Origin of the sequence: Microbacterium sp. Marseille-Q6965 (assembly GCF_946151065.1) — a bacterium.
Classification (GTDB): Bacteria; Actinomycetota; Actinomycetes; order Actinomycetales; family Microbacteriaceae; genus Microbacterium.
In genome coordinates this window covers 57,672-114,741 of the sequence record NZ_CAMGZA010000002.1, presented here as the reverse complement: position 1 = coordinate 114,741, position 57,070 = coordinate 57,672, and the positions used below count along the sequence as shown (strand labels likewise).

At 69.9% G+C, this 57,070-nt stretch carries 51 protein-coding genes and 3 tRNA genes (2 of these 54 only partly in view); 29 read left to right on the top strand and 25 right to left on the bottom strand.

Annotation, left to right across the window (positions count from 1 at the left end; translation table 11 throughout):
* Positions 1–1,225 carry the 5' portion of a GGDEF domain-containing protein gene (locus tag N8N77_RS07005; RefSeq protein ID WP_261165790.1) on the bottom strand. It extends 734 nt beyond the left edge of the window, so the window shows 1,225 of its 1,959 coding nt (coding positions 1–1,225); the start codon lies at positions 1,223–1,225; the stop codon falls past the left edge of the window.
* Positions 1,226–1,468: 243 nt separating this feature from the next.
* Here N8N77_RS07005 and N8N77_RS07000 point away from each other — a divergent pair, with 243 nt between their 5' ends.
* Positions 1,469–2,173: an EAL domain-containing protein gene (locus N8N77_RS07000; protein WP_261165789.1), complete on the top strand. Its 705-nt coding sequence runs from the start codon at positions 1,469–1,471 to the stop codon at positions 2,171–2,173.
* Here N8N77_RS07000 and N8N77_RS06995 read toward each other — a convergent pair.
* Positions 2,170–4,389 carry a glycosyltransferase family 2 protein gene (locus tag N8N77_RS06995; RefSeq protein WP_261166387.1) on the bottom strand — a complete coding sequence of 740 codons (2,220 nt, stop codon included), beginning with the start codon at positions 4,387–4,389 and terminating at the stop codon, positions 2,170–2,172. The genes N8N77_RS07000 and N8N77_RS06995 overlap by 4 nt on opposite strands.
* 230 nt (positions 4,390–4,619) lie before the next feature.
* Here N8N77_RS06995 and N8N77_RS06990 point away from each other — a divergent pair, with 230 nt between their 5' ends.
* Positions 4,620–6,179, top strand: coding sequence for a chitinase (locus N8N77_RS06990; RefSeq protein WP_261165788.1), 1,560 nt, complete (start codon positions 4,620–4,622; stop codon positions 6,177–6,179).
* 139 nt (positions 6,180–6,318) lie between these two features.
* A complete protein-coding gene (locus tag N8N77_RS06985; protein ID WP_261165786.1) occupies positions 6,319–8,871 on the top strand; it encodes a LuxR C-terminal-related transcriptional regulator in 2,553 nt (850 codons plus the stop codon).
* Here N8N77_RS06985 and N8N77_RS06980 read toward each other — a convergent pair.
* Positions 8,861–10,066 (bottom strand): MFS transporter, encoded by a 1,206-nt coding sequence (locus N8N77_RS06980; protein WP_261165785.1) that lies wholly within the window; start codon positions 10,064–10,066, stop codon positions 8,861–8,863. The two genes, N8N77_RS06985 and N8N77_RS06980, sit on opposite strands and share 11 nt — an antisense overlap.
* A 284-nt stretch (positions 10,067–10,350) precedes the next feature.
* Between N8N77_RS06980 and N8N77_RS06975 the strand changes: the two genes are divergently transcribed.
* Positions 10,351–11,913, top strand: a complete 1,563-nt coding sequence (locus N8N77_RS06975) for a LuxR C-terminal-related transcriptional regulator (protein WP_261165784.1) — start codon at positions 10,351–10,353, stop codon at positions 11,911–11,913.
* Between the two features lie 262 nt (positions 11,914–12,175).
* On the opposite strand, the gene N8N77_RS06970 is transcribed toward N8N77_RS06975, so the two are convergent.
* Positions 12,176–16,879: an SdrD B-like domain-containing protein gene (locus tag N8N77_RS06970; protein ID WP_261165783.1), complete on the bottom strand. Its 4,704-nt coding sequence runs from the start codon at positions 16,877–16,879 to the stop codon at positions 12,176–12,178.
* 332 nt (positions 16,880–17,211) lie between these two features.
* Between N8N77_RS06970 and N8N77_RS06965 the strand changes: the two genes are divergently transcribed.
* Both N8N77_RS06965 and N8N77_RS06960 read left to right on the top strand, forming a co-directional pair.
* Positions 17,212–17,490, top strand: a complete 279-nt coding sequence (locus tag N8N77_RS06965) for an RNA polymerase subunit sigma (protein ID WP_261165782.1) — start codon at positions 17,212–17,214, stop codon at positions 17,488–17,490.
* Positions 17,491–17,627: 137 nt separating this feature from the next.
* Entirely contained in the window at positions 17,628–17,918 is a 291-nt protein-coding gene (locus tag N8N77_RS06960) for a hypothetical protein (RefSeq protein WP_261165780.1), read from the top strand.
* Positions 17,919–18,036: 118 nt separating this feature from the next.
* On the opposite strand, the gene N8N77_RS06955 is transcribed toward N8N77_RS06960, so the two are convergent.
* From N8N77_RS06955 to N8N77_RS06930, 6 genes are all read right to left on the bottom strand, one after another.
* A tRNA-Met gene (locus N8N77_RS06955) sits at positions 18,037–18,113 on the bottom strand.
* A 24-nt stretch (positions 18,114–18,137) separates the two neighbouring features.
* Positions 18,138–18,209: transfer RNA gene (locus tag N8N77_RS06950), tRNA-Thr, on the bottom strand.
* A 66-nt stretch (positions 18,210–18,275) separates the two neighbouring features.
* Complete coding sequence (locus tag N8N77_RS06945) at positions 18,276–19,712, bottom strand: M23 family metallopeptidase (RefSeq protein WP_261165778.1); 1,437 nt, start codon at positions 19,710–19,712, stop codon at positions 18,276–18,278.
* A 189-nt stretch (positions 19,713–19,901) separates the two neighbouring features.
* Positions 19,902–20,699 (bottom strand): inositol monophosphatase family protein, encoded by a 798-nt coding sequence (locus N8N77_RS06940; protein WP_261165777.1) that lies wholly within the window; start codon positions 20,697–20,699, stop codon positions 19,902–19,904.
* Between the two features lie 475 nt (positions 20,700–21,174).
* A tRNA-Tyr gene (locus N8N77_RS06935) sits at positions 21,175–21,256 on the bottom strand.
* A gap of 88 nt (positions 21,257–21,344) precedes the next feature.
* The gene (locus N8N77_RS06930) at positions 21,345–21,833 is read right to left on the bottom strand and encodes an FBP domain-containing protein (RefSeq protein ID WP_261165775.1); all 489 of its coding nucleotides are present in this window, start codon (positions 21,831–21,833) and stop codon (positions 21,345–21,347) included.
* Positions 21,834–21,909: 76 nt separating this feature from the next.
* On the opposite strand from N8N77_RS06930, the gene N8N77_RS06925 reads away from it, so the two are divergent.
* A complete protein-coding gene (locus N8N77_RS06925; RefSeq protein WP_261165773.1) occupies positions 21,910–22,380 on the top strand; it encodes a hypothetical protein in 471 nt (156 codons plus the stop codon).
* Positions 22,381–22,455: 75 nt separating this feature from the next.
* Here the strand turns inward: N8N77_RS06925 and N8N77_RS06920 are convergent, their stop codons facing one another.
* A complete protein-coding gene (locus N8N77_RS06920; RefSeq protein WP_261165771.1) occupies positions 22,456–22,983 on the bottom strand; it encodes a DUF1697 domain-containing protein in 528 nt (175 codons plus the stop codon).
* 116 nt (positions 22,984–23,099) lie between these two features.
* Between N8N77_RS06920 and N8N77_RS06915 the strand changes: the two genes are divergently transcribed.
* The gene (locus N8N77_RS06915) at positions 23,100–23,588 is read left to right on the top strand and encodes a YajQ family cyclic di-GMP-binding protein (RefSeq protein ID WP_261165770.1); all 489 of its coding nucleotides are present in this window, start codon (positions 23,100–23,102) and stop codon (positions 23,586–23,588) included.
* Here the strand turns inward: N8N77_RS06915 and N8N77_RS06910 are convergent.
* Both N8N77_RS06910 and N8N77_RS06905 read right to left on the bottom strand, forming a co-directional pair.
* A complete protein-coding gene (locus tag N8N77_RS06910) occupies positions 23,579–24,676 on the bottom strand; it encodes a site-specific integrase (protein WP_261165769.1) in 1,098 nt (365 codons plus the stop codon). The two genes, N8N77_RS06915 and N8N77_RS06910, sit on opposite strands and share 10 nt — an antisense overlap.
* A 22-nt stretch (positions 24,677–24,698) precedes the next feature.
* A complete protein-coding gene (locus N8N77_RS06905) occupies positions 24,699–25,262 on the bottom strand; it encodes a helix-turn-helix domain-containing protein (protein ID WP_261165768.1) in 564 nt (187 codons plus the stop codon).
* 93 nt (positions 25,263–25,355) lie between these two features.
* On the opposite strand from N8N77_RS06905, the gene N8N77_RS06900 reads away from it, so the two are divergent.
* The 10 genes from N8N77_RS06900 (at position 25,356) to N8N77_RS06855 (ending at position 33,011) form a co-directional block, all read left to right on the top strand.
* A complete protein-coding gene (locus N8N77_RS06900; RefSeq protein ID WP_261165767.1) occupies positions 25,356–25,544 on the top strand; it encodes a helix-turn-helix domain-containing protein in 189 nt (62 codons plus the stop codon).
* 416 nt (positions 25,545–25,960) lie between these two features.
* The gene (locus N8N77_RS06895) at positions 25,961–26,380 is read left to right on the top strand and encodes a hypothetical protein (protein WP_261165765.1); all 420 of its coding nucleotides are present in this window, start codon (positions 25,961–25,963) and stop codon (positions 26,378–26,380) included.
* Entirely contained in the window at positions 26,377–26,625 is a 249-nt protein-coding gene (locus N8N77_RS06890; protein WP_261165763.1) for a DUF3039 domain-containing protein, read from the top strand. The genes N8N77_RS06895 and N8N77_RS06890 overlap by 4 nt, the downstream gene beginning before the upstream one ends.
* Positions 26,622–26,867, top strand: a complete 246-nt coding sequence (locus tag N8N77_RS06885) for a hypothetical protein (protein ID WP_261165762.1) — start codon at positions 26,622–26,624, stop codon at positions 26,865–26,867. Before N8N77_RS06890 ends, N8N77_RS06885 begins: the two co-directional genes overlap by 4 nt.
* A 53-nt stretch (positions 26,868–26,920) precedes the next feature.
* Complete coding sequence (locus N8N77_RS06880) at positions 26,921–27,766, top strand: helix-turn-helix domain-containing protein (RefSeq protein ID WP_261165761.1); 846 nt, start codon at positions 26,921–26,923, stop codon at positions 27,764–27,766.
* Between the two features lie 812 nt (positions 27,767–28,578).
* Positions 28,579–29,277: a hypothetical protein gene (locus N8N77_RS06875; protein WP_261165760.1), complete on the top strand. Its 699-nt coding sequence runs from the start codon at positions 28,579–28,581 to the stop codon at positions 29,275–29,277.
* A gap of 96 nt (positions 29,278–29,373) precedes the next feature.
* The gene (locus N8N77_RS06870; protein ID WP_261165759.1) at positions 29,374–29,919 is read left to right on the top strand and encodes a hypothetical protein; all 546 of its coding nucleotides are present in this window, start codon (positions 29,374–29,376) and stop codon (positions 29,917–29,919) included.
* On the top strand, positions 29,919–30,164 hold the full coding sequence (locus tag N8N77_RS06865) for a hypothetical protein (protein ID WP_261165757.1): 246 nt from the start codon (positions 29,919–29,921) through the stop codon (positions 30,162–30,164). Before N8N77_RS06870 ends, N8N77_RS06865 begins: the two co-directional genes overlap by 1 nt.
* A 275-nt stretch (positions 30,165–30,439) precedes the next feature.
* Positions 30,440–30,778 (top strand): hypothetical protein, encoded by a 339-nt coding sequence (locus tag N8N77_RS06860; RefSeq protein ID WP_261165755.1) that lies wholly within the window; start codon positions 30,440–30,442, stop codon positions 30,776–30,778.
* Positions 30,765–33,011 carry a tape measure protein gene (locus N8N77_RS06855; RefSeq protein ID WP_261165754.1) on the top strand — a complete coding sequence of 749 codons (2,247 nt, stop codon included), beginning with the start codon at positions 30,765–30,767 and terminating at the stop codon, positions 33,009–33,011. Before N8N77_RS06860 ends, N8N77_RS06855 begins: the two co-directional genes overlap by 14 nt.
* Positions 33,012–33,089: 78 nt before the next feature.
* Here the strand turns inward: N8N77_RS06855 and N8N77_RS06850 are convergent, their stop codons facing one another.
* The gene (locus N8N77_RS06850; protein WP_261165752.1) at positions 33,090–33,644 is read right to left on the bottom strand and encodes a DUF5067 domain-containing protein; all 555 of its coding nucleotides are present in this window, start codon (positions 33,642–33,644) and stop codon (positions 33,090–33,092) included.
* Positions 33,645–34,101: 457 nt separating this feature from the next.
* On the opposite strand from N8N77_RS06850, the gene N8N77_RS06845 reads away from it, so the two are divergent.
* A complete protein-coding gene (locus N8N77_RS06845) occupies positions 34,102–34,338 on the top strand; it encodes a hypothetical protein (RefSeq protein ID WP_261165750.1) in 237 nt (78 codons plus the stop codon).
* A 517-nt stretch (positions 34,339–34,855) separates the two neighbouring features.
* Here N8N77_RS06845 and N8N77_RS06840 read toward each other — a convergent pair.
* The 3 genes from N8N77_RS06840 to N8N77_RS06830 all read right to left on the bottom strand — a co-directional run bounded on the left by N8N77_RS06840 (position 34,856) and on the right by N8N77_RS06830 (position 37,698).
* Positions 34,856–35,431 carry a hypothetical protein gene (locus tag N8N77_RS06840; protein WP_396652809.1) on the bottom strand — a complete coding sequence of 192 codons (576 nt, stop codon included), beginning with the start codon at positions 35,429–35,431 and terminating at the stop codon, positions 34,856–34,858.
* Between the two features lie 549 nt (positions 35,432–35,980).
* Positions 35,981–36,493, bottom strand: a complete 513-nt coding sequence (locus N8N77_RS06835) for a hypothetical protein (RefSeq protein WP_261165748.1) — start codon at positions 36,491–36,493, stop codon at positions 35,981–35,983.
* A gap of 281 nt (positions 36,494–36,774) precedes the next feature.
* On the bottom strand, positions 36,775–37,698 hold the full coding sequence (locus tag N8N77_RS06830) for a hypothetical protein (protein ID WP_261165747.1): 924 nt from the start codon (positions 37,696–37,698) through the stop codon (positions 36,775–36,777).
* A gap of 188 nt (positions 37,699–37,886) precedes the next feature.
* Here N8N77_RS06830 and N8N77_RS06825 point away from each other — a divergent pair, with 188 nt between their 5' ends.
* The 7 genes from N8N77_RS06825 to N8N77_RS06795 all read left to right on the top strand — a co-directional run bounded on the left by N8N77_RS06825 (position 37,887) and on the right by N8N77_RS06795 (position 43,716).
* On the top strand, positions 37,887–38,495 hold the full coding sequence (locus N8N77_RS06825; RefSeq protein WP_261165745.1) for an amino acid deaminase: 609 nt from the start codon (positions 37,887–37,889) through the stop codon (positions 38,493–38,495).
* 175 nt (positions 38,496–38,670) lie between these two features.
* On the top strand, positions 38,671–39,375 hold the full coding sequence (locus tag N8N77_RS06820; protein WP_261165743.1) for an HAD family hydrolase: 705 nt from the start codon (positions 38,671–38,673) through the stop codon (positions 39,373–39,375).
* Between the two features lie 8 nt (positions 39,376–39,383).
* Positions 39,384–40,388: a PhnD/SsuA/transferrin family substrate-binding protein gene (locus tag N8N77_RS06815; RefSeq protein WP_261165741.1), complete on the top strand. Its 1,005-nt coding sequence runs from the start codon at positions 39,384–39,386 to the stop codon at positions 40,386–40,388.
* 23 nt (positions 40,389–40,411) lie between these two features.
* Positions 40,412–41,239 (top strand): phosphonate ABC transporter ATP-binding protein, encoded by an 828-nt coding sequence (gene phnC / locus N8N77_RS06810; protein WP_261165740.1) that lies wholly within the window; start codon positions 40,412–40,414, stop codon positions 41,237–41,239.
* Entirely contained in the window at positions 41,236–42,033 is a 798-nt protein-coding gene (phnE, locus tag N8N77_RS06805) for a phosphonate ABC transporter, permease protein PhnE (protein WP_261165739.1), read from the top strand. The genes phnC and phnE (N8N77_RS06805) overlap by 4 nt, the downstream gene beginning before the upstream one ends.
* Positions 42,030–42,872: a phosphonate ABC transporter, permease protein PhnE gene (phnE, locus tag N8N77_RS06800; protein WP_261165737.1), complete on the top strand. Its 843-nt coding sequence runs from the start codon at positions 42,030–42,032 to the stop codon at positions 42,870–42,872. Before phnE (N8N77_RS06805) ends, phnE (N8N77_RS06800) begins: the two co-directional genes overlap by 4 nt.
* Entirely contained in the window at positions 42,850–43,716 is an 867-nt protein-coding gene (locus N8N77_RS06795) for a MurR/RpiR family transcriptional regulator (RefSeq protein WP_261165735.1), read from the top strand. Before phnE (N8N77_RS06800) ends, N8N77_RS06795 begins: the two co-directional genes overlap by 23 nt.
* Here the strand turns inward: N8N77_RS06795 and N8N77_RS06790 are convergent.
* From N8N77_RS06790 to N8N77_RS06755, 8 genes are all read right to left on the bottom strand, one after another.
* Entirely contained in the window at positions 43,713–43,934 is a 222-nt protein-coding gene (locus N8N77_RS06790) for a hypothetical protein (RefSeq protein WP_261165733.1), read from the bottom strand. The genes N8N77_RS06795 and N8N77_RS06790 overlap by 4 nt on opposite strands.
* Before the next feature lie 10 nt (positions 43,935–43,944).
* Positions 43,945–44,946 (bottom strand): alpha/beta hydrolase, encoded by a 1,002-nt coding sequence (locus N8N77_RS06785; RefSeq protein WP_261165732.1) that lies wholly within the window; start codon positions 44,944–44,946, stop codon positions 43,945–43,947.
* A 9-nt stretch (positions 44,947–44,955) separates the two neighbouring features.
* Positions 44,956–46,671 carry a long-chain-fatty-acid--CoA ligase gene (locus N8N77_RS06780; RefSeq protein ID WP_261165731.1) on the bottom strand — a complete coding sequence of 572 codons (1,716 nt, stop codon included), beginning with the start codon at positions 46,669–46,671 and terminating at the stop codon, positions 44,956–44,958.
* A gap of 144 nt (positions 46,672–46,815) precedes the next feature.
* The gene (locus tag N8N77_RS06775; protein WP_261165729.1) at positions 46,816–47,604 is read right to left on the bottom strand and encodes a hypothetical protein; all 789 of its coding nucleotides are present in this window, start codon (positions 47,602–47,604) and stop codon (positions 46,816–46,818) included.
* The gene (locus N8N77_RS06770; RefSeq protein WP_261165728.1) at positions 47,601–49,499 is read right to left on the bottom strand and encodes a glycoside hydrolase family 13 protein; all 1,899 of its coding nucleotides are present in this window, start codon (positions 49,497–49,499) and stop codon (positions 47,601–47,603) included. Before N8N77_RS06770 ends, N8N77_RS06775 begins: the two co-directional genes overlap by 4 nt.
* Before the next feature lie 38 nt (positions 49,500–49,537).
* Positions 49,538–50,491, bottom strand: a complete 954-nt coding sequence (locus tag N8N77_RS06765) for a sugar ABC transporter permease (RefSeq protein ID WP_261165726.1) — start codon at positions 50,489–50,491, stop codon at positions 49,538–49,540.
* A gap of 1 nt (position 50,492) precedes the next feature.
* Complete coding sequence (locus N8N77_RS06760; RefSeq protein WP_261165724.1) at positions 50,493–52,094, bottom strand: ABC transporter permease subunit; 1,602 nt, start codon at positions 52,092–52,094, stop codon at positions 50,493–50,495.
* A gap of 81 nt (positions 52,095–52,175) precedes the next feature.
* Entirely contained in the window at positions 52,176–53,420 is a 1,245-nt protein-coding gene (locus tag N8N77_RS06755; RefSeq protein ID WP_261165722.1) for a maltose ABC transporter substrate-binding protein, read from the bottom strand.
* 194 nt (positions 53,421–53,614) lie between these two features.
* On the opposite strand from N8N77_RS06755, the gene N8N77_RS06750 reads away from it, so the two are divergent.
* The 3 genes from N8N77_RS06750 to N8N77_RS06740 all read left to right on the top strand — a co-directional run.
* Positions 53,615–55,246, top strand: a complete 1,632-nt coding sequence (locus tag N8N77_RS06750; RefSeq protein WP_261165720.1) for a glycoside hydrolase family 13 protein — start codon at positions 53,615–53,617, stop codon at positions 55,244–55,246.
* A 20-nt stretch (positions 55,247–55,266) separates the two neighbouring features.
* Positions 55,267–56,283: a LacI family DNA-binding transcriptional regulator gene (locus N8N77_RS06745; RefSeq protein ID WP_261165718.1), complete on the top strand. Its 1,017-nt coding sequence runs from the start codon at positions 55,267–55,269 to the stop codon at positions 56,281–56,283.
* Positions 56,284–56,509: 226 nt separating this feature from the next.
* Positions 56,510–57,070: the start of a DEAD/DEAH box helicase gene (locus N8N77_RS06740; protein ID WP_261165716.1), read on the top strand. The gene runs 948 nt beyond the window's last position; 561 of the gene's 1,509 nt are visible here — the first part of the coding sequence; the start codon lies at positions 56,510–56,512; the stop codon falls past the right edge of the window.

Sequence of the window (57,070 nt, the reverse complement as noted above, 5' to 3'; positions counted from 1 at the left end):
AGCCGAGCAGCCCCCAGTGCGGGTAACGCGGCCCGAGCCGGATGGCCACGGTGATCGCCCCGAGGCCCAGGGCCACCGCGGTGGTCTCGGCCGCCACCTGCCACACGGTCGTGGCCGACACCAGCCCGACCGCGGCGCTGGCCACGTAGAGCGCCGCCGCGACGACCGACACCAGGGCGGGCCATGGCTGCTCGCCCTGCCCGGCCGGGGCGGGCGCCGGCCGCGGCGGAGCGCTCACCGCGCCGCGGTTCCGGCGCTCGCGCTTCTCCCGGTACAGGTCGTCGTCGGCGAGCCGCACGAGCATGTCCAGTCCCGGCCCGTCCTGCAACCGCACGAGACCCGCGCTGAACGCCTGAGCCGAGGCCGCGCGCAGCCGCGCCTCGGTCTCACGCGCCGCCCCCTCCCCCGCCGCGCGGAAGATGATGACGAACTCATCACCACCCCACCGCCCGACGACGTCGCCCGGCCCGAGCACCTGCTGCCACGCGGCAACGGTCGCGCACAGCAGGGCGTCGCCCGCCGCGTGCCCGTGCGTGTCGTTCACCGGCTTCAGGCCGTCGATGTCGGCGACGAGCATCCACCGCTCCCCGCCGGTCTGCCGCGTCTCCCGCACGTACCGGTTCAACCCGCGGCGGTTCAGCGCCCCCGTGAGCGGGTCGGTCCGCACCGCCCGGGAGAGGTCCTCCCCCAGGGCCAACGACACCTCGAGCACGAGCCAGCACACGATCCCGCCGTACGCGAGCATCCACACGGCGCTGGCCGCGTGCAGCGCGCCGATGCCCCCGCTGAGTACCGCCAGCGCACACATCCCGATCAGGATCGCGGCGGTGGCGCGCGCCACGCCCGGCGTGTTGAAGCCGAGATAGACCATCAGCACGGGCACGACGAGGAGCGCGGCGATGATCGTGCCGGGATCGTTGCTCGATGCGAGCTGCGCGGCGATCCCGCCCGCGAGCAGGAAGGAGATCACGAGACTCATGCCGCGCGGTAGCCGCCGCCCGGAAAGCAGTGCCACGACCATCCCGGACAGACCGAACAGCAGCACCGTGATCTCGGGGGCGGCCTCCGCTGCCTCGTGCTCGTGCGCGAGGAGGTGGGCGCCCGCCAGGACGGCGAAGAACAGGCAGCCGGCGGCCGTCGTGAGAGAGAAGCGCGACTGGCGCATCGCCGCGCGGCGCACGCGACTCACAAGGGGAGTCAGGACCCTGTCGTTCGAACGTGCCATGTCTCACCGTGTCGGGCATCCGGCGAGCGTGCCGCGTGATCGCGGAAGCGCCGGGTGGTGCTAGGTCGGGCTGCGGGTGCCCCGACCTTATCGAAGGTGCCTGAGCATCCGCCATGGCTGCCCGGGCACTACTGGGTAGTATTTCGGAAGCCGAGCTGGGGGTCATCTCTCCCGTTGAACCGCATCACACGCGTCACACTGGTAACGTCGCGCAGGGGGAACCGCGACACAAGAAGGAACGGTGTGACGGGCAAGATCGACGAGGCATGCCGAGTCGCGCGGTGCGGCGACGTGCCGGCGCATCGCATCGTCTTCCAGCCGCTCGTGTCGGCGCGCAGCGGAGCGGTCGTCGGATACGAGGCGCTTGCGCGCTTCGACGACGGCCGGCCACCCGCGGCGCACCTCGCCGACCCCCGGCCCGGAATCGTCGAGCTGGAGCTCGCGCTCGCCTGCAGCGCCGTGGCGGCGGCCGCCGCGATCCCGGCGCAGTACGCCGTCACGATCAACCTGTCGGCGCGCTCCATCGCCGAACCGGCGATGCGTTCGATCCTGCCCCGCGGGCGCCGATGGGGCATCGAGCTGCTGGAGACCTCGATCCTCGATGCCGACAGCCGCGTGCGCGAGCACGTCGACGACCTCGATGCGCTCCTGCTCATCGATGACGCCGGCACGGACCAGGCGAGCGTCGAGCGCATCGTCGCGCTGCGGCCCGACGTCGTCAAGATCGACAAGTCGCTCGTCTGGCGCGCCTGCGCCGAGGCGACGCACGGCGAGGCCCTGGCCGACACGCTCCGCCTGCAGGCGTACCTGGACGCCGCGCGCAGCGTGGGCGCCCGCACCCTCGCCGAAGGTGTGGAGACCGAGCGGCACCGCCGGCTCGCCGTCGACACGGGCATCGACTACGCACAGGGGTACCTGTACGGGGCCCCCGCGGCATACGGCGGTTAACGCCTGCCCGCGCGCCGACGTCGCTCGAGCCGCTCGGCACGCCGGTTGGGGCCCAACCGGCGATCGCCGTGATAGAGAATCGCCTGCCAGTCGGTGGGGCCCGGGGCGTACGCCGGCGCGGTTCGCTTCGCGCGCCGCGGCTTGTCGGCGGGCACGAACAGCCAGTCGACGACGCCGAGCACGAAGTCGACGATCGAGTTCCACACGCCGATGTAGGCGATGACGGCCCAGAGGCACAGCAGGGCGTTGAACAGCGCGAAGGCGGCGTTCCCCCAGTTCTGCGCCTGGACATCGCGCCAAAAGGTGAACGCCGAGAAGCCCACGATGAGCCACGGCACGAGCACATAGAGTGCCGGCGCGGCGGTGCGGTTGCGCACCTTCGGGGTGCGGGCGAAGGGGATCTTCTCCCCCGTCACCGCCTGTTGCAGCGACTTCAGCACGCCGGCCAGGTTGACGGCGAGCAGCACGAGGTTGAAGCCGTAGATCCGGAAGATGTCGGTGAACCGATGGCCCGAAGCCTTCAGATCGCTTCCCATGCACCAGAAATAGGGCACGGCCGCCAGGAAGACCCAGACGCTCAGCAGGCGCGAGTCATACGGATACGCGAGGAGGAAGAGCAGGCCGAAGCTCGCCCACGCGATCGAGGCCATGTAGTTGGTGCGCAGCAGCACCTCGCGCAGCAGCACACGCTCGCGCAGGCGGCGGCGCTCCCTCAGCTGATGCAGGAGCTTCGGCAGGATGAGCAGGCCGCCGTTCGCCCAGCGGCGGCGCTGCACGATGAGGGAGCCGAAGTCCGGGGGCGTCGCGGAGTAGCTGAGCCGCTCCGGGTAGTTCAGCAGCGTCCACTCGTGCGCGCCGATGTCGATCGAGGACTCGGTGTCCTCGATCACGGTGCGGTCCTGGATGTACGTGGTGATCGGGAATCCCCCGACCTCTTCCGTCGTGGCGATGTCCTGGAGCGCCCGGGTGCGGATGATGGCGTTCGCGCCGACCCAGAAGGTCGCCCCGTAGAAGCTCATGCCCTGGTGCTGGATGTGCTGGATGTCGGTGGTGGCACCGGCGATGCGCTCGATCCGTGTCGGCGCCCCACGGTACGACGAGTACGGCGTCTGCGTCACCGCGACGCGCTCGTGGCCCGGCTGCTCCAGGTACTCCACGAGACGCACGCAATAGTCGCGCAGGAGCATCGAATCGGCATCGAGCGTGAGCAGATACTCGCTCTCGGGCACCGACAGGTGAACCTCGTCACCGGGCCGTGCCTCGCGCAGCACCACGCCGTCCGCCGTCTCCTCGGCCGCCCAGTCCTTGCCGATCAGCGAGATGTAGGCGTTGATGTTCATCGCCTTGTTGGCCTCGTGCGACAGCGAACGGTAGGCCTTCCGCTCGAAGGAGCGCAGTTCGGCGGAGAAGATCCACACGAGCCGGTTGCGCAGCTGGCGCATCCGGTCCGCTTCCGGCGCGTCGCCCTGGTCGACGGCGGCGCGCAGGGCGAGCTCGGTGAGGCGCAGGTCGCTCGCCAGGCCGCCGAGCACGCGCTCCACGAAGAAGTCGTCGGTGTGGTCGGCCGTGGTCTCGGTGGCCGCCATGCCCTCCAGCCACTCCGCCGCCCAGCGGTAATCGTCGGCGAGCGACGACACCTCATCGGCGGACACCGCCGATCCCCGCTCGGAACGGGCGTTGCCGGCCTCCGCCGCGGCGGCGAAGCGCTCGCGCGGCTCACGCAGGGCCGCCTCGATCTCGCCGGGAAGGGCGCGGCTCGCGGCGAGCGATGCCGCGAGCGCGGGGTCGCGGGGATGGGGCGGGTCGTCGATGAGCAGCACGATCCGGAGGTTCGGGAACTCCTGCAGCGCTGCCGACCACAGCGTCTGCCGCACGACCGCCGGATCCTCGATGTAGGACGGCACGAGCACGGTGATGCGCTTGTCGTACCCGCCGTCGAAGTGACGATCGAGCACGGCACGCGGCACGCGCCGGTGATCGCGGAAGCGGTACAGCGCCCCCTGCCGCGCCATGAGGTACATCAGGGCCGAGAAGGCCAGGAACGTCACGACGATGAGGTACGACACCAGCTCGAGCGTGAGGCGCAGGTCGAAGTCGTTGTTCTCGACCAGCTCGCGCAGCACCGTCGTGATGACATAGATCGCCCAGCACGCGACGGTGGCGAGCATCGCCAAGCGTCCCAGCGGGATCGCGTGGCGGCCCGGTATCGGGTGCATGATCGACAGCGGCGCCGAGGCGCGTTCCGCGCCCCACTGCCGTCGGCGGCCCCGCTCCTGCGGCGGCGGCGCGGCCGCGTCGGGGCGCGCCTCGAGCGCGCGCCGGCTCTGATCCGAGTTCACGGCGACTGATCCCATCCCCCGGCGGCCCTCGGGTGAGGCCGCCCCATGAGTATTCTTTAGCATATAAGCCTCTCGTCAGCTCCCCGATCCGCGAGGGAAACACATCCGTGTCCGAACGCTTCGCCGGACGGCGCTTCTCCTGGTTGCGCTTCTCCGCCCTGGTCGTCGTCTGCGCTCTGATCGCCGGCACCGCCTGGTACACCTGGTCCTCCGCCCGCGACGAGGCGCAGGCGCAGGCGTCCGGCGACCCCTGGTTCGCCGGCTACGTGGACGTCACCGCGACCCCCTCGTACGCGTTCGAGGCGGCCGTGGACGGCGCAGTGCAGGACGCGGTGCTCGCGTTCGTCGTGGCCGCAGCCGCCGACGAGTGCGTTCCCACGTGGGGCGCCGCCTACACGCTCGACGAGGCCTCGGCGGCGCTCGACCTCGACCGCCGCATTCAGCGCCTGCGGGGCCAGGGCGGCGACGTGGTGGTCTCGTTCGGGGGGCTGCTCAACGCGGAACTGGGCGACGCGTGCGGCACGACCCGAGAGCTCCGCGACGCGTACGCGGCCGTGATCGATCGATACCGCCTCACCACGATCGACCTCGACCTGGAGGGCGACGCCCTGACCGACGCGGCGGCGATGGCCCGGCGAGCGGAGGCCGTGGCGGCGCTGCAGACCGAGCGGCGAGAGTCCGACGAGGAGCTCGCGGTGTGGCTCACGCTGCCCGTCGGCCCGGCCGGCCTTACCCCCGACGGCACCGACGCGGTGGCCGCCTTCCTCGACGCGGGCGTCGACCTGGCCGGGGTCAACGCGATGACGATGAACCTCGACGCGGGCGACACGCTTGCGGACGCGTCGCGAGAAGCGCTCCAGGCCCTGCATCGCCAGCTCGACGCGCTCTACGCCGCCGCCGACGTGCCGCTGGGCCCCGCCTCGCTGTGGCGCAAGATCGGCGCGACGCCCATGATCGGTCAGAACGACGTCGCGCGCGACGTGTTCGACCTCGCCGACGCGCGCGAGCTGAACGCGTTTGCCGTGGAGAACGGGCTCGGCCGCATGTCGATGTGGTCGCTCAACCGCGATCGCGCGTGCAGCGTGAACTACGCCGACACCACGGTCGTGTCCGACGCCTGCAGCGGAGTGGAGCAGGAGGACGGGGCGTTCGCGCCCCTGCTGGCGGCGGATTTCGACGGCAGCCCCGACGATGCCGCCGGCGCGGAGACGGTGCCCGAACCGGCCTCCACGCCCGCGGCGGACGATCCCGAGAACAGCCCGTACCCGATCTGGGACGAGACCGCTTCGTACCTCGCGGGCACCAAGGTCGTCTGGCGCGGCAACGTGTATCAGGCGAAGTGGTGGACCAGCGGCGACGTTCCTGATGACCCCGTGCTGCAGGAGTGGGAGACGCCCTGGACGCTGCTCGGCCCCGTGCTCCCCGGTGAGACGCCCGCCCCCTCGCTCGTCGTGCCGCCCCGCCTTGCGCCCGAGTGGGACGCCGATCGCGAGTACGACGCGGGCGACCTCGTCCTCCGCAACGGCGCCGTCTTCGAGGCGCGCTGGTGGACGCGCGGCGACGCTCCCGAGGAGGCCCTGAACGACCCCGGCGCGTCGCCCTGGCTGGCACTGGACGACGCGGCGGTGCGCACCCTCATCGACGCTGCGGCCGACACCGGCGACTGATCCTTCCGCGCCGCGCCGACGGGGACCGCGACCCGCGGACTGTTCCCCGCCGCTCCGTGCCGACACGTCGGGGTCCCTCGGGGACGCGTGTAGCATCGCCGAAGACTTCGCCCGCCGTTCCGCTCGAGAAGATGCTCCAATGACTGTCCACGGCGTCCCGCGCCTGCCGCCCGGCCTCGTGCCGCGCAAGCGCATCACGGACCGACTCGACGCCGACACCGCGATCGTCGTGGCTGTGGCGCCCTCCGGGTTCGGCAAGACGGTGGCGCTGACGCAGTGGGCGGCGGGCACATCGCGCGACGGCCTGTGGCTGCGCATTCGCGAGGGCATGTCGGAGCCGAACGGGTTCGTGCTGCAGCTGGGGCTCGCGCTGCGCGAGTTCGGGATCATCGACGAGTCGAACCCGCTGTGGAATCCCGCGGACGCGGTGGCCGGCGCGCACGACTCCTGGAGCCTCGCGTTGCGCGGCCTGCGCACCCTGGGCCGCGACCTCACGCTGCTCATCGACGACGGCGAACGGCTCGACGACGACAGCGCCGCCGGCCTGGTCGACCTCGTCGCCGACCTGCCGAACCTGTCGTTGCGTGTGGCCACGCGCACCGGCTCCGCCTTCACCACGCCGGATGCGGTCAGCCGTGTCGGCGTCGACGTCATCCGGCAGGACGACCTCGCGCTCACGCCCGACGAGATCGACGCGATCCTGCCGCCGAGCACCGCCGAGGACGAGGTGCAGAGCATCGCACGCCATGGCGGCTCCCCCGCGCTCGCCCGCCTCGTCGTGCTCGGCGCAACCCAGGCGGAGAGCGGATGGAGTCTGTCGGACGCCGTCGACGCGCTGTTGCGGCGCCAGTCGGCGAGGTGGGACGCCGCCTTCGCCGACTTCGTCATGCGCACCTCGCTCGCCGACGCGCTCGACGCCGAGCTGGCGCGCGATCTGACGGGGCGCGAAGACGCCGGCGCCCTGCTCGACCGGGCCGAGCGCGAGGGACTCGGGTATTGGAGCGGGCTCCGCTCCGGCGCGCGCGGGCGCTTCGTCTACACGCCGTTCCTCCGCGAGGCCGTCGAGCGGCACGCGCGCGCCACGCTGCCGCCGAGCGATCTGCGCGCCCTCGTGCTCCGGGTGGCCCGCTGGGAGCTCGCTAAGGGGTACCCGCTCGCCGGCCTGGCGCTGGCCGTGGAGCAGGACGACTGGGACCTGGCCGACGAGATCATCCGCGGCTCCTGGATTGAGCTTCTGCGCACCGGCGAGGAGCTCCGCAAGGTCTTCCGGGGCGTGCCGCTGACCCGCCTGGGCAACCGTCCGCTGCCGGCGGCGCTGCTGGCGATCTCGTACAACGGCACGGCCAGCTCACGGCTGCGCGCCCTCGAGTACTTCGCGCTCACCATCGTCGCCGCGCGCCGCACGCGCGCGACCGTGTCGGTCGTCGACCGCACCATCCTGCGCCTCGTGGAGTCGGTTGCATACCGCGTGAGCAGCCGGCTCGAAAGCGCCGGTGCCGTCGCGGGGGCGGGGCTGAACGCCCTGCATGACCTCCCCCTCGAGGCGCGCCAGGAGCTCGGCGACAACGAGATCACGATCTTCTCGCAGTTCGGCATCTCGTTGCTCTACAGCGGCGACACGGCGGCGGCCATCACCTCCTTCTCCCATGCCGTGTCGGCCGGGCGCGCCCGGGGATCCGGGAAGGCGCTGCACCCCCTCATCCTCCAGGCCGGCACCATGGCGCTGCGGGGCGACCTGCCGGAGGCCGCCCGGCTGCTGCGCGAGGCCGAGGGCTTCCGCTGGCCGGAGGGCTGGCGCGAGGGCTACCAGGGGACGTTCCTGCACCTGGCGCGTGCGTGGGAGGCGCTGGAGGCGGGAGACCCGGCCGCGGCGGAGGAGCATGTGCGGCAGGTCGACGGCACGCTGCCGGCGAACGAGCACTGGCCGCTCGTGGCCCACGTCGAGGCCCTCTCGCTCGTGTTGCGGGGCCGCGCCGACGAGGCGGCCGCCCGGCTCGACTCGATCATCCGCACCCAGCGTGCCCGCCGCGCGTATCCCCCGCTCACGGCCGACCGGTTGCGCGGCACGCGCGCCCTCATCGAGCTCGCCCGGGGCGATGCCGGCGCCGCCTCGCGGGTGCTCGCGCGTGCGAAGAACCGCGCCGAGACGACGGCCTCACACGCGCGGGTCGCGCTCGTCGAGAACGACCCGGGGCGGGCCCTGCGCGAGCTCGGCCGCGATCTGCCCGCGGACGCGTCGGCGCGGCGCAGGGCCGAGCATGCCGCCCTCAAGGCGGCGGCCGTGGCCATGCTGCAGCCGGGTCCGGAAGCTCTCTCGGCGATCCGCCGCCTGTACGCCCTGCTCGTCGACCGCGGCCTCACTCTGCCGCTCGTGTTCGTGCCCGTCGCGGGCATCGACGCCATGAGGGCCGTCGCGGACGGTGCCGGCGACGATCGCGTCCGCGGTCTGCTCGAGGCGGCTCGTGCGCGAGCGCCGCTGACGGGCGGCCAGACCCGCCCCCGCCTGAGCGAGCGCGAGCGGGCGGTGGCGCGCCAGCTCGTCGCGGGGGGCACGGTCGAGGCGATCGCCACGGCGCTGAACGTCTCGCCCAACACCGTCAAGTCTCAGATGCGCTCGATCTACCGCAAGCTCGACGTGCGCACCCGGACCGAGGCGATCCGGTCGCTGTCCACCCTCGACCTCACGGAGTGAGCTGGTCCGACCGAACGCGGGCGGACGGGCGCAGCAGCGGCACGAGAGCGGCGACCGCGACGACGGGCAGTGCCAGCAGCAGATACATGCCCGCGTAGGCGTCGGAGAACCCGAGCCCGGGCGCCACGTGCACGAGCCAGGCCGCAATCAACGGCCCCACGATGGGCCCGAGCGTGTTGGCGACGTTGAAGACGCCGAGGCCGAATGCCGACCGCTCCGGCGGAAGCGCGGCCTGCACCAGCGAGCGGGTCGCGACCGCGGCGAGGCCGATGCCGGCGCCGGCCAGGACGGTCGCGGCCTGGAAGACCTCGACCGTCGGGGCCACCCCTCGCCCGACCATGCCGACCGTCAGCAGGGCGATCCCGGACACCACGAGGATGCGCGGTGGCGCAGCGCGCAGACGCGTGGTCGCGACGAGGAACGACACGAGGACGAGCGCCGCGGCGCCGAGGAGAGTGGAGAGCGACACGAGGCGTACGGCGTCGCGCTCGACCGCGCCCCATCGATCCATGAACAGGTACAGCGCGTAGGTGAGGCCGGCGGCCATCTCGATGGCCACCACGAGACGCACGACGAATGCCGCCACGAAGGCGCGCGAGGCGATCTCCCGCAGCCCGCGCCGGCCGTCTCGCGCCTCGGTCGTCGGAACGCGGACATCGGCCGGACGCTCGATGAGGATCCCGATCACCACGATCACGACGGCGGCCACGGCCGGAACGGTGAGCAGCATCGGCACGATGTCCGTGGGGAACGCGGCGGCCATGGCGAGCCCCGGCAGCGTGCCGAGGAATGCCGCGGCCGCGAAGAACCCCGCCGCGCGCGTGCGCTCCTCGGGCGGCAGCCCGTCGGACACGAGGCCGTTGATGGCGCCGTAGCACGCGTTGTAGGCGACCTGCGTGAGCACCCACGACACCGCGAGCGAGATGGCATCGGGCGACATCGCGACGGCGGCCGTGCCGGCCAGTCCCGCCAGCCCTCCGCCGATCAGCCAGGCGCGGCGCCCGACCCGGTGACGGGTGGCGTCGGCGCACCACCCGAAGAGCGGGTTGGCGATCATCGCCCCGAGGGAACCGAGGGCGATGATCACGCCGAGCACGCCCGCGGCATCGTCGGGCCCGACGTGACGCCGCACGAGCACCGACAGCCCGACCGCCACGGGCGCGGTGAGGGACCCGAGCACCGCGCACTGCAGCACCGAGAGCACGAGAATGCGCGCCAGCGGCGTGCGGGTGAAGGTCAGTCTCGCAGCGGGCAGTGCAGTCTCCTCGTCCGGGGCGCGGGCGCCGCGGGCCAGTCTACGGCGCTCGCCGCCCCGCGATCCCCGACGGAAAGGGAAGCCCCTTGACGGGTGAAATACTGGGTGAATTGGAAGGCTTTCCTGGGAAGAACCTGGAGGAGCGGCTTGAATACCCCTTGGGGGTCCCGCCGCCGGAGCGATCCGGCAGCCGCGCGCGGGCGACCAGGGGGTGTTACTGCTCGATGACGTACGACGTGGTGTCCGAAGCGACGGCCGATACGTTCCACCGCGCGATCGCACGCGGAGACCTCGAGAGCGCGAACCGCACCGTCATCGCGGCGTGGTTCGATCTGTTCCTGCACCATCCGGAGGGCGTCCGGCAGTCGCTCTCGCGCGTGCCCTTCCGCCGGCTGCGGCACTATCCCCTGCTCGCGTTCCTGCTCGGCATGGTCTGCCACGGGTCGGCGATGCACCGCGCCAAGGCGATGCAGTACTTCCTGCTCGGCACGCGCGCCGCCGAGACTCGCGAGTCCGAGTTCACGATGCCGGAGCGGATCCTCTCCTACACCGCGCAGAGCGCGACCCTCCGCATCAGCGGACGCGTCGGCATGGCGATCCACCCCGCCCGCCGCGCGATGGCACTCCTCGACCACGCCCCGGAGGAGCGCGAGCGCATCGGCCACCTGCCGCGCGTCTACGCGCAGCTCGGACGCACCTTCATCGAGGCGGGCCTGCGCGACGAAGCCCTCGAGGCCCTGGCGAACGGCATCGCCGAGGCGGACGACGACGACGCGGCCGGCTCCGCATGCCTCTCGCTCATGGCGGGCGTGGAGGCCCTGGAGGGCGACCTGCCCGCCGCCGCCGAGTACCTCGAGGCCGCGGACCGACGCCTTCGCGACCGGTTGGCGATGCCCTACACCGGCACCTTCCACCGGTTGGCCGCGAGCATGCTCGCCATGGAGCACCGCGACCTCGTCACCGCCGCGGCGCAGCTCGACGCGGTGAGGCCGTACCGCGCGACCTCCGAGCACTGGGTCACGATCGCACGCGTCGAGGGCTACCTGGGTCTCCTGCGGCGTCAGCCCGCCGAGACCCTGGCGAGGCTCGACCGCATCCCTCAGCTGCGGACGGGCGACGGGCTCACCCGCTCGGCCAGCCGCGAGATCGCCTCGATCACCGCCCTGCTGCACCTGGCCCTGGGTCGCTCCCACGTGGGCGCCGAGCTGCTCAGCCGGTTCACCGATGCCCGCGCGACCGTCGACCGCGCGCGCGTGGCGCTCGTCGACGGCGACGGGCACGGCGCGCTGACCCTGGTCCGCTCGGTGGAGTGCGAGCAGCTCAGCCTGCGAACCCGCACGGAGGCGACGGCGATCGAGGCCGCCGCCCTGCTGCGCCTTCCCGCTCCGCACCGGAACGACGACGTCGTCGTGCTCCTGGGCGAGCGACTGCGCCACTCGGCGATGCGCCTCCCGCTCGCCCTCCTGCCCGTGTCCGACTTCCGCGCCGTCACGGCGGCGCTCGTGCGGCTCGGCTATGCCGACGTGTGCGACGGCGTCGAGCCGTTGATCCCGGATCGTCCCATCGTGCGCCTCACGCGACGCGAGCGCGCGGTGCTCGAAGCGATCGCCCTGCGCGACGAGCCGCTGGTCGATATCGCGGCACGCCTGCACGTGTCGCTCAACACCGTAAAGTCCCAGCTGCGAGGGGTGTACCGCAAGCTCGAGGTAGACAACCGCCAGGACGCGCTCATCGCGGCCGTCGAGCGCGGACTGTTGCGTCCCGCCGCCGAGCCCGCCATCGCCTGACGCCGCCCGACCTCGCCGCGGGCGGGATCGTCTCAGCGCAGGGCCCGACGCAAGACCGCCCCGCCGGCAGGGGTACGCGGGCGGGGCGGTCGGTCTGGGGGTGGGCGGAGGCTCACGACGTTCACCGCGAGGGCCGCACCACGATCTTGTCGGGTGAGGGACTGCCCCCGCCATCGGGCGGGGCGGACTTCACTCCTGCTTTCATCCGCAGGCGGAGGTGTGCAGGGGGCCGCACCGCGAGGCGCGGCCCCCTGCACCGCGATCAGGCGGCGTCGTGGCGGCGCCGCGTGATGTACAGGCCGAGGCCGGCCAGCACGAGGAACACGGCCACCCCGATGAGGGTCGCGCCGACGGCTCCGCCGGTGGTGGCGAGGCCGGGCCGATCGGCCTGCTCCCCCTCGCCCGCCGCGGCATCCAGCGGGCGGACGAACCCGAAGTCCAGGGTGAGGTCCTGGTCCCGGTCCATCGTCAGGCCGCGGGACGCCGCGCTCCACTCGGAGGAGTCCCCGGCGCGATCACCGATACCCGACAAGGTGGGCAGCAGCCCCGCCAGGGCGTCCGCCGACGCGTCGCGGTCGATCGAGACCGTGTACGACTCGCCCTCCTGCAGCACCGGCAGGCCGGTGAACAGGTAGCGCCCGTTCTCGTCGGTCTTCTGCGGCCCGACCGGCTGGCCGTGCACATCGGTCACCGGCTTTCCGTCGGGTCCGACGATCGTCAACACGACGCCCGGAATCCCCGGCTCGCCGGTGCTCTGGCGGCCGTCGCGGTTCTCGTCGATCCAGACGAGATCGCCCACCTCGACCCAGAGCTTCGGCAGCACGCCGGCGTCCCAGGTCGGGTCGATACCGTGCGTCGCCTTCAGCGCCGCATGCGGGTACTCCGCGGTCAGGCCCGGGTTGTCCGGTCCCAGGGCGATGAGGGCGGTCAGCCCGGTCGCGGGATCGGCGTCGGAGTCCGATGCCGCATCGCCCGCGGTGGGCAGGGTGAACTCGTAGAGCCGGCGCTGCTGCTCGGTCAGGGTGAACCGCACCTGATAGACGCCCTCCGCGAGGTCGTCGAAGAGGTAGCGGCCCTCCTCGTCGGTCACGGTGGTCCCGACGAGCGCGCCCGCCTCGGTCCGCAGCTCGACGGTCACGCCCGGCAGCGCCGGCTCGCCCTCGTCCTGCAGCCCGTCACGGTTCTCGTCGATCCAAACCACGTCGCCGATCGCGTACGACCACGTCACCACTCCCGCGTCCCACGTGGGGTCGATGCCCTCCGTGGCCGAGAGCGGGGTGTCGTAATCCCTCGTCAGCTGCCCGTTCTCGTCGCCCAGGCGGATCACGTCGGTCTCGCCGATCCAGCGCTCCTCCGAGGCGCCGGCGTCGGAGTCGACCGCCGCGTCGCCGACGGTCGACCGGGTGAAGACGTAGGCCTGCCGCTGCTGCTCATCGAGCACGAAACGGAGGCGGTAGTCGCCCGCCTCGAGCCCGTCGAACAGGTAGCGACCCTCCGCGTCGGTCTCGGCCGTCGCGAGGACCTTCCCCGCCTCGTCGCGCAGCTCGACGGTGACGCCCGGCAGCGCCGGCTCGCCCTCGTCCTGCACGCCGTTGCGGTTGTCGTCGATCCACGCGACGTCACCGATCGCGTAGGTCTTCGTCACGACGCCGGCGTCCCAGGTCGGGTCGATGCCCCTCAGGGCGCGGACCCTGCCGTGCTCGTACGCGTCGCCCGGGACGAGGTGGGGGTTCTCGTCGCCGAGCACGATCACGCCCGACTCCCCGCTCTCGCGGTCGGCGTCGGAATCGGCGGTGGTGTCGCCGCCCGCGGTGCGCTCGGTGAACGTGTAGCGCGCGGCCTGCTCGTCGGTCAGAACGAACCGCACGCGGTACTCGCCGGCCGGCAGCAGGTCGAACAGGTACCGGCCTGCCTCGTCGGTCGTCGTGGTGCGCAGCACCTCGCCGCCCGCGGTGAGCAGCTCGACGGTCACACCCGCCAGGGGATCCTCGTCGCCGTCGCGCACGCCGTCGCGATCCGCGTCGATCCACGCCTCGTCGCCCAGGGCGAACAGGGACAGCGGGGTGTTGTACAGCGTGGCGGGCGACGAGCTGCCGTCCTCGCGGATCGTCACCTCAAGCTGCGCATCGGAGCGCTCGTAGCCGGCCGGCGCCCGCGTCTCGGTGACGGTGTAGCGCCCGGCGGGAACGCCGCCGTCGGGCTCCTCCGGCACGACGATGGCGCGGTCCGAGCCGTTCGGGCCCGCGACGACCAGCCGTCCGTCGACGACGTAGGCCTCGTCGGTGATCACCGACCCGTCCGGCGCCGTCACGGTGAAGCGCGCATCACGATCCGTGATGACCTCGTCCGGGCGCAGCGTGTCACGCTTCAGGATCATCAGCGGGAACCCGTCGGAGGGCGTGATCGTGGCGGACGCCGCGCGCACCTGGTTGGTGATCCCCACGTCCGCGGTGAACGAGTCGACGCGCACCTTGAAGTTGACGTGCGCCTCCGCGCCCTGCGGCAGCGTGGTGCCCGGCTTCTGCTGAATGTGGACGGTGTTCGCCGCCGCATCCCACGTCGCGCGCACGTTGCCGCCGATGTCCACCGACGTCTGCGGGTCGACGTCGCCGGACTCGAGGTTCGCGTCGCTGACGAAGCCGAGGAACGTCACGCCGTCGGGCAGCGCGTCGGCCAGCGGCACGATGGCCACGCCGAAGTAGCCGCCGTGCGGGATGAGGCGCACGCGGTACACGAACTCGTCCTGCGTCATCTGGCCCTCGTCGTCGAGCTCGACGCGAAGGTTCTGGGTCCACTCGCCCGCGCCGGAGTACAGGGTCTTCTCGACCTCGAGCTCGTCGCCGTAGCTGGTCGCCGTGCCCTTCGCCTCCGAGTACCAGGTGTACTCCTGGCGGTCGTCACCCTCCACGCGCGCCGCGTTGGAGACGTCGATCGTCTGCTTGCCCTCGAGCACCCTCGTCGGCAGCGTGAGCGTGAGCTCCAGCCGCCTGGTCAGCTCGCCGTCCAGGTTCATCCAGGCGGGCAGCCCCGCACCGAAGTCGGCCGACGGCGTGAGCACGAGCTCGCCCGCCTCGTTCAGGGTCAGGTCGACGTCGGCGCCGGTGAGGCCGCCCTGCCCGTCGTAGCTGCCGGTGATCGAGTCGCGGATGGCGCCGAGGTCGCTGAGATCGAAGACCTCCCGGTTCACCTCGTCGACGATGCGCGACTTGCGCAGGTCGGGAACAGAGCCGGCCGCGAGGCTGAACGTGAAGGCGACCTGTGCGCGCTCCCCCGGCCGCACCTGCACGGTGCCGGCGGTGGACTTGCGGAACTCGGCCGGGTCGTTGATGACGCTACCCGGCGGCATGGGCAGGTACAGCGTCGTGCGCACCGTGCGGTTCTCGTCGCCCGAAGCACGGAACTCGAACCTCGCGGTGTTCTCGGCGGTGTACATCGTGTCGACCTGCGGCTGCTCCGTGCCGGGCTGGCGCGTGCGCAGTCCCTCGAGGGTGGTGATGCGCGCGGCCGCCTCGAACGCGTAGCTGCGCGAGGTGTCGCGACCGACGTTGATGTGCAGCGTCTTGCCGTCGTCCGCGAGCCGGTACATGCCGACGTACGCGTCGCCGGCGAAATCGCCGGCGCTCACGTCACCGGGGGCTCGGGTGAGCTCGAGGTCGCCGGCCGTGACGCGGAGGAAGTCCTCGCCCGCCCACTCGATCTGCTCGGGCAACGCGTCGGTGATGACGACGTTGCGCGTGAGCTCGTGACGCGTGCCGACGAAGGCGGCGAACTGCGTGAGGTCGGCCCGCAGCGTGTAGGTGACGTCGACGGGCTCGGCGAGCCGGCCCTCATCGTCCAGCGCGATGCGCGTCTGTCCCGACAGGTTCGAGCCCTTGCTGAACGCGCGGCCGAGGTCGGGGCGCGGGGCGGCGGCGATCCATCCGCCGATCGAGACGGTGGTGCTGCGGTCGGCACCGTCGATCACGGCGTTGTTCTTCATCGCGACGGCGTAGGTGCCGCCGTCCTCGCCGACGGCGTCGGCCTGCTCCTGCAGGGCCGCGCGAAGCGCCTCGACCTGGTCGGCGCGCACGTGGGCGGTGTACGTCAGGCGCAGCTGCGATCCCGCGGGGAGGTCGATCCCCTCGATCGCGAACGTGCGGCCGTCGACGGCCGGCTCGGGCAGGGCGAAGGGGACGGTCGTCTTGTTGAAACCGTCCTCGTCCCACGCCGTCAGCTCGGCCGCGAAGCTGTCGGGGTCGAACGCCAGGAACTCGCTGATCGTGTCGGAGACCACGAGGCCTCCGCGGGCATCGGCGGCGTCGATCGCGATGGTGTAGCTGATGGGCGCCGCGGTGATGCCGTCGGCGAGCGTGACGACGCCGTCGGCGGCGCGCGAGACGAAACGCCCGAGCCCGGGGTCGCCCGCGGTCTTCTCCTGCCGATCGGTCAGCGGCGGGCGCAGCTCGTCGTCGGCGTCCTTCACGATCAGGCGCGTCGTGAGGGGCGCACCCGGCACGTCCCACGTGATGTCGCGGTAGCCCGTGCCGCTCTGCGGCGGGTCGAACCGGAAGTCGAAGGACACGACGCCCTGGTCGATCGTCCTGTCGAGCGGATCGCGGAACGTGACGACGACATCGCCCGCGGCATCGAGGCCGAGGGACGCGATGATCGTGTTGCCCGCGGGCACCGAGAGCGCCTCCGCGGGGACCGTGACGCCGTCCGGCACGCCGATCGTCACGGTGCCGCCGGGCGTGAGGTCCGGCACCGAGTACTGCAGGCGCGCGGTGTAGCTCGTGCCCGGCGTCACGACGGTGGTGTCGCCGTAGGTCTCGCCGCCGTAGTCGACGCTGAGCGTCACGCCGCTCGTCGCGGCCGCGGCGGCCACCGGCGCCTGCACGCCGATGAGCACCAGCAGCGCCGCCATCAGCGCGGCGATGAGGCCGCGCCAGCTCGTATGCGATTGTGTCGCGTTTTGACCGTCGTTCATGGGTTCCCTCCCCTGAGTGCGTTCGGGCACGCCCCTCACCGGGTGGCCCGAAGGCCGCCCGGTGGGGGTGGGGGCGCGCCCGCCGCGTTCGGGTCACGGCAGGCGGGCGAGGATCCCTCGCTTTATGCGCCCCCACGAAAGGAGACCAAGTTCGGCCAGGCACGTTAGGCGGATGTTTCGGCTTTCACCCGCCCTTTCACCCGCTCGCGTTCTCGGCGGGCCGTAAGATATCGGTTCGCCCTCCGGAGGCGCGCGGAGACCGGCCCTCAGCGCAGCGAGGGCGATCGGCGCAGACCATGGTGGCCGGCCCGCGCGAGGTCTAGCGTGTGGACATGGGCCGGCTCTTCTACGACGGGCACCCGGTCCCCGTCATGGTGGATGACGAGGAGCTGGCGCACGTGCGGGCCGCCGTGCTGGCGAAGCTGCGGCACGGCGAGGGCTTCACCCTGTCGTGGGCGGAGCCGCACCGACGCGTCACGATCTGGGTCTCCCCCGCCATCGAGATCCGCTTCGATTTCGACACCGTGACCGCGCCCCGTCTCGATTCCGCGAGGCTCGCGCGGATGACCGACGCCGGCGCGTCCGGCGCCATCACCTTCGTCGCGCGCTGAGCCGCGCGACGCGCGTAGCAGCACGCTGCGGGGTCGTCAAGCCTTCACCCTCGATTCTGAGGAAGCGCGTCTCGTCCCGATAGTGGTGAGTACAACGATGTGATTGCGACGTCGAGATCGGAGAGACCATGACACTGATGACCGACCCGACCGCCCCTGCCCGCCCGGTGCGCACCTCGGCACCGATGAGCTCGGGACACCCCGCGCTCGGCCGCGCCCCGGAAGCCACGATCGTCCCGGTCGGCCTGGACTGCTACCAGATCCTGCTCGACGACGCCGTGCAGGGCTACGTGTGCGCGACGGAGGACGGCTGGGAATGCCTCGCCGGCTCGCACCTCGGCGAGACCCGCCCGCTGGGCGCCCGCAGCAGCATCACCGCGGCGATCCGCGACCTCTGCCGTGAGGGAGCCGCCGCACCCGTGGCGTGACGCCCCCGACGGAGGCGCGATGTCGGGCACCGAGTGAGGTGCGGACATCGCGCCTCTTTCGTGCCCGAAACGAAGATAGCCTCCACGAGACCCGATCACGGGTCTCCTGGAGGCGGATTGGTAGCGGAGGCGGGACTCGAACCCGCGACCTCACGATTATGAGTCGTGCGCTCTCACCAACTGAGCTACTCCGCCGCGACTGCATCCGTAGATGCTGCGAGCCCCGAGTCAGGATTGAACTGACGACCCCTTCCTTACCATGGAAGTGCTCTGCCACTGAGCTATCGGGGCGTGCCGCCCGCTTGCGGGCAACCAGAAGAGAATACCATCTCGCCACGGTCCTTCACGAACCGGGCCTCATCCCTCCGACGTGTCGGACTCGGCCGCCGGCTCGGCGACGGCCTCGTCCGGGAAGTGCGTGCCGGCCCACTTCTGCAGCCACGGCATCGGGTCGATGCGCGAGCCGCCGACGATGATCTCGAAGTGCAGGTGCGCACCGAAGGAGCGACCGGTGTTGCCCGTGAGACCGACGATGTCACCGACCTCGACGCGCTGCCCCGGCACGACACGCAGCGAGCCGTACTGCATGTGCGCGTAGTGGCTCGTGACGAGCTCGCCGTCGATGATGTGGTCGATGTAGACGTTCACGCCGTATGCGCCGCCGGCCTCGGTGGCGATGCGGACGGTTCCGTCGGCGACCGCCTGCACAGGCGCGCCCTCGCCCGGGACGAAATCGAGCCCCTCGTGCAGGCGCCCCCAACGCTGCCCGTAGGGCGAGCTGATGCCGACGCCGACGAGGAACGGCCACTGGATGTCGGCGGTCGGGTCATTCGTGAACGCCGCATCGGAGACATTGATGCCCTCCGCGGCGGCCAGCTCGCGGTAGCTCGTCGAGGCATACGAGCTGGAGGCCTCGAGCGCCTCGGCCGTCACGTCGGCGGGCGCGACGAAGGCCTGGATGTCGTCCCCTGCGCTCTTCGACGACTCGGCGGGCTCCGTCGTCGCCGCCAGCGCGGCGGGGTTCTCACCCTCGGCGGGCGCGGCGAGAGCGCCGATGGGCGTGGTGAGCCCGACCGCGAGCGTGCCGACGATGCCCATGACGCCGAGCGAGGCGGTCGTCGTGGTCAGCACACGGCGCAGCCGACGCGGGCGACGGGGAGCGACGTGCGTCGCCTCCTGGTCGGCCTCCGGCGCGGCGGCCTCACGGATGATCGGCGTCTCGCCCGTCGCCTCGAACGCCCGGACGGCCTCGAGGAACGGGTCCTGCCCGGGTGCGGACTCATCCTCGTGCGCGTCCTCCGCGGCGGGGGCCGGCTGCTCGGCCGGCTCGGTGGGGCTGATGACCTCGGGGGCCGGCGCCTCGTCGAGCACCGTCGTCTCGCTGGCCGTCGCGTCCGAGATGCGCACGTCGTCCGCAGGCATCGCTGCGGTCTCGCCCATCTCGACCGAGACCAGCTCGACGGGCTTCTTCGCCGGCGACTGCGCGAGAGCACGGCGCTGGCGGCGCGTCAACGGCGCGGTGGCGGCGTCCGGCTGGGTCCGCTCGCGCGGGGCGGGAGGAGCCTGCCGGCTCGGCACCACAGGCGCGGCGGCCGCGGGAACGGCCAGCTCTGTCGGCGTCTCCGCCTTCGCCACGACGTCGGTCGAGCGCCGCTCGGGAACCGCCACGGCGCGTTCCGACGATTCCGCAAGCTCCGCCTGGGCAAGGGCGGCGGCAAGGCCGGCGGCCTGAGCGCGAAGCGCGCGCCGCGACAGGGGCGTCTGCTGCTCGGCCGAGGAGAGATCGTGAAGCACGGGGGTACGAAAACCTTCAGGTCGGATGCCGCGGGGGAACGGCACTCGTGTGTCGGGGACCGACCGCGCTAGCCCTTCGGGTACGGACTATAACGATCGGGTAACCCCACCCTACCCGGACGAACCTGGACATCGCCAGTCCACGCCGCGTCCTTCGGAAACGAACGTGTTAATTCTCGCGTGAGCCGCTCAGGCGGAGGGGGCGACAGCGGCATAGAGCTCGTCGAAGATCGCCGGCCCGCCGGTCACCACCATCGCGCGCCCGCGCTCGTCGGCCGGGTGCCAGCCGACACGGCCGCCGGCCTCCTGCACCAGCAGCGTCCCCGCCGCCAGGTCCCACGGACGCAGCCCGCGCTCGTAATAGGCATCGAGGCGACCCGCCGCCACGTACGCGAGGTCGAGCGACGCCGCACCGATGCGGCGCAGGTCGCGCGCGAGCGGCATGACCCGCTGCACGAGGGCGAGCTGCTCCTGCCGCGACGCCGCGTCGTAGCTGAAGCCCGTGGCGATGAGCGCCCCCGCGGGGGCTTCGCGCGTGACCGCGAGGCGCCGACCGCCGAGCCAGGCGCCGTCGCCCGCGGCCGCCTCGAACACCTCCCCCAGCACCGGGGCGTGCACGACCCCTGCGAGGGCGTGCCAGGTCATCGGATCGGCGCCCCCCTCGACCACGCCGATGCTCACTGCCCAGGCCGGCATGCCGAACGCGTAGTTCACCGTGCCGTCGATCGGATCCACCACCCAGGTGATCCCGGAGGTCCCGGTGTCCGTTCCCGATTCCTCGCCGAAGAAGGCGTCGTCCGGTCGGTGCGCGGCGAGGCGAGCGCGGATGAGTGCCTCGACCTCGCGGTCGGCCTCGGTCACGATGTCGGCGAGGGTCGACTTGCTCGCGGCGATCGCCACGCCCTCCGCACGCCGCCGCGCGGCCAGCTCCGCGGCCTCCGCCGCGATCTCGCGCGCGAGAGCCCGCAATTCCCCAGGAGCCGTCATGCCCCCACGCTATCCGCGCCGGGTGAACACTCGGTGCGGAGGGGGTCGTCGCCCCGACCGTTACGGAGACCGCTCTTCCCTTCGCCGCGTTCGGCGCGTAATGTCTGGCGGTGCCCGCGTTTCCTGACTAGGCCGTCCCTTCCGAGTTCGAGCGAGCTCCTCGGGAGGGGCGGCCTCTGTCGAGGCACGAATGCGCTAACCCGAACAAGCGCCGGTGTCAAGCCTCGGCATCGCGACGCCAGTCCTGGCATCCTATTTACACGCCTGACAGATCCTTCGGGGGAAGGAAGATCAGCGCGGTGGCGCGGGTTCGGGTCCCGCTTCCACCATCACCACCATCGCCCCGCCCGGGTTGAGCGTCGCTCCCTGGGCGGGGCGGTTCGGTGTTCGCATCGACCGGGCCGCCGACGTGGCGCCGCAACGGCAAGAGGCCCGATCCGGAGCGCGTGCTCCCGATCGGGCCTCTTGTGGTCCGTGGTAGGTGAGGGATTCGAACCCCCGAAGGCAGTGCCGTCTGATTTACAGTCAGATCCCTTTGGCCGCTCGGGCAACCTACCAGGATGCGCACCCGGCTGACTTATGCAGCCAACCGGAGGCGCGAACATCCATAGTAGCCGGTGCCGGCGCCGCGCCGAAATCGTCTCGTCAGGCCGCGTCGGCGACGCGCGCGACGAACTCCCGCGAACGACGCGCGGTGCCGTCGATCTTCATGTCCACGCTGGTGCGGTATTCGTTCGGCGCGAGCGGCAGCGCCAGCCGCACGTTCTCGTGGCACGACAGGTCCGCGCAGATGTAGGTGCCCACACTGTTACCGAGCTCGCCCTCCTCCCCCGCCTTGCGGGCGGTGAACAGCGCCACCTGGTTGCCCGGCTGCATCGTGCGGCAGATGTTGCAGAAGGCGGAGTGGGCGCGCGACGATCCGTTCGCCCGACGCAGGACCACGCCCGTCGGCTCGCCGTCGATCTCGGCCACGATGTATCCGCGCCCCCGCGAGTGCGGATCGGCCCACGCCAGGAAGTCGAGGTGATCCCACTCCATCAACGGGAAGTCGTGCGGCAGCGCCGCCACCCTCCGCTCGTCGGGCGTGGCGTTCACGAGCGAATCGAGCACCTCCTGCTCGGTCATCGGTCGCATCTGCGTCCTCCCTCCGGTCGCCCGCCAGTCTACGAATCGCTCGCGACGGCGGGGCCGTGGTCGCTAGATTCGGGCCATGACGCCTCACGTCGATGACTCGCAGCGGCTCGCACGCCTCGCATCCCGCGCGGAGGACGCGACCCCACACGGTGCCCGGCGCGCCCTCTTCGGCATCCTCGCGACGTGTTCAGCGCTCGCCCTGGCCGGCTGCGCAAGCTCCTCGTCGTACGCCGTGCTCGAGCGCGAGGCACAGGCGGCGGACGCCGTTCCCGCGGACCTTCCGGCCCGCGCGGCCGGCGGGGCCGACTTCGACTCCGCGCGCGCCGTCGGCGAGCACGAGGGCGCGTCCCTTTGGATCATGAGAGGTGAGGACCCGGGATCCGTCTGCCTGCTCTCCTACCGGGACGACGAGGCCTGGGTCGTCGGATGCGGCGGGGAGAGCGGACTGGTGACATCCGGAGAGGCCGGTCACTTCGTGGTCGTCGCGGACGGCATGCCCGCGCCCGACGGCGCGGTCCAGATCTCCGAGAACGTCTACGGGTACTGAACCGCGCACCGTCGGCGCCGTGTGCCGAGAGCGAGTGCGCGAGGCGAGATTCCGAGTGGCTCGGCTGATCGGGTCTCACCCCCGATCGGCGAACCGGTCCACGAGGCGCACGAGGGTCGGCAGGCCGCGAGAGGAGGCGGGTCCGCCCGTGAGACGCTCGATCACGGGGGTGGCGTTGCCGTCGCCGTCGCGCTCGTTTCGCAGCAGCGCCCAATCGTCGCCCGCGTCGACGATCGCGCAGCGTCGCGCGGCGGCCTCTCGGATCGCCTGCGGGTTCTCGGGATCGATCCTCCCGCCTCCGTGCAGTGTGAACTCGAAGCGGCGCGGCGTCATGACGCCGGCGTGCGCGTCGACGGCTTCGGCGAGGTCGTCGAACGGGATCGCGAAGACATCGCGCTCCCGGCCCGATCGCGCGGCGATCGACGCGGTGACGGTCTCGAGCACGCGGGGCAGGTCGTCGGCAGCGAAGACCACGGTGCCGTTGCTCTGGAAGAGCATGGCGTCGGGGCACCCGGCATCCGCGAAGGCGCCCCGGATGTCGTCCGTCGAGGGATGACCCGACTGACCCTGGTTGACGTTCCGGAGGAACGCGACGTACCGCATGGCCCGACGCTAGCGGGCCGACGCGCCGATCGGGGACCGCGATCGCGCCGGGAAGACGGCGGGCCCGGCCCCTCCGCCTGATGCGCAGGATCGGCGCGACGGGTTAGGTTGGCCGTATGGCAGACAGCTCCTTCGACATCGTCTCCAAGGTCGACCGCCAGGAGGCCGACAACGCCCTCAATCAGGCGCGCAAGGAGATCGAGCAGCGTTACGACTTCCGCGGCACCGACGCCTCCATCGAGTGGATCGGCGAGCAGATCCTCATCAAGGCGAACAGCGACGACCGCGCGCTCGCGGCGCTCGACGTCTTCCAGTCCAAGCTCATCAAGCGCGGCATCTCGCTGAAGAGCCTCGACTCCGGCGAGCCGCAGGCCAGCGGCAAGGAGTACCGGATCGTCTCGAGCCTGAAGAACGGGATCGATCAGGACAACGCGAAGAAGATCGGCAAGATCATCCGCGACGAGGGCCCCAAGGGCGTCAAGAGCCAGATCCAGGGCGACGAGCTGCGCGTCTCGAGCAAGAGCCGCGACGACCTGCAGGAGGTCATCCGCCTGCTGAAGTCGAAGGACCTCGACATCGACCTCCAGTTCGTCAACTACCGGTGAGCTGAGCTCCTGACCTGGGCTTTTGTACCCTCAGTCCGCGCAGGGTCCGCTGAATCGAGCACAGTCCGGGCGAACTCGGCCGCCGCAGCCCGCGTCTTGTCCTCAGCGGACGGCCACAGGTGTGCGTACGTGTTGAGCGTGATCGACGGCTGCGCATGCCCGAGCGCATGCTGAACCGTCACCACATCGCACCCGGAAGCGATCAGGCTCGAGGCGTACGAGTGGCGGCAATCGTGCAGCGTGACGTCACCGAGCCCCGCGGCCTCGCGGATCCGGCGCCACTCCTCGCCTGCGCTGTTCCGGTTCCACATGCGGCCCAGCTGGTTGCGGAACAAGAGGTCATCACCCGATCCACCATGCTCCGCGAGATGAGCCGCGAGAATCGTGATCAACTCGTCGGGGACGGGGATGGTGCGCTCCTGCCCGTACTTGGGTGGAACGATTTTCGCCTCCTTGATCGTCGACCCCTGCACCTGCTGCTCGACACGGATCGTGCGGCGAAGGAAGTCCACGTCGCGCACCCGCAAGCCGGCGGCCTCTCCGAGCCGTAGGCCGGCGAACGCGCACACGGCGACGAAGGGCCTGAAGATGCCTGCAACGTCGAGGGCCGCACGAACCTGCTCGGGCGTGAGCAACTGCATCGCTGCGGCCGCACGGCGCTGTCGGGGGGCGCTGACGCCCTCCGCGGGGTTCGTCGCGATCCGCTTGTCCGCCGCCGCGGCGCGGAACGCCATGCTGACGTAGTTCAGGCGGGTCTTGATCGTCGAGGGCTTCAACCCGCGCCTCTGCTCGGCCCTGACCCAGGACTGCACGTCGCTCGGCCGGATGGACTTGAGCGCGCGATCCCCCCACGGAACGGACTTGCACGCCGTCGTCGCGGCGTCTCGCGTTCCATCGGCCCACGTCTGCCTGTCACGCCACAGCTCGACCCAGCGCGTCCAGGTGATCTTCCCTGCCACGGGATCCGCGTACTGTCCCGTGACGATCGCGGCTGTCTGCTCGTCGAGCCAGCGCTGCGCGTCTCGCTTCAGCTTGAAGTGCCGGGCATGCTCCTTGCCGTTCTCGTCGCGGTAGCGCGCCCGCCACACCCCTTCTGGCCGCTGCTTGATGCTAGCCACGGTCCCCTCGATACCCGCTTGTGGAGAAGAAGAGGGACATGAACGAGTCATCCTCCTCGCCGTCCCATACCGCCTTCGCCGTCTCTCGAGTCTTGGGCACATCTCCTTCGCTCGGGTTGGTGGCCCATCGCTCGTAGTACTCGGCCAGCTCGATCGGCCCAATGCCGACTACATCGGCGAGATTCCGCAAGTGCGCGGACGGCTCGTCCTGGATGCGCTCCTCGTCCGCCGCGATTGCGAGATCGAGCCGGGCATGGTTATACGCGTGGATGGCTCGAAGCGCCGACTCCCTTGTGTTGACCACACGCTGGATCAGCTCAGCAAGGTTCCGGTCCCACGAAGGTCCGATGAGTTCGTGGATTGAGACGAGATCAAATATCGGCAACAGATCCTGCGCCTCTGCGAGGCGGAGCGGGCGCTCACCCTTCTCAATACTCCACACGGTCGACTGAGACCACTTCCAGCCGAGGTCACGCATACGCTCGGCGAGCTCCTTCTGCGACATCGTTCCGCGGAGTCGCGCGAGCTGTCGACCAATCAGTTCGTCTCTCGTCATATCAACACCGTACCGCGTTTCCCAGTTGCGTACGACTAATTCTCATGGTTAACTCGGAACGCCAGTCATCCATCACTAGAAAGGAGAGTGACCATGAGCCACGCCCGACAGCGCTTCTATTTCGTCCCGGAGGTGGCAACGGAGCTGCGACGCTCCGAGGCTTCCGTCCGTTGGCTCCTACACACCGGTCAGCTCGAGTCGACCAAGCTCGCCGGTCGGCGTGTAGTCACGCAGGCGCAGCTCGATCGCTTCTTCGAGAACGCGTTCGCGGAGGCCGGATGACGAGCACATCGCCTCGGTCGGATGCTGCTGGCCCGACCCACCCCGAGCGAGACGGACCCCTCTGGTATCGCGACCCCACTGGAGAGACAGCCGTCAGGAACCTGTTGCACGCCGCCCCTGATGACGACTTCCAGGTCATCGACGCCCGAGGCGTCACGGTGTTCAGGATCAAGCGGAACGCGTTGGTAGAGGCCGTCATGCCTCACTTGACGTTCACGCTCACACGTCGCGGACGAAACACGATCCGTGCACACAAGAAAAATGCCCCCGCGGCTGTTGCAGCAGCTCGCGAGGGCGATGAATCCCCCAGGTGAAGGAAGGAAGTCACTAGACATGCTATCGCAAGAAGCGATCACTATCGAGGTCTGCCCGCAAGACCAGAGCAATGCCCACCTAATCGCGAGGGGGGTCGCGCTGTGACTAATCTCTACCAGTCCGTCGTGAATGGCTGGACCATTCGGGTTACCGCCGGCGTCGCAGCCCACGCAAGCCATCTGGATCTCAGCGTCGACGACGCCTTGTGCCGGTTTGACGCGAGTCTCGTCAAGATTCCCTCGCAACGGCGAATGGCAGTTCACATGTTCCCCGACGCGTCGATCGCGAGAGTCCCCGCGCTCATCCGCCTCCTCCGGTCGCTGGCGGTGAGGAACGGGAACTGGCCGGGCACACCGTGGGCACGCCGCCAGCGCCCGGATGGTACGTACGCGCTGAAGACGACAATTGGGACCCCGGTGAACGTGGCCGAGGAGTTCGCGCAGATCGTCGAGCACGTCGACCTGGCGACGACTCGGGAGCGCGCTCTCGTCGTCACCGCTGAGACGGAGGTGTACTCGTGAACGGTCCCTCCGAAGCCTTCAACCACTACGTGTCAAAGCGAGCCATCACGCGGTCGATTGTGCTCGGGGTTCCCGCTAGAGCTCTGTGCGGCGACGTGTGGGTCGTCGAGTCCCAGGGCGAGCGGGCGATTCCGGGCAGCGAGACCGCTTCGCGCGACCTCCTGACCTGTCCGGCGTGCGAACTCTTCTACAGCGCGCTCACTGATGACGCTGAGGCGAACGTCCCCCAGGAGGTGCACGCATGAACTGGCTCAACATCACGCTGGCCGCGGACCAGAGCGCCCTCGGCTACAACCCCGACACCGGGCTACCGGACGCAGTAATCGTCCTTGCCGAGGACGGTGATCCGGCCCTCGCCCTCGAACCCGGGCGCGCCCTGGCACTCGCCGCGAGGCTGCGTGTTCTCGCACAAGAGGTCATCGATGCGCGAGGCCCTCTCAGGCGTTCTGCCGATGTCGATGAGCGGCTTCGGGAGCTCGATGACTAACAGTCAGGGCCGGTCCTACGGGGCCGGCCCTTCCCCTTTGAGAGGCGGTGCGGATGGCTAAGCGGTCGAACTTCACAATGCTTCCTCACTGGCTCCTCGACGACAGCGACCTGAGCTTGCACGAGCTGGTCGTGTACATGGCCCTTCTGCGGTTCCGCGACCCGGAGACGGGTAAGTGCTGGCCGGGGTTCACGACGATCGCTGATCGGGCGCGGGTGTCACGGAAGACCGTGCAGCGGGTGATTCCGAAGCTCGAGGCCCGGGGCATGATCCGCGTGCGTCGTCGGAAGGACCTCACGGTGAACGTCTCGAATGAGTACGAGGTCGCCCTGCCGACCGATGTCGCCGGGTTCGACTGGTCGGTCAGCGCACGAGGTCGTCGTATACCGAAGCGCCGCAAACCCACGGACTCGGAGTCTTTGGGCTCGGCGGAGCACTCCAAGCCCAGGGCCCCTGAGTCGCCACCCGAGGACTCCCAGTCCGCATCCCCACGGACTCCGAGTCCCTCTAAGAAGACCCATGAGAAGAACACCCATGAAGAAGACCTGACACGCACTTTCGGGGAAAGTGCGTGCGACCTCTTCTCCTTCGACGAGACCCCCACAGCAACAGAAGCCCAGATCGCGTACCTGCGGGATCTCGTACTGCAGCTTCACCACGAGCAGGCGAACGATCTACAGATCGCGCGGTGGCGGAAGTTCACCCGCCCCGAAGCAACCCACCAGATCCGCAGCTACCTCCGCGCTCTCGGCCGCCCAGACGAACACGAGTATCCCGAGTACGGATCACCCGAGTACGAAGCGCTAAGCCCCGCGGGGAAGGAGTTCGCGGACACGGCAGGACGACCAGACAGCGTCTGGGACTACGGATTCCGCCTCGCGGAGAACAGGAGCGCATGACATGAAGAACGGCGGAAGCGAGTATGAAGCGCTCAGCACGGCCATGCTCTCCCACTCCCCCGCATGTCAGAACGACGACCGATTCACCGCAGACGCTCTCAGACCACAAGAGGTCCGAGAGATGCGGGACACATGCAGGGCCTGTCCACTAATAGTCCACTGCCGCTCCTACGCGAACGCCATCCCACGAGGGGTGGCGTTCGCTGGTTTCTGGGGTGGCCAGTTCTACGGGAAGGAACTTCCATGACTCGCCGCTCACCAAAGCCACACAACTTCGACGCCATGACCAGCGCATGGGACAACCCCGCCGAGTTCGCCCGGGAACTCAACGCGCACTACGCACAGCTACGCGAGTCCGGCGATCTCCCCCGGGAATCGCTGTTCGAGGTGAGCGGATGACCCAACGCATTGAGCCGGGATCGCTCGTCCTCACCCCACAAGATGCGCGGATGCTCTACCAGGCCGCGCGTCTCGGAGAACTGCGCACACGAAACCGCGTCGGGAACACAGCGCTATACGCACTCCTCACCGAACTCACGATCTGCGCCTTCACTGCCGAGCCCGGCATCGAACCGCGGCATCACGCGGAATCGGAGGAGCGTGAGTGGTGGAGCGTCAAACAACTCGCACGAGCGACAGGACAGTCCGAACGGACCATCCGACTGCACATCGAGAAGGGCGACCTTCCCGCAACAAAAACCGGCAGTACCTGGGCGGTCACATCCTCCACTGCTCGGACATACATCCAAGGAAAGAGGAAGACATGAGGGTGAACCTGCCCCACAACACGAGCGCGCGAGAGGGAGTTGACCATGGCGTTGAACAGCCGTAAGCACACAATTCCGTCCGGGGCGGACCAGTCGGTCTCGCGGGCGACGATCTTTGAGTCGTTCGGCAATTCGATCCACGACGTGATCCCGGTGGCAAACGCGACTGAGCGTGCTCAGGTGGTCGCGAACCTGACCGCGGAGGGGGCCGGGCCTTCGGCCGCAAACCCCATCGTTGTCGTGCGCGCGGACGCCCCCGGCCTGCACCGGGTCGAGTACAGCTACGACGGGTCGTTGTGGATCCCCGGGTCGGGCACACTCAACTTCCCCGACAAGGACACAGCGACCGCCTGGGCTGCGGCGAACGGGTCGCTGCTGATCCCCGGCGACGAGGCGATCATCGGTGGTGTTCGAGCCCCGTGGACCGGAACTGAGTGGGCGTACTGGCCGTGGACCAACCTCACTCCCGCGTCCGGGTGGTCCGGGAACTCTGGAAACCTCAGTCCCCAGCTCACACGCATCGGGTTCCAGACGATGTACCGCGGCGGCGTGTTTGGCGGCACCGCAGGGTCGACGGCTTTCAACCTCCCATTGTGGGGGCGTCCGTCGCGCACGGTGAACGTCGAGGCACGATCGTCGGACACCTCGCTGTCCTTCATCCGTGTCCGCGTCAACGCCAACGGCGCCTTTGCGCCCTACGGACCGCTCGACGGCGAGTCCTATGCCGAGTGGACAGTCCTCTGATGCGAGAGAGGCGGCTCTTCACCAGCGGAACAGGAACACGTGCGTGATCGCGATGAACGCAGCCCGCACATACATCGACGGAAGGACAACAACCCTATGAGCCTCGAACACATCAGCGCGAAGATCGACCAGCTGCGCGAACAGGCCAACACCGAGCACCGCCAGTTCCTCGACTTCAAGGCAGGAGTCGAATCCGACACCCGCTACACGAGCACCGCCAAGTCAGAGCTCATCGACGAGGAACGGACTCGACTCCGCACGCGTATGGCTGATCTGCAGGAACAAGAGCTCAACGTGGTGCGCGAGAGGATCGACGCGCTCAACAAGTCGCTACACCGAGCAGACGGATCCTCGGGCGCCGACATCATCGCGTTGCGCGACGCCGAGGAACGAGCCGACCGGGTCGAGAACGACAACGAGGCATACCGGCTCCTCGAACGCGCCATCCACGCCGGCGACCGTTCCCTCGCATACGCCGTACTCCGCCGGGCAGTCGGCACCGGATGGACCCGCGTCGTCGACCGAGCAGCCGAAAGCTACCCCCGCGCAGTCGAGTACATCAACGAGCTCAACGAGCTGCACGGATTCCTCGACGGCTTCAATGCCCAGTTCGTGCGCTCGATGACCTACACGGTGAGCTGATGGGACGCGTCACCATCGGGACGCACACGTTTGACCTGCCGGACGATGACGCACGAACGCTGGGACAAGCAGCCATCGCAGTCGGGAAACGGGGCGGATTCATCTGCCCAGCACCGAACCTGATGCTCCGAATCGGCACCGCAACCGAGGTCTCCGTGGAGATCGAAGGCGACTTCAAAGACATGCCGACTCCAGCCGAAACGCTCAAGCAGCTCAGCGCAAAACGAGGCCTGACGATCCTGTAGCCCCGCCCCTATCCCCCTCCCTCCCCTCTACGGCCTTCCCCTCGGCACAAGGCCGATATCCCCCGGGCTTTTTCACGCGTTGCTCCCGGAGGCTGCGGCGATGTCCCCGGCCCTGGTGGGGGCGGGACCGGAAACAGCAGAGAGGAAAGGGCCCTACAAGCGGCCCCGGCCAAAAACCCTCCGTGTGTGAAAAGGCTCTACGCCGGGGGAGGCCGTCCGGGGGCGGGGAGGAGGTGGTGGGGGGTGGCTAGTTCGACTAGTGAAAGGAACTTCTGATGGGGAGTGAGCGTGAAGATCGCGCAACGCGGTCCTTGATTACTGCCTTCCTGCATGCGCCGACGATTCCGCGTGCGATGGAGGCTGCGGGGCTGCACCTGAATGGGTTGTCGGCTGAGGAGCAGGTGCGGGTGTTGTCGGGCGTGCTGGGTTTCTACGTCCGGTTGGTGAATGTGTTGTCTCTGGTTCGTGGCGCTGGGGCTGTGGTTGCTCGGGTGAAGCAGGGCCTGTGGGTGCTGGGTGATGGCGTTCTGGGTGAGCACGGGCGGCGAGGGTCTGGGGTTTCCACGGAGGGGCCGGTGACGGACGCGGAGAAGGGAGGTGATGGTCGTGCCTGAGATCGGTTCGACATGGGTGACTGTGGCGCCCTCCGCGAAGGGCTTTGGTAAGGAGCTCGACCGCCAGGTCTCCGGGGAGGCTGAGAGGTCTGGGTCCAACGCGGGGAGTCTCTTTGGCGCTGCGTTTGCTGCGTCTGCGGTGGTCGGTACGGCGGTGGTTGCCGGCGTGGGGATGCTTGGCAAGGCCGGTGTCGCGTTCAACGCGGAGATGCAGAACTTCGAGGCGGGTTTCACGTCGCTTCTGGGTTCCGGCGAGGCTGCGCAGGACATGCTCGAGGAGTTGACGTCTTTTGCGGCGGCGACCCCGTTCGAGATGCCCACGCTGGCGAACTCGGCGACCATGCTGTCGCAGTTCGGCATCGCCGCTGAGGAGATCCTGCCTTCGCTGCAGATGCTCGGTGATATCTCGATGGGCGACAGCGACAAGCTCGAGCGTTTGTCGCGGGTGTTCGGGCAGGTGTCCTCCGCGGGCCGGTTGACGCTTGAGGACGTCAACCAGATGATCGACGCGGGCTTCAATCCGCTCGGTCAGATCGCGGCTACGACCGGTGAGTCGATGCAGGAGCTGCGGGACCGTGTTTCCGCGGGCGAGGTGTCTTTCGGCGAGTTGTCGGCGGCTATGCAGACCGCTACGGCGGAGGGCGGCCAGTTCTATGATGCGATGCAGAACGCGTCGCGGACGCTTTCGGGGCAGTGGTCCACGCTCCAGGACAGCGGAAACATCCTGGCCGGAACGATCTCCGGCGGGCTGACCGATTCCCTGACTAACGACTTCCTGCCGGGCCTGAACACGTTCACGAATGCCCTCGACGGGCTGTTGAACAACGTGGCTGGTGTGGAGTCGTCGTTCGATTCCGCCGACGCCGCGCTTCTGGACGGTATCGCTGGTCTGGGTGCCGGGTTGCAGGACTTCCTCGGCAACGTCTCGACCCTCTTCCACGCCCTCGCGCCGGTGGCTTCGGATGCGAACCAGGCGCTGATCGAGGGGTTCGTGGCGGGGCTCCCGGAGCTGGCCGCATCGGCAACCCCGCTGATCATGGAGCTCGTCAACGGGATCCTGGCGTCCTTCCCAGCGCTCGTCACGTCCGGCATGGGCATTCTGACAGCGATCCTGCAGGGCCTCGCCGCGGCCGCGCCACAGATCATCACGACCGTCGCGACGATCATTCCGCAGATGATCACAGCGTTCCTCGCCTCGCTCCCGATGGTGTTGCAGGCCGGTATCTCCCTGCTTGACGGGATCCTCCAGGGACTGCTCGTCGCACTCCCCATCCTGATCGCGGCGCTGCCCCAGATCATCACGGCCATCACCACGTACCTCATGACGGCGCTGCCGATGTTGATGGACGCGGGACTTCAGCTCCTCTCGGCTCTTGTGACCGCGATGCCGCAGATCATCGGCACGATCGTGGCGGTTCTGCCGCAGATCATCGCCGCCCTGACGACGTTCTTCGTGCAGAGCCTCCCCATGATCGTTGACGCGGGAATCACACTGCTGGTCGCCCTCGTAAACGCGATGCCTCAGATCATCTCGGGTATCGCCGCGGCGCTTCCGCAGATCATCTCGGCCCTTGTCCGGTTCTTCACGGGGCCTGCGTTGCCGTCGATCATCGACGCGGGTGTGAAGTTGTTGATCGCGTTGATCGACAACCTGCCGAGGATCATCTCCACCATCGTGGGGGCTCTGCCGCAGATCATCAGCGGCATTGTCGGGGCGTTCGCGAACGCGGGCCCGCAGATGGTGCAGGCCGGTGTTGATCTGCTGATGGGTCTCGCGGTGGGTATCGGTCAGGCGGCGGGCCGTGTGATCGATCAGGCGTTGCAGGTCGCCGGGGATGTGCTCGACAACATCAAGAGCTTCTTTGGTATCCAGTCTCCTTCGCGGGAGATGCGGGAGATCGGTGAGTTCTTGGACGCGGGACTCGCGCAGGGCATTTATCGCGGGGAGCGGGGCGTTCTGGGGGCTGCTGATGCGCTGTCCGGGAAGGTGCAGGGGGCGTTCCAGGGAATGTCCGCCGGTGTCGATTTCACTGCCCGCGCTGTGGCTGCCGGGGCCGCTCTCCGCATGCCGGCTCCCGCTGTTGAGGCTGTAGGGGTGCGTGACGGGGTTGAGGCGTTCTCCGGGGAGCTTGCGTTGGTCGTCGGGGACGAGGAATTCGCAGCCTATGTCGTGCGGAAGGCGTCAGGTGTCGTGTCGACGGCGGCGACGCCGTTCAGGAGGGGGCGTCGATGAAAGCGCCCCACCTACCCGTGAACTGGCATCGAAGGGCGGGTGGGGCGCATTGGCGGGTACGCACTTCCTGGCGTCGGATCAATCCAGAGTGAAGGTCATCGATCCGATTTCGGTTTGACCGAGATCAGCTGACGCCACCAGCTCGACCGGTGTGGTGGTGTCGGTGAGCGCGTACGCAACAGCGTTCGCGACCGTGCCGCCTTGCTTGATCGTCTCCGTCTGCGAGTTGAGGAACTGGTCGTCGGGCAGCGCGGCGACATCCAGCTCGTTGACCGCGTTCGGGTCGTTGTCCTGGAACGCCGAGAAGTAGTAGATCCAGTGCATGGGGCTCACGTCCTCGGACGTGTGGTTCGTCGTGTCGTACCAGAACGCGATCACCGGAGCCTCGCCATACTCGTTGCCCGGCTCACCGACCGGGATGGTCTTTACGTCGGTGATGGTGATCGTCAGTTCCGAAGTCGTCAGCACTGAGTCGGCGAACGTCGGTTCGTTGGTTTCCTCTGCGACGGGCGAACCGCCGGCAGCTTCAGTGCTGCTCGGTGTCGGCTCTTCGTCCGCGCTGGCGCACCCGGCGAGGGCGAGAGCGGCGATCGTAAAGGACGCGAGAGAGAGGGTCGTCTTGATGTGACGCATGCGGGGGTCTCCTGGTTTCGGGTGACGGAGGATCGCCTCAGAGTAGCGGGAATGCGATACGTCGGTGTATCGGCGTAGCGTCAGCCGGGTGCGGGGCTGTTGCTGCTCGGTACAAGCATGCTCTCGGGCGTAGCGGCCTCGTCGTTTGGATTCACCCCACTTGCGTCCTGCACCCGCGTTTTTTCTGACGGGGGGATATCGGCCTTATACCGAGGGTGGCCGCCGGTGGAGGAGGGGCAGCGGGGCACGTCTATGGCGGACGGGCGAGGGCACAGGCCAAGATCGAGGCATGTCATGGCTGCAGCTCGACCTAACACACACGAAACCGCACGCCGGAATCTTCGCAAGGCGCTTCGATCCGCCACCCCTCGCGCGGTCGACGTGGCCGCGCGCGCTTGGTAGCTCCGTGCCCGCGGCGGATGTACCTCGGGGGTGGGTGGACATCAAGACTGGCAACTTGCTCCTCGTGGAGAGCTTCGGCGACGAGGACGGCTCGTTCGGCCAGGTGAGCGCGCGGCTGTGGATCGCGGCGACCGATCTCGTCGTCGAGCTTCCGCTGGGGAATCCCTTTTTCGGCTCCGACGGCTGGGGTGACTACAAGGCGAGGACGAATGCTCTGGCCGCCGCTGAGGCGGAGGTGCGGGCGATCGACGCGCTGGGGCTCGAACCCGATGACACAAACAAGGAAGGCTGACGATGGCAAGCATCTCCGTACCCGTTAGTGACGAGAAGATCCTCGAACACCTGCAACAGCAGCGGGGTCTAAACCCAGGGTCCGGAAGGGTGGAGAGCATCGAGGTGATGGCACAGCCGCCCGCTCAGAATTCTGACGTCTCCCACGTCGTCACGGTGCAGTTGCGATTCGGTCTCCGTCTCGGTGAGGTTGAGGAGCTCATCGGCTTCTAGCGCCCCTGTCGCAGGCTAGACGTACACTCCCGGCGTGGCTGACTGGCACCCTATCCAAGTGGCGGCGGAGGGGCCGCCCGCGCACTGGCGGATGATCGACCCGCTCGGGGCCGAGTACGCCCGCATCGAACTCCGACGCACAGAAGCCGGCCCGAGGTATCGGGTGGAGGTCGACGGGGAACTGTTCGGGTGGGCGACCTCGCTACGCCTCGCCTGCGAACGCGCACACCGCCGCTACCTCGACTCCCACGTACCCCACCGACGGGGGTACGCATCCTCTACGCGGTAGCCCGAACCGCGTTGATCTAGAGAACGCAGATCCCGGACTCCACGGCTTCTCTCTTCCGATTGAGCACGTCGTCGATGCGGTGCGCATCGCGTACGTATGCAGCCAGGTCTGGGTGGATGAAGCCGAGGCATTCGACGATGAGGTCGCGCATACCCGCCGGGTTCTTGTTGTGGATCGGCTCGTGGTGGGCGATCCGGTTCCTGAACACGCGAATGCGGTTCAGTCGGGAGTGGATCTGTCTGCGCCCGTGCCCGCCGCGGTGGGGGAAGGCGTTCTTCAGCCGCGGCTGCCACAACGCTGTCTCGTAGTCGAGGAACGGGTCTCGCGCTACACCGACGTCCAGCAGGCCGACCCACAATCCCATCGCCGTAGATGCGACTACGTCGTCGGCGGTTGGGTGGTAGTTGCCAGCGTCGGCCAGCTTGTCCAACGCTCGGGTGATGGCCCGTTCCTCGCGGGACGCCATTCGCACGAGACTGCTGTTGTTCCACCAGTCGTCTTGCCTGTCGGCGCGCAGAGCATCATGAATGCTGTTGCGCAGGGAGACCTCGAGAAGCGCGATCGGCCCCCAGAAGGCCGTGCTGAGCTCCATGTTCCAGGCATGAAGCCGGAGAGCGAGCTGCTCGTTCCCCCGGTATCGGCTGGCGTAAGGAGCGAGCCGCGCGGAACCGAGGAGCGCAGGAAAGCTTGCGACGGTAGCCGGGTCCACGGGTGTGTCGGTCTCCACATATGAGTGTGCCCCGGGAGTCCCAGCGATCAGATCGCCGAGCGAGTCCCGGGGCGTTACGTGACTAGCTTATCGACTCACGTATGTTGTGGGCAAATCTTGCTCATTGTTGTGCGGTCTTGTCATCGCTGTAATCGGCGCGCTTGTCAACAGCTCAAGCGTTGTGGTTCTCAGTTGCACGGCGTTGGTGGGTCGTCCCGGTACGCCTCGAGCATCCGGATCAGCTCGTCCACGGCACGGGGTTCCGTTATAGGTCGATGATGCCCGGAGGGGCGGACGGCCGAGAGGCGGGCTCCCACGGCTCCCTGTGACCACAAGACGGGCACACGTCACCGTCACGGCCGGGCCGCATGGTCACCCCACACGACGGACAGCGCTGGGTGGCGTGCTCGAGAGAGTCCATGGTGAGCGCGATCAACCGATCTGCAGTCGAGGATGAGAGTACTCGGAGGCTTTCCCCAGCGGGCTGCTCCAGTGCACGCGGAAGTGCTTGCCACGGAACGACGACGCGTAGATCACGTCGTCTGCTGTCAGGTGTGCCAGCGGCGCGCGGGCGGACGAGCTCGGGTAGATCACGTCGAATCGAAATACCTCCGCACGGAAGCCCTGCACGTCGTCGTGCACAAGCTCGTCCAGGATCAACGTGACGTTGTGCGCCGGAGTCAGCCCCGTGTTTGTGAGTTCAAACTGAAGCACCTCGTCAGCGGAAGCGGGCTCGATCCATCGGCCGCTCCATGTCACCTCGCGGAACTCCACCGCGCGTGCGTCGATTCGCGCCTGCAGGTCGAGGGCCCTCTCAGCATTCTCGTTCGCTGCTCGAGCCTCGCGGCGTGCGGCGTCTGCGATTCGATTCGAGCGCCAGGCGAAGAACGCTGACACTCCGACAGCCAGCACAGCGACTAGGACCGCCCATACGTCAGCATCCATGCGGACGAGCGTAGTGCGGTGCCAGTCGCACCATAATCTCCCTCAGGAGGACCACGGGCCTTACCAAGCCAGCAGCGACGCCCCAAGAGCGGTCATTGGCGAACCTGAACTCGGACGGCCTCGATGATGGCGTTGATCTCGTCCCGCTTGTACCGGAAGGTGCGCGTACCGGGCACCTTGCAGAAGGGGTACACCTTCCGCTCGTACCGAAGGCGTTGGAGAGTGCCAAGCTTCGCTCCCGAGTTCCGCTAGCTCATACTCCGTCATCCAGTTGTCCTCGTTCATGTGCCGTTCTCGGGTGCCTGGTCTGCGCCCAGCAAGTGCGCACTCGCCGGCAGTGGCCGCTCAACTAGAGCCTCGATCTCGGCAGCGAGATTCTCGGACACCTGAGCCCTGACCATGCGGATGCGGCTCGTGGCGGCCGGCATCAGACGCACCAGGTCCAGGTACATACGCCTCAGCGTGAGGAAATCCTCTGCGAGGTCCGGGGATCCTCCCCCAAGGAGCGTCCTCAGATATCGAATGGTCTCAGCGTTACGCTCATCCCACTGCTGGAGCCGCCTCGCGTAACGATCACCTTCGCGAGCATCGTCGAGCCACCAGGGATCGCCATCGCGCGCCCGCTTAAGCGACTTCTCCTCTTCGAGCCGGTTCCACTCCGCCAGAAGCTGGACCGCGTGGTGCGGCTCTCTGCGGCACAGCCCCGCGACGACCTTCTCTGTAAGCGGCCAAGGAACGTATATCGATCCGTCGATGAAGGTATCCGGGTGACTGATGAGTTCAGCCTCGGTCACTCCACAGGCGCGTTGGAGAGCCTCCGCGTCATGCACCTCGAGGATGCCGGTGCCACCGTTCCCCACCGGTTTGGCAACTCGCTCGTTCAGGTAGATCGAGATCAGCACTCCGGCAACGTCGCTCTGCGCGGTGGGTGGCATATGGCTCGCAAGCTTGTCCCAGCATTCCTCAGTGGCGAGATAGTCGTCGCGTAGTGCCCAGGGCACCTTCGCTCGCCCGATCGGAACCCACTCGGTCTTCCCGCCCATGTCACGATCGACATGCTGAATGCGGATCTTGTGCGCTTTGTCGGGGACCACCGAAATCTCGACGCGATGCTGCTTCCGCCCCTTACCGGGGAGGATGTACAGCCAGTCGGTACCCTCATCCTCGGGTGTTGGCTTCCGCTCGTAGGTCGGAGTGAAATCCATGACGCGACGGTACTCCGAGATGCACTGCGCGACGCAGTGAGTATGCGCGAGTCCGCAGAGAGTCCGCAGAAGTACCGACGAGCGCCAACGCGTGCCAACTGCCACCAACGAGAAAAACCCAGGTCAGCATGACAACGCCATCCCGGCCAACGAGCGTCGATCATCGACCTCCAGTTCGTCAACTACCGGTGACAGACGGCCTCGAGACCGCGCTGCGCTGCGTGCGCGACGACGCGCGTGCCGGGCGGCTCGAGCTCTGGGGCCACTCCACGGTCGTTGACGAGAACGTCGGAACGCCCGTGATCACGCGCGAGCTGTTCGATGCGCTGCACCGGGCCGCCGGGATCGCGGCGGAGTTTCCGGTGGGCAATGCAGGCGTGGTGCACGTGTACGGCTACTTCTTCTCCGAGGTGCTCACGCCCTACGGCTACAAGAGCGACCGCTGGAACGACGGCGTGCTCGCGCGCGCGCTGGGGCTGCCCGACTCGGCGTTCCGTCTCGGAGACAGCGCGGCGCACACCCCGCTCGAGCGCGTCACGGCCGCCGCGCTGCCCCTCCTGCTCAGCCCTCCTGCAGACGCGGTCGAGGTCGTCGACGTGAGCGTCGGCGACGTGCCGACGCGCGCCGTCGTCACGGCTACCGCGGACGGATCCGGCGTGCTCTGCTACGGCGTGGACGAGGGTGCGGGCATGCGTCTGGTCACCGTCTTCCCGGTCGCGGATGCGGCGGCGTTCGCACGCGAGGCCGCGGACGACGCGCCCCGGCTGCGCTGGAACGCCGCACTCGCCCTGGCCTGACCCGGAGACCGAGCGGGGCGGCGGCCCTGACGCCGCGGATCGGACTGCCGCGCGTGCCGCGGGTTTCGATCGGCCGCCGTCCGACCCGTCACCTGATGTTCATCTCCTCGTGACCATTCCGTCCACCAGTCACTCATAGCGTGGACGCATCGTTCGTGCGATGAGAGGAGTGGCGGTGACCGCGACGTTGGTGTTCGACTTCGACGGCACCGTCGCCGTCGGCAACGGGGCCGTGCTGGCCTACGCCCGTGCGGCGGCTCGCCGGCTCGGAGCGGACTACCTCGCGCTCGTCGAGCGGACGATCGCGGCGTTCGACGAGGGCGCCGAGCCGCGCTTCCGCGACGGCTACGACGTGGTCGGCACGCTGGCGGCGGAGTCGGGTCTCGACCCGATCGGCGTGCAGGAGGCGTACCTCGCCAGCCGCGCGGCCCTGGGCGCGCCCGACGCGACGGTCGACATGGCACCCGGGCTTCCCGAACTGCTCGAGCAGCTGCCGGCCTCGACCCGCGTCGTGCTCGCGACCAACGCGCCCGCGCTCGGCGTCGAGGCGCTGCTGGAGCGCTGGGGCGTGCGCGAACACTTCGACGAGCTGCGCTACGACAGCGGCAAGCCCGCCGGCCTCGACCCGATCGTCCGGGAGGCACTGGCGCGCGGACCCGTTCTGTCGATCGGCGACATCGTCGAGAACGACCTGGCCCCGGCCGCCGCTCTGGGCGCCGATACGGCGCTCGTGGGCGCCACCGCCGCCGGCTCCGCCGCCGAGGTCACGATGCGCGCGGCGACCCTCGCCGAGCTCTCCCCGCAGATCCTCGCGTGGGCCCGCCGGGCCGACGCGCAGACCCCCGTGCTGCCCGGCACGGGCCACCCCCTCGAAAGGTGAACCCCTCCATGCGCAAGACCCTGATCGCGTCGGGAGCCATCGCGACGCTCGCCCTCGGACTCGCCGGTTGCGCGTCCTCCGACGACACGACGGCCGACGCCGCCACCGAGTGGCCCGAGTCGATCACGCTGTCGCTCGTCCCGTCCGTCGAGGGCGAGGACCTCGCGGAGGCGCTCGAGCCCCTCACCGCCTACCTCTCGGAGGGCCTTGGCATCGAGGTCGAGGGCGTCGTCGCCAACAACTACGCCGCCACCGTCGAGGCGCTCGGCGCCGACCAGGCCCAGGTGATCATCACGGACGCCGGCTCGCTCTACAACGCCATCGAGCAGTACGACGCCGAGCTCATCCTGCGCGATGTGCGCTTCGGAGCCACCTCGTACGCCGCCGTGGCCTACACGAACAACCCCGACAAGTACTGCGACGACGAGCCCGTGATGGCCACGTACGACGCGAGCGGCATCGAGCTGTCGTACTGCAACGGCCTGGAGGAGGCCGGGGCCTCGGCCGCGGGCCAGGGCCCCGTGGGCGTGGAGGCGTTCGAAAAGGTCTCCGGTGCGAAGGTGGCGCTGCAGGCGGCGACCTCGCCCGCCGGCTACCAGTACCCCGTCGTCGCGATGCGGGAGGCCGGCATCGACACCGACGCCGACATCGAGCAGATCCCCGTCGAGGGCAACAACAACGCCGTGCTCGCGGTCGCCAACGGCGACGCCGAGGTCGGCTTCGCCTACTGGGACGCCCGCACGACCGTCACCTCGGAGGTGCCGGACATCGCCGAGAAGGCCGTGGCCTTCGCCTACACCGAGATGATCCCGAACGGCGGCGTCGCCGCATCGAGCTCGCTGCCCGACGACCTCGTCGAGGAGCTGACGACCCTGCTGGACGACTACGCCGACTCCTCCGAGGAGGCCGCCACGGTCATGTTCGACCTCGTGGGCCTGAGCGACTGGACCGCCGACACGGCCGGGGAGGAGATCACCCGCTACGGCGAGATCCTCGCGCAGTTCCAGGGCTGACCCCTTCCGGGAGCGATGAGCGCATGACATCCGACGCGCGCACTGCGGAGGCCGGGCTCGTCCCGGCCTCCGCCTCCTGGCCGATCCACCTCGACGGGGTGTCGGTCACCTATCCCAACGGCACGGCCGCGCTGCGCGACGTGTCGCTCTCGATCGCCCCGGGCGAGATGGTCTCGATCGTCGGCCTGTCCGGCTCAGGCAAGTCAACGCTGATCCGGACCATCAACGGCCTCGTCCCCGTGACCGGGGGTACGGTGCAGGTCGGCCCGTACACCGTGTCGGGCCTCGGCGGGCGGCGCCTGCGCGAGCTGCGCGGCCACGTCGGCATGATCTTCCAGGGCTTCAACCTGGCCGAGCGCGTGGACGTGTACCGCAACACGCTCGTCGGCCGGTTCGCCCGCGCGAGCGCCCTGCGATCTCTCCTCGGCGTGCCCACCGCGGAAGACCGCGAGATCGCCCTGCGTGCCCTCGAGGCGGTCGGCATGCTCGACAAGGTGTGGACACGCGCCGGCTCGCTCTCGGGCGGGCAGAAGCAGCGCGTCGCCATCGCCCGGGCACTGTCGCAGCAGCCGCAGGTGATGCTGGCCGACGAGCCCGTGGCGAGCCTCGACCCGCCCACGGCGCACGCCGTGATGGCCGAGCTCGAGCGCATCGGCATCGAGCGGGGGCTGACGGTGCTCGTCAACCTGCATCTGATGGATCTGGCTCGCGACTACACGACCCGCATGATCGGCCTGCGTGCCGGCGAGCTCGTGTACGACGGCCCGGCCGCGGCCGCGACGGACGCCGACTTCGAGGAGATTTACGGCCGCCGCATCCAACCGCAGGACCGCCTCGGGGCGACCTCGTGACGGCGATCGCCCTGCCGCCGCGGCCGCGCACGTGGCCGCGCACCGCCCTCGTGATCGCCGCCTTCGCCGTGTTCACGCTGCTCACGTGCCTGCCCGCCATCGGCGGCGTGGAGATCGACCTGGCGGCGATCGCGAAGAACTGGCGCAACGGCGCGAACAAGATGGCGCAGCTGCTGCAGCCCGATCTCGCCTTCCTGCCGCGCACGCTTCAGCCCATGCTCGAGACGCTGCAGATGGCCGTCGTCGGCGCTGCCGCCGCCGCGCTCGTGTCGGTGCCGCTGACGCTGTGGGCGGCGCGGCCGACGAACCCGAACGGCGTCACCCGTCGCGCTGTGCGCGCCGTCATCAACGTCGTGCGCTCCGTCCCCGATCTCGTCTACGCGACGATCCTCGTGGCGCTCGTGGGCGTCGGTGCCCTGCCCGGTCTGCTCACGCTGTTCCTGTTCGACCTCGGGATCGTCGTGAAGCTCGTCTCCGAGGCGATCGACTCCGCGGACCATCCCTACCTCGAGGCCGGTCGTGCGGCCGGAGCGACGCAGGGCCGCCTGAATCGGGCGCTCTCCATCCCGCAGAACCTGCCGTTGTTCGCCAACCAGTGGCTCTACACGCTCGAGCTCAACGTGCGCATCTCGGCCATCCTCGGCATCGTCGGCGCGGGTGGGATTGGCCGGCTCCTCGACGAGCGCTTCGGCTTCTACGCCTACGACGACGTGTCGGTGATCATCCTCGAGATCCTCGTCGTGGTGATCCTCATCGAGCTCCTCTCCAGCCTGCTGCGTCGGAGGCTCACATGACCGCAACGATGCTGCAGGCGCCGCCGTCGCTCGACCTGCCGAAGCCGCCGTCGCGCCGGCGGGAGACGATCGCGGCCGTGCTGGCCGGCGGGATCCTCCTCGCCGCCGCGGCCGGTCTCGACGCCAACTGGGCGCGGTTGCTCGACCTGCCGCGGGCGTCGTGGGAGTACGCCGTGCTCATGTTCGAGAACCCGGACGGGGAGCGGTTGGGGCGCGCCCTGTTCGAGATGTGGCGCTCGATCTCGATGGCCTGGCTCGGCGCGCTGCTGTGCGTGGCTCTGTCGGTGCCGCTGGGCATGTTCGCCGCGCGCGATGTGGGCCCGGCCTGGCTGCGTCACGCCCTGCGGGCGGTGTTCGCCGTCATCCGTGCCGTGCCCGAGGTGATCATCGCGCTCATCCTGCTCACGGTCACGGGACTCACGCCGTTCACGGGTGCGCTTGCGCTGGGCATCGCCGGCATCGGCACCCAGGGCAAGTGGGTGTACGAGACGATCGAGTCGCTCAGCGATGGCGCGGCGGAGGCGGTGCGCGCCGCGGGCGGCGGACGCGTCGCGGTGGTCCGCTGGGCGCTGTGGCCGGCCGCGCTGCCGTCGCTGATGTCGTTCGCGCTCTACCGCTTCGAGATCAACATCCGCACCTCTGCCGTTCTGGGCCTCGTGGGCGCCGGCGGCATCGGATCGATGCTGTCGAACTACACCAACTACCGTGAGTGGAGCACGGTGGGCATGCTGTTGATCGTGGTGATCGTCGCGACGATGCTCATCGACGCGGTCTCCGGTGCGCTCCGCCGCCGGATCATGGAAGGGGCCAGGGCTCGTGGCATGGACCGGATCCGCTGACGCACCGCTGACGGCGCGGATCACGGCCCTGGCGCCGTCGCTGCACCCGGGCGAGCGGCGGGTGGCCGAGGCGATCGCGAACGACCTGGGCACCGCCGTGGAGCGCACGGCCCAGGAGGCCGCCGACGCGATCGGCGTCGGCCGTGCCACGGTGGTTCGCACGGCGCAGGCCCTCGGATACGAGGGCTACCCGCAGCTGCGTGTCGCCGCAGCCCGCGACCTGGCCCTGCGCACGACCGACGCGGCGCTGCTGGCCGACGGCACGATCCTCGGCGGGCTGCGGGCCTCGGCGGAACGCTTCGCGGCCCGGCTCGGCCACAGCCTCTCGGGCCTCACGGAGGAGGCCCTGCAGGACGTGGTGGGGGCCCTCGACCGGGCCACGCGCGTGCTCGTCGTCGCCAACGGCCTCTCCTCGCCGCTCGGGCTCGACCTGGCACTGCGCCTCAATGCGGCCGGGCGCCCGGCCGAGCATCTGTCCGATGCGCTCGCCCAGCGGATCGCCGCTCGGCAGCTCGGCCCGGACGCGGTGTGCCTCGTGGTCTCCGGTTCGGGGGCGAATGAGACGACGCTGGCGACGATGGGGGCGGCTCGGGCGGGCGGCGGCCGGGTGCTGGCTATCACGTCGTTCGCACAGTCCGCCGTGACGGAGATCGCCGACACCGCGCTCATCGTGCCGTCGGTGAACGACACGTTCCAGGATGAGCTGCTGCACACCTCCCGGGCAGCCCTGATGCTCGTCAGCGAGGCCCTCGTCGATGCTCTCCTGACGCGCCGCGGCGACCGGGGTCGAGATGCCCGTGCCGCGGCGCTCGAGGTGCTCGGCTCCTCGATCCGCGAGTCCTAGGCCGGCTCCTCGGTCTCGTCGTCGACGCCGCCGGGGCGCACCGCGGCGTCGTCGCGCACGTCGATCCGCGTGACGCCGTCGCGCTCGGTCACGTCGATGCGGGGCGCCGCGTCCTCCTCGACGGCATCGGGGGCGGCCAGCAGCTGGTCGCGCCGCTTCTCGTCCTCGGTCATGCCGGTCTCATCCGTCCCGGGGGTCTGATGCGATGCGTTGATCATGCGTGCCACGCTACGGGCGCGCGCCGCCTCGCCGGGAGTCCCTTGACAGGTACCCGTCGGTCCACCGGTCCAGCCGCGCATAGGCCTCGTCGCGAGCTTCCCTGTGGGAGATGAAGACGTCGTGCAGCGCGCCGGCGATCCGCTCCACGGTCACCGATGCGCCGAGCTTCAGCGCCGCGCGCGCGATGGCGTCGACCTGCAGCACCGTGTCGACCGTGCTCAGCTCATCAGACCACCTCGTGGGCAGGATGCTGCGTGCCGAGAGCAGCACGCACACGGGCGCCGCCAGCTCCAGCCCGCGGGCGACGGTCGCGTGCCCGGCGAGCACGGCGTCGAGCCACGCCGTCGAGGCGGGGGCCGAGATGTGCGGGCGCCAGCGCGGATCGGGCTCCATCGGGTCGTCGGGGTCGGCGGCGGCCTCCTGTGCGCGCGAGTAGAAGCCGAGGTCGACCTGCGGCACGGGATCATGGGGGCGGAACCGGGCGCCGAGCCCGAGCGCGGGGGCGAGCGCGGCCCGCCCGACGAAGCCGAACTGGAACTCCAGCCAGGGCGCGTTCAGCACGAGCGCGTCGACGAGCTCCCGGTGGCGGGCAGCCCACAGGCTGAGCGTCAGGCCACCGGTGGAATGCCCGAAGAGCACCAGCCGGCGGCCGCGACGGTCTCCCATCGCCTCGAGGGCCGCCTCGATGTCCTCGTCGTAGGTGGCGAGGTCGGCGACGAACCCCAGCCGCTGGCCGTGGCGCAGGCTGCGGCCGTACTTGCGCAGGTCGAGCGCGAAGAATCGGGCGCCGCGGTCCGCCCAGAACCGTGCGAGCCGGCGCTGGAAGAAGTAGTCCGACCACCCGTGCACGTACAGCACATCGACGTCACGGAGCTCGCCGGCGCGGCGCAGCCCTCGCGGCAGGTGCCGCACGAGCGTGGCGACGACCTCGCCCTCGGAGTCGGTACCGAGCGGCAGCGTCCGCTGCTCGAATCCCGCTCCCAGGACGTCCGGCCGCCACGCTTCCGACATGCGGCCAGCCTACGGTCGCCGTGCCTCCTCCCCCGCCATGCGCTCCCGGACCTCGCGCCGCAGCACCTTTCCGACGAGCGAGCGCGGCAGCCGGTCCATCTGCACGATGCGGCGGGGCACCTTGTAGGCGGCAAGATGCGTGCGGCAGTAGTCGCGCAGCGCCGCGGCGTCGAAGGTCCGCCCCTCACGCACCTCGACGGCTGCCGCCACCTGCTCGGCGCCGTCAGGGCGCCGCAGGCCGACCACGGCGGCCGCCTCCACATCGGGGTGGGCCTCGAGCGTCTCCTCCACCTCGCGCGGGGCCACGTTGAACCCGCCCGTGATGATGAGCTCCTTGATGCGGTCCACCACCGTGACGAAGCCGTCCTCGGCCACCGTGACGATGTCGCCCGTGCGCGCCCAGCCGCCGGGCAGCAACGTCTGCGCCGTCTCGTCGGGACGCCGCCAGTATCCCGAGAAGACCTGCGGACCGCGCACGAGCAGTTCGCCGCGCTCCCCCGCGGGCACGTCGGTGGCGGGGTCGTCGGGCGAGACGACGCGGATCTCGGTACCGGGGAAGGGCACGCCGACCGTTCCCGGACGCCGCGTGGGCCCCATGGGGTTGCCGAGCGCGACGGGAGAGCTCTCGGTCATGCCGTATCCCTCGACCAGCAGACCGCCGCTGGCCTCTTCCCAGCGCCGCACGGTTGCCAGCGGCAGGCTCATGGCGCCGGAGATGGCGAAGCGGACGGTCGACAGATCGATCGCGCCCTGCCCGGCCGCGCGCGCGAGCGCGTCGTAGATGGGCGGCACCGCCGGCAGGAACGTGGGCGGGTCCGCCTTGGCGGCGTCGGCGACGAGACCGACGTCGAAGGTGGGGAAGAGCACGAGCTTGGCGCCCATGCTCATGGCGAAGGTGAGGCACAGCGTGAGCCCGTACGCATGGAACAGCGGCAGCACACCGTAGAAGGTCTCCTCGCCCTCGCGCAGGCCGGGCACCCATGCGCGCCCCTGCATCGCGTTGGCGCGCAGGTTGCGGTGGGTGAGGATCACGCCCTTGGGGTCGCCCGTCGTTCCGCTCGTGTACTGCAGCAGCGCGATGTCGTCCACCGCAGGTCGCGGGTGCCGCCGCGAGAGCCGTCGGCCCGAGACGAGCCGGCGCCACGGCACCAGCCCGCGCGCCCTCGGCCGAGCAGTGAGCCGCTGGCGCGCTTCCCGCGCCTTCTTGACGGGCAGCCGCAGGGCGAGCCGGCGGCCGAGCGGCAGCTCCTCCGTGAGGTCGACGGAGACGATCGTGCGCGGCCGCGCGTCCCGCGGCAGTTCCGCGACGGCGTCGCACGCCTTGTCCCAGACGACCGCGACCCGCGCCTCGTGATCCTCGAACTGGTGGCGCAATTCCCGCGGGGTGTAGAGCGGGTTGTGCTCGACGACGATCGCGCCCAGGCGCAGCACCGCGTAGAAGGCCACCACGTGCTGGGGGCAGTTCGGCAGCACGAGTGCCACACGATCCCCCTTGCGCACACCGAGTCGGCGCAGCCCCTCCGCCGCCCGCTCGATCCGCTCGCCGAGCTCGCGGTAGTCGGTCGTCGCACCGAAGAACACCAGGGCGGGCCGGCGCCGGTATGCGCGCACGCTGCGCGCCATCATGTCGACGAGCGACTCGGTCACCTCCCCGATGTCATCGGGCACGCCCTGCGCGTACTGTGCGGTCCACGGCCGGTCGCTCCACGGATGCGATGCCTCCACGGCGCCTCCTTCCTCGGCCGGCGGGGCGCCCGCCACACCACGGCGGGGGCGATGCCGACGCCGGCGGCTGTCGGTCTGCAGTACCGCCAGGCTCGGCCGCATCCACCACAGGGTCAAGCCCTTGCGGCTCGCCGCCCGATCGGCCTACCAGCCCAGGCGCCGCGCGACGGCGGCGGCGGCCGCACGCGGGAATCCGGGCCACCCGTCATCGAGGGCGTCGCGCGCGATCGAGAACAGTGCCCGCGCCGCGTCCTCCGCGGGCAGCACGAGCGCCCCGGCGATGCGCTCCCCCCATTCGGGGAAGTCGTGCTCGAACCGGCGCAGCGCGTCGTTACGGTCTCGGGCCGCGCTGGACCGCTCCGGGAACCGCCCGCGGATGGCGCGCGCGAGCGCCTGCACGGCCCATCCTCGGATCATCTGGCCGCCCACGAGCACCTCGCCCCGGCGCACGCGACCGACGCCGATGAGCAGCTTGACGAGCACGAGGCGCGCCTCGTTGGCGGGATCGATCCGGTCGGCGGCGGCCGCGTTCTCGCGGCCGCGCGCGACGAGGGCGGCGACCGAGGCCGCGGGGTCGTCGACGTGCACGGTCGCCTCGTTCACGAGCGCGCCGCCGAGCTCACCCGTCTCGGCCACCGCGAACTCGAACACGTGGCCGTCGGCATACACCGCGGCGAAGCCGATCTCACCCTCGCGAGCCGTCAGCACGAGCTCGTCGCGGTCGGGCAGCCAATCGAGGTCGGGGCGCACGCGGGGCCCCGCTCCCTCGCGGACGAGGGCGAAGAAGTCGTGATCAGACCACTCATCGCGCCTCGCGGCCGCGTCGTCGGACGCCGACCCGAGCAGCACGAGACCGACCAGGTCCGGGTGCTCCCGCACGGCGGCGGCGAGCGCGGCGATGCGCTCCTCGTACCGCCCGCTCCCTCGGCTCACGCGGTGCCCGGCCCCGGCTCGCTCGCGCCGACACCCGGGGCGGCGACGCCGGGCAGCGTCCAGACGGCGAAGGCCGGACCGTCCGCCCGCACCGAGCCGTTCTCGATCTCGAGGTCGCCGTAGCGGCGGGTGGCGCTGCCGATCCCCGGCACCGTCGCCTCGTCGATTTCGGCCGAGAACGGACCGGACGCGGCCACGACGAGGACCGTCTCGTCCGCCGACTCCCGGACGAACGCGAAGCCGTCGTCGGCCACGCCGATGATGCGCAGCCCGCCCGTGGCGAGCGCGGGGTGCTCGCGCCGCAGCGCGATCAGGTCGCGGTACAGCTCCAGGCGCGCGGCGATCTCGGGCTGGTCCTCGCTGCCCCAGGGGATCGGTGTGCGCGCACTCTCGCCGTCCGCGCCGACGAGCCCGAACTCGTCACCGGCGAACAGCACCGGCACGCCCGGCAGCGTCATCGACAGCCCCACCGCCACGGGCACCACGTCCGGCGGAGCGTTCGTGGCGAAGCGGGCGGTGTCGTGGGTGTCGAGGGCCTGCATGCTGCCCAGCCGCACGCGCCACGGGATCCCGGCCGTGAAGCGGGTCATCGCCGCGACGAACTCGCGGGCGGTGTAGCGCGGGATGCCGCCGAGCGGCTGCCCGAAGAACCACGGCTCCGTGCGTTCCTCGCCGTCGGCGTCGAGGTACGCCTGCCCGGTCGGCTGGCTGAGCCACCCCCACAGCGGCCGCGTGAACGGCGGGTAGGTCATCGCGCCGTGCCAGCCGTCGCCCTGCAGGTCGCTGGCGGCGTCGTTGGTGGACTCCCCGAGCAGGACCGCGTCCGGATTGATCCGCAGCATCGTCTCGCGCAGCAGCCGGCGTACCTCGCCGTTGAGGTCGATGTCGCCGAGGCGGCCCGTCATGTTCGCCACGTCGATGCGCCATCCGTCGATCCCGAAGGGTGGCTTCAGCCACCGCGCCACCACCGAGTCGTCGTCGGTGATGAAGCGACGCCGCAGCTCGGCCGACGACCAGTCGAACTTGGGCAGCGTGGGTGTGCCCAGCCACGACTCGTACTCGGTGTTGTTGGCGTCGCGGAAGTAATAGAAGGTCTCCGTCGGCGCGCCGGGGTTGCCGTGCGCCGACCGGAACCACTCGTGCCGGTCCCCCGAGTGGTTGCTCGTGAGGTCGCCGATGACCCGCATGCCCCGCGCGTGTGCGGCTTCGATGAGCCGCACATAGGCCTCGTCCCCGCCCAGCAGCGGGTCCACGCGGTCGAAGCTCGACGCGTCGTAGCGGTGGTTGGAGGCGGCCGGGAAGATCGGGGTGAGGTAGATGAGGTCGACGCCCAGGCGCTCGAGATGGTCGAGACGCTCGACGATGCCGTCGAGGTCGCCGCCGTAGAACTGCTGGCTGCGGGCCGGCATGACGGGATCGACCGGATCGTCCCACGCGGCGGGAATGGCCCAGTCCGGGACCTCCCGCTCGTCTGCGGAGGCCGAGCGCGCAAAGCGGTCGGGGAAGATCTGGTACATCACCGCGTCGTTGAGCCACGTGGGCGGGGCGGGATAGGCCACGAGCGCGAAGTCCTCGGCGTCGAGGGTCTCGATGCGGTGCAGTCCGGTCTGGTTCAGCCATTCCGCCTCGCCCGACTCGTGCACGAGCAGCCACCGGTAACCGTGGCGCCGGTTGCGCACGGTGACGGGCGCCTCCCACCACTCCCAGCCGTCCGCCTCACCGATCCGCACGGCCTCGGTCCACTCGGGCTCGTGATCCGGGTTGGAGCGCGTGCGCACCTCGCGGAGCGGGCCGTAGCCCTGCGGCACCCGCAGGCGCACGTGCACCTGCTCGCCGAGTTCGGGGGCGGCGTTCGACACGTACAGCGGCGAGCCGTCGTGGTGGGGCAGCGGCATGGCGGTCCTTTCAGCGCGACGGGGACGGAGCGGGGCGCTCACTTTACGGCACCGGCGGTGAGGCCGCCGACGATGAAACGCTGCAGCGCGAGGAACAGCGCCACCGGGATGATGGCGGCCAACACGGCGCCGGCGGCGAACACGCTCCAATTGCGGGAGGTCTCCTGCGAGATGAACTGGTACAGACCCACCGCCAGCGTCTGCTTCTCGGGATCGACGAGGATGACCGATGCGATGACGAACTCGCTCATCGTGCCGAGGAACGACAGCAGCCCGACGACGGCGAGGATGGGCGCGACGAGCCGCAGGATGATCGTGAAGAAGATGCGCGCGTGGCCGGCGCCGTCCAGCTTGGCGGCCTCGTCGATCGACGACGGCACGGTGTTGAAGAAGCCGTACATGAGATACGTGTTCACGCCCAGCGCGCCCCCCAGGTACACCATGATCAGGCCGATCTGGCTGTTCAGCCCGAAACCGGGGAAGATCTCGTCGATCGCCGACATGAGCAGGAAGATGGCGACCATCGCCAGCAGCTGCGGGAACATCTGCACGAGCAGCAGGGTGATCAGCCCGAAGCGCCGCCCCGTGAACCGCATGCGCGAGAACGCGTACGCGGCGAGCGCGCCGAGCAGCACGGTTCCCGCCGCCGAGGTCAGACCGATCACGAGGGTGTTGAGGAACCATGCGGCGTACGGCTGCTGAGGCCGCTGGAACAGTTCCACGTAGCTGCCGGGGCTGACGTTCGAGAACAGGGAGTTGGCGGTCATCAGCGTGCCGCCCGGGTTGAGCGATGCCGAGAGCACGTAGAGCAGCGGGAACGCGGCGAAGACGAGCATCGCGACGCCGACGATGTGCCGCCACCCGGTCTGGCGGAACCACACCCGGAACGGCCGCTTCGGATGGGGAGCCCCGCCCTCCGGCACGGTCGTGAGCAGTCGCGTGGCGCCGGGCGCGTTCTGCGCGAGGTCGCGGGTGATCGTGATGTCGCTCATGTCAGTTCAGCTCCTCGAGCGTCTTCGTGCGCCGGAACGCGATGACCGAGATGGTCGCGACCAGGATGAAGATGATGATCGAGAACGCGCTCGCCAGACCGTAGTCGCGGTTCGCGCCGACGAACGCCACCTTGTACACCATCGAGATCAGGATGTCGGTGCTGCCGACGTTGATGCCCGCATCGACGTCGCGCGGACCTCCGCCGGTGAGCATGTAGATGAGGTTGAAGTTGTTGAAGTTGAACGCGAACGACGAGATCAGCAGCGGTGCGACCGAGACGAGCAGCAGCGGCATCTTGATCATGCGGAACGCCTGGAACGGCGTCGCGCCGTCCATCTGGGCGGCCTCGCTGAGCTCGTCGGGGATGGACTGCAGCGCCCCCGTCGTGACGAGGAACATGTAGGGGAACCCGAGCCAGAGGTTGACCGTGAGGATGCTCAGCTTGGCGAGCCACTCGTTCGTCAGCCACGGGATCTCGGCGCCCCCGAAGAGCACCGTGTTGACGAACCCGAACTCCTGGTTGAGCATGCCCGCCCACACGAGCGCCGAGAGGAACCCGGGGAACGCGTACGGCAGGATCATGATGACGCGGTAGTACCGGCGGCTGCGCATGCGCGGATCGTTGAAGACGACGGCGAGGAAGAGCCCCAGCAGGAACGTCGTCGCCACCGACAGGAACGCGAACGCGAACGTCCACACGGTCACCCCGAGGAAGGGGCCACGGATCGACTCGTCGCCGAAGGCGCGCACGAAGTTGTCGAAGCCGACGTTGATGCGCCACCCGGGCAGCAGTTCGGTGCCGTCCTCCGCGACGAACGCGCCCGTCCCTCGGTCGGTGTACACCTCACCGCCCTGGGTGTCGGTCATCGTCTCCGCCTCGGCGTCGTAGGCGTAGCGCGACACGTACGAGAACGCCGTGAGGCCGTCCTGTGTGCGCAGCGTGCCTTCGTTGGGGTCGTCGCTGACCGGCACGGCGAGGGAGGCGATGTCGTTCTGCCGCGCGAGCAGACCCTGCAGGTCGAGCGAGGTGTACCCGGGGGCCGCGACGGCCCTGTCACCCTCGAACGTGGCATCGGGCACGGGCTCGAGGGGGCGCTCGGCGCCTCCCAGCAGCGCGTCTCCGTCGGGCGTGGTGACGAGGAACGACAGCTCTCCGCCGAAACCCTCGACCACCGTGAGCGGGTAGGACGGCGAGTCGGGAACACGCTCCTGGTTCTGCAGCAGGATCGCCTCGACGGCGTCCTCCTTGGTGCTGTTGTGCCCCGTGCCGTAGTTCGTGAAGGCGACGTACCCCGAGTAGAGGACGACGAAGATCTGGAAGACGAGCAGGAAGATGAGCCCCGGCGCCAGGTACTTCGGCGGCAGGCCGCCGCGACGGAAGTAGATGACGTTGACGACGATGGCGGCGAGCACCACGATCGCTCCGACGACGACATCACTCGCGGCGAAGAGCACGAGCGCGGCGTACACGGCGAGCGCGTCGACGACGCCGAGCACGAGGATCTTGAGGAGCACGAGCTTCCAGCCGCCGCCGGCGGCTTCGGCGATGCGGGCGGCGCGGCGCGAGGCGCGCTCACGGGTGGCGAGTGGGGCCGAGGTCATGCGGGTCTCCTGAGCCGAGGGACGTGTCGGGAGGCGACCGGGTGGCGGCGACGGCCGCCACCCGGTCGTTTCGTGCTCCGATCAGCCGTTGACGGCCGCGGCGATGTCGTCGGACATCTTCTGCCACAGCTGCGCCGGGTCGCCCTCCCCCTTGACGATCGCCGTCTCGGTCACGCCCCAGAACTCCCAGACCGCGCCCATCTCCGGAATGCTCGGCATGGGCACCGCCTGCGCGCCGACCTGACCGAACCCGGCGACGATGGGGTCGTCCGCCACGGCGGCCTCGAACGCCGCGGTGAGGGCCGGCGCACGACCGCCGACCTCGTACAGCGCGGTCTGCACCTCCTCCGATCCGACGTAGTTGGTGAGGAAGTTCGTCGCGGCCACGACGTTCTCGCTCTTGGCGCTCAGGAAGAAGCCCTGCACGCCGACGAACGGCTGCGCCGGGTTGGGGCCGGGAGCCGGGATCGGGTCGACGGCCACGTCGAGCCCCGCCTCCTGCGCGGACGGCACGTTCCAGGGGCCGGTGAGGAAGAAGGGGGCCTTGCCGGCGTTGAAGTTCTCGCGCGCGAGGTCGCCGTCGATGTTGGGGTTGAACACGCCCGCGGCGCCCTGCTGCGCGAGCCAGGCCGCGAAGGCCTTGCCGCCGTCGTTGCCGATCTGCAGGTCGTCCGCGTTGTAGGTGCCGTCGGCGTTGGTGCCGAACACGGGTGCACCGAACGAGGTCTGGAACGGGTACAGGTGGTACGGGTCGCCCGCGGCGGGGTCGAGACCGACGAGCACCTTGTACTCCGTGCCCGCGGCGTCGGCCATCTGCACCATCTCGTCGAACGTGGCGGGCGCCTCCGGGGCGAGGGCGGTGTTGCGCACGAGCGCGATGTTCTCGATCGAGTACGGGACGCCGTAGACCTTGCCGTCGTAGGTCCAGGCGTCGGTGGCCACCTTCTCGAACTCCGCCGCCTTGTCGCCGAGCTCGATGGGGGCGACGACACCGTTGGTCACGAGCGTGCCCAGCCAGTCGTGCGCGCCCACCGCGATGTCGGGCCCCTTGCCGGTGGGAACCTGCGCGACGAACTGGTCGCGGATCTCACCGAAGTCCTTCTGGACGAGGTCGACCTTCACGCCCGTCTCGTCCTGGAACGCCTCCGCGGCGTCCTTCAGCACGGTGGCGCGATCGGCGTCGACCCAGACCGTGAGGGTGGAGGTCGCCTCGCCGCCGCCGTCCGAGGGCGCGTCGCCGGACTGCCCGCTGGAGCAGCCCGTCAGGCCCAGCGCCGCCACGACCGCGAAAGCCGCGATGCCGCGGCCCTTGGTGATCACCTTCATTGGTGTGCCCTTCTGATTCGGCCCGGCGCCGTCGCCGGATTCTGCAAGCGGTTACAGCGTGACATGCGCAAACCGGATGCGCAAACGTCTGCTCGGGCCGAAACCGCGTCGATATGGATCCGTGATCCGCCCGGGTGCGAGCAACTTGCCTGCAAGCGTTTCCAGAAATCCGGCCATTCCCCTAGAGTGCACGCATGACTTCCGAATGGTGGCGCACCGCCGTGATCTACCAGATCTACCCGCGCTCGTTCGCCGACGCGAACGGCGACGGGGTCGGCGACCTGCCGGGCGTGACCTCCCGCCTGGATGCACTGAGGGACCTCGGCATCGACGCGATCTGGCTCTCGCCGTTCATGACGTCGCCCCAGAAGGACGCCGGGTACGACGTGGCGGACTACTGCGACGTCGACCCCCTGTTCGGCACGCTCGCGGATTTCGACGACATGCTGGCGGCGGCGCACGAGCGCGGCATCCGGGTGATCGTGGACCTCGTCCCGAATCACTCCTCGGACCAGCACCCGTGGTTCCAGGCCGCGCTCGCCGCGGCCCCCGGCAGCCGCGAGCGCGCGCGCTACATGTTCCGCGACGGCAAGGGCGAGCACGGTGAGCTGCCGCCGAACAACTGGCAGTCGGTGTTCGGCGGCCCTGCCTGGACGCGCGTCACGGAGGCCGATGGCCGGCCCGGTCAGTGGTACCTGCACCTGTTCGACTCCTCGCAGCCCGACTTCGACTGGGCGAACGAGGAGGTGCGCGAGGAGTTCCGCCGCATCCTGCGCTTCTGGCTCGACCGCGGCGTCGACGGCTTCCGCGTGGACGTGGCACACGGCCTCGTCAAGCACGACGAGCTGCCCGACTACATGCCGCCGGAGGACACCGACTCGATGGGCGGCAACGAGCCGGTGCCGTACTGGGGGCAGGAGGGCGTGCACGAGATCTACCGGGACTGGCACCGCCTGCTCGCCGAGTACCCCGGCGACCGCGCGCTCTGCGCCGAGGCATGGATGCCCACCGCCGAGGAGACCGCGCTGTGGGTGCGCCCGGACGAGATGCACCAGGCGTTCAACTTCCCATACCTCATGGCCGACTGGGACGCCGCGCAGCTGCGCGAGGTGATCGACGAGTCGTTCCGCGCCTTCGGCGGCGTGGGCGCGCCGACCACCTGGGTGCTGTCGAATCACGACGTCATCCGGCACGCGTCCCGGCTCGCGCTGGGCGCCGACCACCCGCAGGGGCACGGCATCGGCCCGGCCTCGCCCGGCAAGCCCGACCCCGTCGTCGGTCTGCGCCGCGCCCGCGCCGCCACCACGCTGATGCTCGCGCTGCCCGGATCGGCGTACCTGTACCAGGGTGAGGAACTGGGACTGCCCGAGGTCATCGACCTCCCCGACGAGGCCCGACAGGACCCCACCTGGTTCCGCACCGACGGCGAACGCTACGGGCGCGACGGCTGCCGCGTTCCGATTCCGTGGGAGGGGCAGGCTCCGGCGTACGGCTTCAGCACGACGGGCGCCTCGTGGCTGCCGCAGCCGCCCGAGTGGGCGCGGCTGGCGCGCGACGCGCAGGCGCCCGACCCCGACTCGACCCTGAGCCTGTACCGGGAGCTGCTGCGCCTGCGCGGCGAGCAGGACCTGGGCGACGGACGATTCGAGTGGGTCGACAGCGCCCCGGAGGGCGCCCTCGCCTTCCGCAATGGAGCCGTCACCGTCATCGCCAACCTCGGCGCCTCCCCCGTGCCGGTGCCGGAGGGCCTCCGCGTGCTCATCGGCAGCGGGCCGGTCGAGGGCGAGATCCCGACCGACACCGCCGCCTGGCTCGTCCGCGCGTGACGATCGGGACGGGCCGGGGCGTGAGCATCGCCGAGGTGGCGCGACTGGCGGGGGTGTCCACCGCCACCGTCTCGCGCGCCCTGTCCGGGCGCGGCCACGTGTCCGAGGCCGCCCGCGAGCGGGTGCTCCAGGCAGCGCGCGAGCTCGGGTACGTCGTCTCCCAGGCGGCGTCGAGCCTCGCCAGCGGCCGCACCCGCAACGTGGGCATCGTGCTGCCGTTCCTCGGACGGTGGTACTTCTCCTCGGTACTGGAGGGCGCGCAGCAGCGGCTCATGCACGCCGGCTACGACGTGACCCTCTACAACCTCGCCGGGCACGACGGCGAGCGGGCGATGGTGTTCGAGCAGTTCCTGCTGCGCCAGCGGGTCGACGCCGTGATCGCCGTGGCGCTCGAGCTCACCGACGCCGAGCTCGGCAGCCTGCGCGCCATCGGCAAGCCGCACGTCGGTGTGGGAGGCCCCATTCCGGGGGTGCCCACGCTCATGATCGACGACGTCGCCGTGGCCCGGCTCGCCACGGAGCACCTCATCGGCCTGGACCACCGCCGCATCGGCATCATCGGTGGCGACCGCGCGTCGGACCTCGACTTCCACATGCCCGACAAGAGACTGCGCGGCTGGCAGCAGGCTCTCGCGGACGCGGGGCTCGATCCGGAACCGGGCCTCATCGCGCAGGCGGACTTCACGGTGCAGGGCGGTTACGCCGCGGCCAAGCAGCTGCTCGGGGCGCCGCGGCGTGATCGGCCGACGGCGATCTTCGCCGCCTCCGACGAGATGGCGTTCGGCGCGATGCTCGCGGCCCGCGACCTCGGCCTCGACGTGCCGGGCGACGTCTCGATCGCCGGCGTGGACGATCACGACCTGGCCGAGTTCTTCGGCCTGACGACCGTCGCGCAGTTCCCGCGCACGCAGGGAGCCCGGGCGGTCGACATCCTGCTGATGCAGCTCGAGCCGAGCGTCGACGAGGCCGCGCCCGCCGACACCCCGCTGCCGTACGAGCTGCGCGTGCGGCGCTCGACCGCGCGGCCCCGCACCTGACGCAATCCGCCGCGGCGCGCGTGCTCGGCCGCGACTGCTAGGCTCGATACAGCGCCGCGTTCTCCGTGGCGCCTCGTCGTGCCTTCATCGAGCGCCCTCTGCGCTCTGCGACTGCCGCGGCGAACGGACCGGCGATTCCGCCGCGTTCGCCATCCTTCCGCCGCGTGCTCGCGTCCGCTCCCTCGGACCGTCGTGCGCGCCGCGCGGATCATCCGAAAGAGAATCCATGACCTCTGCGACCACGCAGACCCCCACCTTCGCCGACCTCGGCGTGCCCGCCCGCCTCGTCGACGTGCTCGTCGCCGAAGGGCGCCCCACCCCCTTCCCCATCCAGCAGGCCACGCTGCCCTCGACCCTCGCCGGTCGCGACGTGCTCGGGCGCGGCAAGACCGGATCGGGCAAGACGCTCGCCTTCGCGATCCCGCTCGTCGCCCGGCTGGCCGCTCTCGGTGCCGAGCGCCGCGCCGGCGCGCCCACGGGCCTCGTCCTGGCCCCCACCCGTGAGCTGGCCACGCAGATCGCCCGCGTCGTCGAGCCCCTCGCCCAGGCGCAGGGCCTCAAGACCACGACGATCTTCGGCGGCGTCTCGCAGCGCCCGCAGGAGAGCGCGCTGCGCGGTGGGGTCGACATCGTCGTCGCCTGCCCCGGCCGCCTCGAGGACCTCATCTCGCAGAAGATCGTGCGCCTCGACCGCGTCGCCGTGACGGTGCTCGACGAGGCCGATCACATGGCCGACCTCGGCTTCCTGCCGGGCGTGACGCGCCTGCTGTCGCAGACGCCCGCGGGC

What these genes read in the sequence shown, in the direction of transcription:
- N8N77_RS06995 (WP_261166387.1), bottom strand. Translation starts at nt 4,389, where the DNA reads ATGCACCCGATACCGGGCCGCCACGCGATCCCGCTGGGACGCTTGGCG.
- N8N77_RS06985 (WP_261165786.1), top strand. Translation starts at nt 6,319, where the DNA reads ATGACTGTCCACGGCGTCCCGCGCCTGCCGCCCGGCCTCGTGCCGCGC.
- N8N77_RS06975 (WP_261165784.1), top strand. Translation starts at nt 10,351, where the DNA reads ATGACGTACGACGTGGTGTCCGAAGCGACGGCCGATACGTTCCACCGC.
- N8N77_RS06970 (WP_261165783.1), bottom strand. Translation starts at nt 16,879, where the DNA reads ATGAACGACGGTCAAAACGCGACACAATCGCATACGAGCTGGCGCGGC.
- N8N77_RS06965 (WP_261165782.1), top strand. Translation starts at nt 17,212, where the DNA reads ATGGGCCGGCTCTTCTACGACGGGCACCCGGTCCCCGTCATGGTGGAT.
- N8N77_RS06960 (WP_261165780.1), top strand. Translation starts at nt 17,628, where the DNA reads ATGACCGACCCGACCGCCCCTGCCCGCCCGGTGCGCACCTCGGCACCG.
- N8N77_RS06940 (WP_261165777.1), bottom strand. Translation starts at nt 20,699, where the DNA reads ATGACGGCTCCTGGGGAATTGCGGGCTCTCGCGCGCGAGATCGCGGCG.
- N8N77_RS06930 (WP_261165775.1), bottom strand. Translation starts at nt 21,833, where the DNA reads ATGCGACCGATGACCGAGCAGGAGGTGCTCGATTCGCTCGTGAACGCC.
- N8N77_RS06925 (WP_261165773.1), top strand. Translation starts at nt 21,910, where the DNA reads ATGACGCCTCACGTCGATGACTCGCAGCGGCTCGCACGCCTCGCATCC.
- N8N77_RS06920 (WP_261165771.1), bottom strand. Translation starts at nt 22,983, where the DNA reads ATGCGGTACGTCGCGTTCCTCCGGAACGTCAACCAGGGTCAGTCGGGT.
- N8N77_RS06915 (WP_261165770.1), top strand. Translation starts at nt 23,100, where the DNA reads ATGGCAGACAGCTCCTTCGACATCGTCTCCAAGGTCGACCGCCAGGAG.
- N8N77_RS06905 (WP_261165768.1), bottom strand. Translation starts at nt 25,262, where the DNA reads ATGACGAGAGACGAACTGATTGGTCGACAGCTCGCGCGACTCCGCGGA.
- N8N77_RS06900 (WP_261165767.1), top strand. Translation starts at nt 25,356, where the DNA reads ATGAGCCACGCCCGACAGCGCTTCTATTTCGTCCCGGAGGTGGCAACG.
- N8N77_RS06885 (WP_261165762.1), top strand. Translation starts at nt 26,622, where the DNA reads ATGAACTGGCTCAACATCACGCTGGCCGCGGACCAGAGCGCCCTCGGC.
- N8N77_RS06880 (WP_261165761.1), top strand. Translation starts at nt 26,921, where the DNA reads ATGGCTAAGCGGTCGAACTTCACAATGCTTCCTCACTGGCTCCTCGAC.
- N8N77_RS06875 (WP_261165760.1), top strand. Translation starts at nt 28,579, where the DNA reads ATGGCGTTGAACAGCCGTAAGCACACAATTCCGTCCGGGGCGGACCAG.
- N8N77_RS06870 (WP_261165759.1), top strand. Translation starts at nt 29,374, where the DNA reads ATGAGCCTCGAACACATCAGCGCGAAGATCGACCAGCTGCGCGAACAG.
- N8N77_RS06865 (WP_261165757.1), top strand. Translation starts at nt 29,919, where the DNA reads ATGGGACGCGTCACCATCGGGACGCACACGTTTGACCTGCCGGACGAT.
- N8N77_RS06860 (WP_261165755.1), top strand. Translation starts at nt 30,440, where the DNA reads ATGGGGAGTGAGCGTGAAGATCGCGCAACGCGGTCCTTGATTACTGCC.
- N8N77_RS06855 (WP_261165754.1), top strand. Translation starts at nt 30,765, where the DNA reads ATGGTCGTGCCTGAGATCGGTTCGACATGGGTGACTGTGGCGCCCTCC.
- N8N77_RS06850 (WP_261165752.1), bottom strand. Translation starts at nt 33,644, where the DNA reads ATGCGTCACATCAAGACGACCCTCTCTCTCGCGTCCTTTACGATCGCC.
- N8N77_RS06840 (WP_396652809.1), bottom strand. Translation starts at nt 35,431, where the DNA reads ATGGAGCTCAGCACGGCCTTCTGGGGGCCGATCGCGCTTCTCGAGGTC.
- N8N77_RS06835 (WP_261165748.1), bottom strand. Translation starts at nt 36,493, where the DNA reads ATGGATGCTGACGTATGGGCGGTCCTAGTCGCTGTGCTGGCTGTCGGA.
- N8N77_RS06830 (WP_261165747.1), bottom strand. Translation starts at nt 37,698, where the DNA reads ATGGATTTCACTCCGACCTACGAGCGGAAGCCAACACCCGAGGATGAG.
- N8N77_RS06815 (WP_261165741.1), top strand. Translation starts at nt 39,384, where the DNA reads ATGCGCAAGACCCTGATCGCGTCGGGAGCCATCGCGACGCTCGCCCTC.
- phnC (WP_261165740.1), top strand. Translation starts at nt 40,412, where the DNA reads ATGACATCCGACGCGCGCACTGCGGAGGCCGGGCTCGTCCCGGCCTCC.
- phnE (WP_261165737.1), top strand. Translation starts at nt 42,030, where the DNA reads ATGACCGCAACGATGCTGCAGGCGCCGCCGTCGCTCGACCTGCCGAAG.
- N8N77_RS06790 (WP_261165733.1), bottom strand. Translation starts at nt 43,934, where the DNA reads ATGATCAACGCATCGCATCAGACCCCCGGGACGGATGAGACCGGCATG.
- N8N77_RS06785 (WP_261165732.1), bottom strand. Translation starts at nt 44,946, where the DNA reads ATGTCGGAAGCGTGGCGGCCGGACGTCCTGGGAGCGGGATTCGAGCAG.
- N8N77_RS06770 (WP_261165728.1), bottom strand. Translation starts at nt 49,499, where the DNA reads ATGCCGCTGCCCCACCACGACGGCTCGCCGCTGTACGTGTCGAACGCC.
- N8N77_RS06765 (WP_261165726.1), bottom strand. Translation starts at nt 50,491, where the DNA reads ATGAGCGACATCACGATCACCCGCGACCTCGCGCAGAACGCGCCCGGC.
- N8N77_RS06760 (WP_261165724.1), bottom strand. Translation starts at nt 52,094, where the DNA reads ATGACCTCGGCCCCACTCGCCACCCGTGAGCGCGCCTCGCGCCGCGCC.
- N8N77_RS06755 (WP_261165722.1), bottom strand. Translation starts at nt 53,420, where the DNA reads ATGAAGGTGATCACCAAGGGCCGCGGCATCGCGGCTTTCGCGGTCGTG.
- N8N77_RS06750 (WP_261165720.1), top strand. Translation starts at nt 53,615, where the DNA reads ATGACTTCCGAATGGTGGCGCACCGCCGTGATCTACCAGATCTACCCG.